Origin of the sequence: Halopseudomonas sp., from assembly GCF_038130085.1 — a bacterium.
In the GTDB taxonomy this organism is placed as follows: domain Bacteria; phylum Pseudomonadota; class Gammaproteobacteria; order Pseudomonadales; family Pseudomonadaceae; genus Halopseudomonas.
Genome location: NZ_JAYPMU010000009.1, coordinates 41,532 through 99,202 on the forward strand (window position 1 = coordinate 41,532; position 57,671 = coordinate 99,202).

49 protein-coding genes and 1 other RNA gene (1 of these 50 only partly in view) are annotated in these 57,671 nt (G+C 60.8%); 15 read left to right on the forward strand and 35 right to left on the reverse strand.

The window, feature by feature from the left end; all coding sequences use genetic code 11:
- Positions 1 to 146: 146 nt before the first annotated feature.
- A complete protein-coding gene (gene secA, locus AAFM31_RS08760) occupies positions 147 to 2,888 on the reverse strand; it encodes a preprotein translocase subunit SecA (RefSeq protein ID WP_341707540.1) in 2,742 nt (913 codons plus the stop codon).
- A 169-nt stretch (positions 2,889 to 3,057) separates the two neighbouring features.
- The gene (locus tag AAFM31_RS08765) at positions 3,058 to 4,017 is read right to left on the reverse strand and encodes a M23 family metallopeptidase (RefSeq protein ID WP_341707541.1); all 960 of its coding nucleotides are present in this window, start codon (positions 4,015 to 4,017) and stop codon (positions 3,058 to 3,060) included.
- Positions 4,018 to 4,094: 77 nt separating this feature from the next.
- Here AAFM31_RS08765 and AAFM31_RS08770 point away from each other — a divergent pair, with 77 nt between their 5' ends.
- On the forward strand, positions 4,095 to 4,556 hold the full coding sequence (locus tag AAFM31_RS08770) for a DUF721 domain-containing protein (protein ID WP_341707542.1): 462 nt from the start codon (positions 4,095 to 4,097) through the stop codon (positions 4,554 to 4,556).
- 94 nt (positions 4,557 to 4,650) lie between these two features.
- Here the strand turns inward: AAFM31_RS08770 and lpxC are convergent, their stop codons facing one another.
- From lpxC to rsmI, 18 genes are all read right to left on the reverse strand, one after another.
- Positions 4,651 to 5,562: a UDP-3-O-acyl-N-acetylglucosamine deacetylase gene (gene lpxC, locus AAFM31_RS08775; RefSeq protein ID WP_341707543.1), complete on the reverse strand. Its 912-nt coding sequence runs from the start codon at positions 5,560 to 5,562 to the stop codon at positions 4,651 to 4,653.
- Positions 5,563 to 5,673: 111 nt separating this feature from the next.
- Positions 5,674 to 6,846, reverse strand: coding sequence for a cell division protein FtsZ (gene ftsZ, locus AAFM31_RS08780; protein WP_341707544.1), 1,173 nt, complete (start codon positions 6,844 to 6,846; stop codon positions 5,674 to 5,676).
- Between the two features lie 90 nt (positions 6,847 to 6,936).
- Positions 6,937 to 8,169: a cell division protein FtsA gene (gene ftsA, locus AAFM31_RS08785; protein ID WP_341707545.1), complete on the reverse strand. Its 1,233-nt coding sequence runs from the start codon at positions 8,167 to 8,169 to the stop codon at positions 6,937 to 6,939.
- Between the two features lie 10 nt (positions 8,170 to 8,179).
- Positions 8,180 to 9,040, reverse strand: a complete 861-nt coding sequence (locus tag AAFM31_RS08790) for a cell division protein FtsQ/DivIB (protein WP_341707546.1) — start codon at positions 9,038 to 9,040, stop codon at positions 8,180 to 8,182.
- A gap of 11 nt (positions 9,041 to 9,051) precedes the next feature.
- Complete coding sequence (locus AAFM31_RS08795; RefSeq protein ID WP_341707547.1) at positions 9,052 to 9,969, reverse strand: D-alanine--D-alanine ligase; 918 nt, start codon at positions 9,967 to 9,969, stop codon at positions 9,052 to 9,054.
- Positions 9,969 to 11,375, reverse strand: coding sequence for a UDP-N-acetylmuramate--L-alanine ligase (gene murC / locus AAFM31_RS08800; RefSeq protein ID WP_341707623.1), 1,407 nt, complete (start codon positions 11,373 to 11,375; stop codon positions 9,969 to 9,971). The genes AAFM31_RS08795 and murC overlap by 1 nt, the downstream gene beginning before the upstream one ends.
- 34 nt (positions 11,376 to 11,409) lie before the next feature.
- Positions 11,410 to 12,483, reverse strand: coding sequence for an undecaprenyldiphospho-muramoylpentapeptide beta-N-acetylglucosaminyltransferase (murG, locus tag AAFM31_RS08805; RefSeq protein ID WP_341707548.1), 1,074 nt, complete (start codon positions 12,481 to 12,483; stop codon positions 11,410 to 11,412).
- A complete protein-coding gene (gene ftsW, locus AAFM31_RS08810; protein WP_341707549.1) occupies positions 12,476 to 13,651 on the reverse strand; it encodes a putative lipid II flippase FtsW in 1,176 nt (391 codons plus the stop codon). The genes murG and ftsW overlap by 8 nt, the downstream gene beginning before the upstream one ends.
- On the reverse strand, positions 13,648 to 14,997 hold the full coding sequence (murD, locus tag AAFM31_RS08815) for a UDP-N-acetylmuramoyl-L-alanine--D-glutamate ligase (RefSeq protein WP_341707550.1): 1,350 nt from the start codon (positions 14,995 to 14,997) through the stop codon (positions 13,648 to 13,650). Before murD ends, ftsW begins: the two co-directional genes overlap by 4 nt.
- 10 nt (positions 14,998 to 15,007) lie before the next feature.
- Positions 15,008 to 16,090: a phospho-N-acetylmuramoyl-pentapeptide-transferase gene (gene mraY, locus AAFM31_RS08820; RefSeq protein ID WP_341707551.1), complete on the reverse strand. Its 1,083-nt coding sequence runs from the start codon at positions 16,088 to 16,090 to the stop codon at positions 15,008 to 15,010.
- Between the two features lies 1 nt (position 16,091).
- Positions 16,092 to 17,480 carry a UDP-N-acetylmuramoyl-tripeptide--D-alanyl-D-alanine ligase gene (gene murF, locus AAFM31_RS08825; RefSeq protein ID WP_341707552.1) on the reverse strand — a complete coding sequence of 463 codons (1,389 nt, stop codon included), beginning with the start codon at positions 17,478 to 17,480 and terminating at the stop codon, positions 16,092 to 16,094.
- Positions 17,473 to 18,924: a UDP-N-acetylmuramoyl-L-alanyl-D-glutamate--2,6-diaminopimelate ligase gene (locus AAFM31_RS08830; protein ID WP_341707553.1), complete on the reverse strand. Its 1,452-nt coding sequence runs from the start codon at positions 18,922 to 18,924 to the stop codon at positions 17,473 to 17,475. The genes murF and AAFM31_RS08830 overlap by 8 nt, the downstream gene beginning before the upstream one ends.
- Entirely contained in the window at positions 18,921 to 20,666 is a 1,746-nt protein-coding gene (locus AAFM31_RS08835; protein WP_341707554.1) for a penicillin-binding protein 2, read from the reverse strand. Before AAFM31_RS08835 ends, AAFM31_RS08830 begins: the two co-directional genes overlap by 4 nt.
- On the reverse strand, positions 20,663 to 20,968 hold the full coding sequence (gene ftsL, locus AAFM31_RS08840; RefSeq protein ID WP_341707555.1) for a cell division protein FtsL: 306 nt from the start codon (positions 20,966 to 20,968) through the stop codon (positions 20,663 to 20,665). Before ftsL ends, AAFM31_RS08835 begins: the two co-directional genes overlap by 4 nt.
- Positions 20,968 to 21,906 (reverse strand): 16S rRNA (cytosine(1402)-N(4))-methyltransferase RsmH, encoded by a 939-nt coding sequence (gene rsmH, locus AAFM31_RS08845; RefSeq protein WP_341707556.1) that lies wholly within the window; start codon positions 21,904 to 21,906, stop codon positions 20,968 to 20,970. Before rsmH ends, ftsL begins: the two co-directional genes overlap by 1 nt.
- Complete coding sequence (mraZ, locus tag AAFM31_RS08850; protein WP_341707557.1) at positions 21,903 to 22,358, reverse strand: division/cell wall cluster transcriptional repressor MraZ; 456 nt, start codon at positions 22,356 to 22,358, stop codon at positions 21,903 to 21,905. The genes rsmH and mraZ overlap by 4 nt, the downstream gene beginning before the upstream one ends.
- Before the next feature lie 298 nt (positions 22,359 to 22,656).
- Positions 22,657 to 23,013: RNase P RNA component class A (rnpB, locus tag AAFM31_RS08855), an RNA gene on the reverse strand.
- A 76-nt stretch (positions 23,014 to 23,089) separates the two neighbouring features.
- Positions 23,090 to 23,938 carry a 16S rRNA (cytidine(1402)-2'-O)-methyltransferase gene (rsmI, locus tag AAFM31_RS08860; RefSeq protein WP_371833027.1) on the reverse strand — a complete coding sequence of 283 codons (849 nt, stop codon included), beginning with the start codon at positions 23,936 to 23,938 and terminating at the stop codon, positions 23,090 to 23,092.
- A gap of 149 nt (positions 23,939 to 24,087) precedes the next feature.
- On the opposite strand from rsmI, the gene AAFM31_RS08865 reads away from it, so the two are divergent.
- The 4 genes from AAFM31_RS08865 to AAFM31_RS08880 are packed head-to-tail and all read left to right on the forward strand — an operon-like array spanning position 24,088 to position 27,453.
- Positions 24,088 to 25,911 (forward strand): penicillin-binding protein activator, encoded by a 1,824-nt coding sequence (locus AAFM31_RS08865; RefSeq protein WP_341707558.1) that lies wholly within the window; start codon positions 24,088 to 24,090, stop codon positions 25,909 to 25,911.
- Positions 25,911 to 26,285 (forward strand): YraN family protein, encoded by a 375-nt coding sequence (locus tag AAFM31_RS08870; RefSeq protein WP_341707559.1) that lies wholly within the window; start codon positions 25,911 to 25,913, stop codon positions 26,283 to 26,285. The genes AAFM31_RS08865 and AAFM31_RS08870 overlap by 1 nt, the downstream gene beginning before the upstream one ends.
- Positions 26,286 to 26,296: 11 nt before the next feature.
- Complete coding sequence (locus AAFM31_RS08875) at positions 26,297 to 26,890, forward strand: phosphoheptose isomerase (protein WP_088274801.1); 594 nt, start codon at positions 26,297 to 26,299, stop codon at positions 26,888 to 26,890.
- Positions 26,887 to 27,453: a BON domain-containing protein gene (locus tag AAFM31_RS08880; protein ID WP_341707560.1), complete on the forward strand. Its 567-nt coding sequence runs from the start codon at positions 26,887 to 26,889 to the stop codon at positions 27,451 to 27,453. The genes AAFM31_RS08875 and AAFM31_RS08880 overlap by 4 nt, the downstream gene beginning before the upstream one ends.
- 44 nt (positions 27,454 to 27,497) lie before the next feature.
- On the opposite strand, the gene AAFM31_RS08885 is transcribed toward AAFM31_RS08880, so the two are convergent.
- From AAFM31_RS08885 to rplM, 7 genes are all read right to left on the reverse strand, one after another.
- Positions 27,498 to 27,905, reverse strand: a complete 408-nt coding sequence (locus AAFM31_RS08885) for a ClpXP protease specificity-enhancing factor (RefSeq protein WP_341707625.1) — start codon at positions 27,903 to 27,905, stop codon at positions 27,498 to 27,500.
- Between the two features lie 24 nt (positions 27,906 to 27,929).
- Positions 27,930 to 28,565, reverse strand: coding sequence for a glutathione S-transferase N-terminal domain-containing protein (locus AAFM31_RS08890; protein WP_341707561.1), 636 nt, complete (start codon positions 28,563 to 28,565; stop codon positions 27,930 to 27,932).
- Positions 28,566 to 28,723: 158 nt separating this feature from the next.
- Positions 28,724 to 29,512 (reverse strand): cytochrome c1, encoded by a 789-nt coding sequence (locus tag AAFM31_RS08895; RefSeq protein WP_341707562.1) that lies wholly within the window; start codon positions 29,510 to 29,512, stop codon positions 28,724 to 28,726.
- Complete coding sequence (locus tag AAFM31_RS08900; protein WP_341707563.1) at positions 29,512 to 30,735, reverse strand: cytochrome bc complex cytochrome b subunit; 1,224 nt, start codon at positions 30,733 to 30,735, stop codon at positions 29,512 to 29,514. Before AAFM31_RS08900 ends, AAFM31_RS08895 begins: the two co-directional genes overlap by 1 nt.
- On the reverse strand, positions 30,735 to 31,328 hold the full coding sequence (gene petA, locus AAFM31_RS08905; protein ID WP_341707626.1) for a ubiquinol-cytochrome c reductase iron-sulfur subunit: 594 nt from the start codon (positions 31,326 to 31,328) through the stop codon (positions 30,735 to 30,737). Before petA ends, AAFM31_RS08900 begins: the two co-directional genes overlap by 1 nt.
- 265 nt (positions 31,329 to 31,593) lie before the next feature.
- Positions 31,594 to 31,986, reverse strand: coding sequence for a 30S ribosomal protein S9 (gene rpsI / locus AAFM31_RS08910; RefSeq protein WP_341707564.1), 393 nt, complete (start codon positions 31,984 to 31,986; stop codon positions 31,594 to 31,596).
- Between the two features lie 10 nt (positions 31,987 to 31,996).
- Positions 31,997 to 32,425 (reverse strand): 50S ribosomal protein L13, encoded by a 429-nt coding sequence (rplM, locus tag AAFM31_RS08915; protein ID WP_088274787.1) that lies wholly within the window; start codon positions 32,423 to 32,425, stop codon positions 31,997 to 31,999.
- A gap of 264 nt (positions 32,426 to 32,689) precedes the next feature.
- Between rplM and AAFM31_RS08920 the strand changes: the two genes are divergently transcribed.
- Positions 32,690 to 33,730, forward strand: coding sequence for an NADP(H)-dependent aldo-keto reductase (locus AAFM31_RS08920; protein ID WP_341707565.1), 1,041 nt, complete (start codon positions 32,690 to 32,692; stop codon positions 33,728 to 33,730).
- 120 nt (positions 33,731 to 33,850) lie between these two features.
- Positions 33,851 to 34,867 (forward strand): helix-turn-helix domain-containing protein, encoded by a 1,017-nt coding sequence (locus AAFM31_RS08925; RefSeq protein WP_341707566.1) that lies wholly within the window; start codon positions 33,851 to 33,853, stop codon positions 34,865 to 34,867.
- A 1-nt stretch (position 34,868) separates the two neighbouring features.
- Here the strand turns inward: AAFM31_RS08925 and zapE are convergent, their stop codons facing one another.
- Both zapE and AAFM31_RS08935 read right to left on the reverse strand, forming a co-directional pair.
- On the reverse strand, positions 34,869 to 35,960 hold the full coding sequence (gene zapE / locus AAFM31_RS08930) for a cell division protein ZapE (RefSeq protein ID WP_341707567.1): 1,092 nt from the start codon (positions 35,958 to 35,960) through the stop codon (positions 34,869 to 34,871).
- A 65-nt stretch (positions 35,961 to 36,025) separates the two neighbouring features.
- Complete coding sequence (locus AAFM31_RS08935; protein ID WP_341707568.1) at positions 36,026 to 36,658, reverse strand: alpha/beta fold hydrolase; 633 nt, start codon at positions 36,656 to 36,658, stop codon at positions 36,026 to 36,028.
- Positions 36,659 to 36,902: 244 nt separating this feature from the next.
- On the opposite strand from AAFM31_RS08935, the gene AAFM31_RS08940 reads away from it, so the two are divergent.
- From AAFM31_RS08940 to AAFM31_RS08975, 8 genes are all read left to right on the forward strand, one after another.
- Positions 36,903 to 37,364, forward strand: coding sequence for a ZapG family protein (locus AAFM31_RS08940; protein WP_341707569.1), 462 nt, complete (start codon positions 36,903 to 36,905; stop codon positions 37,362 to 37,364).
- Between the two features lie 41 nt (positions 37,365 to 37,405).
- Positions 37,406 to 38,539, forward strand: coding sequence for an ABC transporter permease (locus AAFM31_RS08945; RefSeq protein ID WP_341707570.1), 1,134 nt, complete (start codon positions 37,406 to 37,408; stop codon positions 38,537 to 38,539).
- Positions 38,536 to 39,327 (forward strand): ABC transporter ATP-binding protein, encoded by a 792-nt coding sequence (locus AAFM31_RS08950; RefSeq protein ID WP_371833028.1) that lies wholly within the window; start codon positions 38,536 to 38,538, stop codon positions 39,325 to 39,327. The genes AAFM31_RS08945 and AAFM31_RS08950 overlap by 4 nt, the downstream gene beginning before the upstream one ends.
- 6 nt (positions 39,328 to 39,333) lie before the next feature.
- A complete protein-coding gene (locus AAFM31_RS08955; protein ID WP_341707572.1) occupies positions 39,334 to 40,272 on the forward strand; it encodes an MlaD family protein in 939 nt (312 codons plus the stop codon).
- On the forward strand, positions 40,269 to 40,883 hold the full coding sequence (locus AAFM31_RS08960; RefSeq protein ID WP_341707573.1) for an ABC-type transport auxiliary lipoprotein family protein: 615 nt from the start codon (positions 40,269 to 40,271) through the stop codon (positions 40,881 to 40,883). The genes AAFM31_RS08955 and AAFM31_RS08960 overlap by 4 nt, the downstream gene beginning before the upstream one ends.
- 150 nt (positions 40,884 to 41,033) lie before the next feature.
- Positions 41,034 to 43,238 (forward strand): TonB-dependent siderophore receptor, encoded by a 2,205-nt coding sequence (locus tag AAFM31_RS08965; protein ID WP_341707574.1) that lies wholly within the window; start codon positions 41,034 to 41,036, stop codon positions 43,236 to 43,238.
- Between the two features lie 143 nt (positions 43,239 to 43,381).
- Positions 43,382 to 45,664: a 5-methyltetrahydropteroyltriglutamate--homocysteine S-methyltransferase gene (gene metE, locus AAFM31_RS08970; RefSeq protein ID WP_341707575.1), complete on the forward strand. Its 2,283-nt coding sequence runs from the start codon at positions 43,382 to 43,384 to the stop codon at positions 45,662 to 45,664.
- Between the two features lie 116 nt (positions 45,665 to 45,780).
- Positions 45,781 to 47,160 carry a class II fumarate hydratase gene (locus tag AAFM31_RS08975; protein WP_341707576.1) on the forward strand — a complete coding sequence of 460 codons (1,380 nt, stop codon included), beginning with the start codon at positions 45,781 to 45,783 and terminating at the stop codon, positions 47,158 to 47,160.
- Positions 47,161 to 47,175: 15 nt separating this feature from the next.
- On the opposite strand, the gene AAFM31_RS08980 is transcribed toward AAFM31_RS08975, so the two are convergent.
- The 6 genes from AAFM31_RS08980 to AAFM31_RS09005 form a co-directional block, all read right to left on the reverse strand.
- The gene (locus AAFM31_RS08980) at positions 47,176 to 48,597 is read right to left on the reverse strand and encodes an efflux transporter outer membrane subunit (protein WP_341707577.1); all 1,422 of its coding nucleotides are present in this window, start codon (positions 48,595 to 48,597) and stop codon (positions 47,176 to 47,178) included.
- Between the two features lie 15 nt (positions 48,598 to 48,612).
- The gene (locus AAFM31_RS08985) at positions 48,613 to 51,669 is read right to left on the reverse strand and encodes an efflux RND transporter permease subunit (protein WP_341707578.1); all 3,057 of its coding nucleotides are present in this window, start codon (positions 51,667 to 51,669) and stop codon (positions 48,613 to 48,615) included.
- An 8-nt stretch (positions 51,670 to 51,677) separates the two neighbouring features.
- A complete protein-coding gene (locus AAFM31_RS08990; RefSeq protein WP_341707579.1) occupies positions 51,678 to 54,749 on the reverse strand; it encodes a multidrug efflux RND transporter permease subunit in 3,072 nt (1,023 codons plus the stop codon).
- 9 nt (positions 54,750 to 54,758) lie between these two features.
- A complete protein-coding gene (locus tag AAFM31_RS08995) occupies positions 54,759 to 55,937 on the reverse strand; it encodes an efflux RND transporter periplasmic adaptor subunit (protein WP_341707580.1) in 1,179 nt (392 codons plus the stop codon).
- Between the two features lie 174 nt (positions 55,938 to 56,111).
- Positions 56,112 to 56,432: a DUF3325 domain-containing protein gene (locus tag AAFM31_RS09000; RefSeq protein WP_341707581.1), complete on the reverse strand. Its 321-nt coding sequence runs from the start codon at positions 56,430 to 56,432 to the stop codon at positions 56,112 to 56,114.
- On the reverse strand, positions 56,425 to 57,671 hold the 3' portion of the coding sequence (locus AAFM31_RS09005; RefSeq protein ID WP_341707582.1) for a PepSY-associated TM helix domain-containing protein. Its footprint extends 436 nt past the window's final position; only the last 1,247 of its 1,683 coding nucleotides appear in the window; its start codon lies beyond the right edge, outside the window — the gene reads right to left on this strand; the stop codon is at positions 56,425 to 56,427. Before AAFM31_RS09005 ends, AAFM31_RS09000 begins: the two co-directional genes overlap by 8 nt.

A 57,671-nucleotide genomic window follows, 5' to 3' on the forward strand; every position in this document is an offset into this window, starting at 1 on the left:
AACAATGCAAAAGGGCCACCCCCGACAGGAATCTCATTAAACACACGAACTCGGTATAATACAACGCCACAAACACGTGTGGGGTTTTACGAATTTTCGTCAACCCCCACACCAACTCATTACAACTGCAAGGCTAGCAACCGGAATCAGCTGATCTGGCCGTGGCAGTGCTTGTACTTCTTGCCGGAGCCACATGGGCAGGCATCATTACGACCAACCTTGGGGCCTTCGCGCGTGACCGGCGCCGCGGCACCCGCCTGCTCTGGCTCACCTGCATCCTCGCCTGCAGCGTCCGCGACAGCATTCACCTCTTCATGCTTGAACTGCATGCGACGCTGCAACTCCTCAGCCTGACGACGCAGTCGCGCCTCTTCCTCGGCCGGATCCTCGCGGCGCACCTGCACATGACTGAGTACGCGAATGGTGTCGCGCTTGAGGGTTTCCAGCATTTCCTGGAACAGGTTGAAGGCTTCGCGCTTGTACTCCTGCTTCGGATTCTTCTGCGCATAGCCACGCAGGTGAATACCCTGACGCAGGTGGTCCATGGTTGCCAGGTGCTCTTTCCACAGGTCATCCAGCACACGCAACAGCATCTGTTTCTCGAAGGTACGCAGCGCTTCAGCGCCGGCCAGTTCTTCCTTCTCCCGGTAGGCAGCAACCAGCGCTTCAAGAACGCGCTCGGCCACGCCCTGCTCGCTCAGACGCTCGTCCTCGTCCAGCCATTGCTGAATGGTCAAATGCAAACCCAGCTCGGAAGCGATGCTTTGCTCCAAGCCAGCAACGTCCCATTGCTCCGGCAAGCTGCCAGCCGGCATATGCATGGCCACCAGATCATTTACGACGTCCTGGCGGATCGCGTTGATTGTCTCTTCAACGTTTTCACTAGCCAGAATGGAGTTGCGCTGGCCATAAATGACCTTACGCTGCTCGTTGGCTACATCATCGTATTCCAGCAGTTGCTTACGAATGTCGAAGTTGCGACCTTCGACCTTCCGCTGCGCCTTCTCGATAGCGTTGGTCACCATGCGGTGCTCAATGGCCTCACCCTTCTCCATGCCAAGCGCTTTCATGAAGTTCTTCACCCGGTCAGAGGCGAAGATGCGCATCAGGTTATCTTCCAGCGACAGATAGAAACGGCTGGAGCCCGGGTCACCCTGACGACCTGCGCGGCCACGCAGCTGATTGTCGATACGGCGAGACTCGTGACGCTCACAGGCAATAATGTGCAGGCCACCGGCCTCAAGCACCTGCTGATGACGCAACTGCCACTCGTCTTTGATCTGAGCGATCTGCTGCTCAGTCGGATTCTCCAACGCAGCAACTTCTGCTTCCCAGTTACCGCCCAGGATGATGTCAGTGCCGCGGCCAGCCATGTTGGTGGCGATGGTTACCGCGCCGGGACGACCGGCCTGCGCAACGATTTCGGCTTCCTTCTCGTGGAACTTGGCGTTCAGAACCTTGTGCGGCACTTTCTCGCGGGTCAGCAGATTGGCCACCACCTCGGACGATTCAATCGACGCCGTACCCACCAGCACCGGACGACCTTGCTCCATGCAGTGCTTGATGTCGGCAACGATGGCAGCAAACTTTTCCTCGATGCTGAGATAGACAAGGTCGTTGTAGTCCTTGCGCACCATCGGCTTGTTAGTAGGAATGACGAGCACGTCCAGACCATAAATCTGACGGAACTCGAACGCCTCGGTATCGGCCGTACCGGTCATACCGGACAGTTTCGGATACAGGCGGAAGTAGTTCTGGAAAGTGGTGGACGCCAGGGTTTGGCTCTCGGCCTGGATCTGCAGCCCTTCCTTTGCCTCGATAGCCTGATGCAGGCCCTCAGACAACCGACGACCGGGCATGGTACGGCCAGTATGCTCATCAACCAGCAGAACCTGATTGTTCTGCACGATGTACTCGACGTTGCGATGGAACAGCGTGTGTGCGCGCAGACCAGAGTGCACGTGATGCAAAAGACCGAGGTTCTGCGCGGCGTAGAGGCTGTCACCTTCGTTGAGCATGCCTTCACGCACCAGCAGCTCTTCAACAAACTGGTGCCCTTCTTCAGTCAGCTCGACCTGACGAGCCTTCTCATCGATCAGGTAATGACCTTCAACACCTTCCTCGCCTTCTTCGGCCAGTTTGCCGCGCTTGAGCAAGGGAATGAGTTTGTTGACGGTAGTGTAGAGGCGGGAACTATCTTCAGCAGGACCGGAAATGATCAGCGGCGTTCGCGCCTCGTCGATCAGGATCGAGTCGACCTCGTCGACTACGGCGAAGAAAGGCTCACGCTGAAACTTGTCCTCCAGGCGAAACGCCATGTTGTCGCGCAGGTAGTCGAAGCCAAGTTCATTGTTGGTGCTGTAGGTGATATCGCACTGGTAGGCAGCACGCTTTTGCTCCGGATCCTGCATCGGCACAACAACGCCGACACTCATCCCCAAGAACTCATACAGCGGACGCATGGTGTTGGCATCGCGATTGGCCAGGTAATCGTTCACGGTCACCACATGAACGCCTTTGCCGGCCAGCGCATTGAGGTACACCGGCAGCGTACCAACCAGCGTCTTACCCTCACCGGTCTTCATCTCGGCAATCTTGCCTTCGTGCAGCGCCATGCCACCGACCAACTGGACATCAAAGTGGCGCATACCCATCACACGCTTGCCGGCCTCGCGCACGACGGCGAAGGCTTCGGGCAGGAGCGCATCCAGAGTTTCGCCGCCAGCGAGGCGTTGCTTGAATTCGTCTGTTTTCGCCTTTAGCTGTTCATCACTCAGTGCATTCAAGCTTTCTTCGAGGGCATTGATCGCAGCGACAACCTTACCCATTCGCTTCAATTCACGGTCGTTCTTGCTTCCAAACAGCTTTCTCATTAACGGCGCAAACATAATCGACTTAGATATCCATGTGATGAGTGGCGTGTCCAGTCCCATGCTGCCGGACCAGCCCGAAAACGGCATTCTACTCTGATTTCTGCCGCACATTAAACCGCGCAGAGGGAACAGCCGCCAGCCGACAAGTACGTCGACCGACAACCTATATGAGGATCAAGAAGGGTTATTTCAACGCCAGGAAGCGAGCAGGATTGACCGCCATACCATTGCGGTAGACTTCAAGGTGAAGGTGCGGACCAGTTGAACGGCCGGTGGTACCAACTGCAGCGATTTCCTGCCCCTTCTGTACCAGGTCGCCTTTGCTGACATTCAGTGCGGATGCATGCGCATAGCGGCTCTTCAAGCCACCACCGTGATTGATCTCGACCATATTGCCATAGGCACCGTTACGCCCGGCAAAGGTAACAACTCCTGCACCCAACGCATGGATTGGCGTGCCACGCGGCGCGGCAAAGTCCAGACCGTTGTGCATCGACAGGCGCCCGGTGATCGGATCGGTACGGCGACCGAAGGTGGAAGACAAATGCCCCACGCTGACGGGTACGAAATCCAACATGGCATCGACATCGGTCTGGCGATTGACCATCAGGTCCTCGAGCAACTGCAGTTGCTGAGTGCGATTATCGACTCGAGCCGACAGCTGTTCTATCAACCCCTGCAAATCGGAGGGGGCTTCGAACGACAGATCATCATCACGCAGCTCCGGACCACCCACCCCCTTGTCTAGGTCAATACCAAAATCAAAGTCAGACTCGGCGCCAAAATCGAACTCGCCATCATTGAAGTCTGCCATCTCGGTCAGGCGCTCACCCAGCGCATCCAGTCGAGTCAGCCGCATCTGCAGACGGGCCAGCTGCTGGCTCATGCGCTCAATCTGCGCCTGGGTACCATCGTCCTCCGCCAGCGGATCAACGTCGTATTCCTGCAGCACTTGTTGCCACTGCGGCACACCCGAGTCATTGGCTGCCAAATCGGGCGCATTGCCAGCCATCATCTGCCAGGTAACCAAGGAGGCCACTAACGGCAGGGCCAGCAGCAGAGACACGCCAGCCACGACCCAAGGGGCACCCAGCGTGAGCGTTCGCGATGCGCCATTGCGCCCGGTGAGAATAATGATGTTCAAATAGCATCCCCAAACATTCTTGACGGCGGTTCTGATAGGATGACCGCTCCAACACACTCCTGGCTGGCAGCGAACCCATGGCATTCCATCCGCTGGACGCACGTCGACCAACCGACCTGATAAGGACCAGCAGCACACTCCGTGCCCTGCTGGAGAAGTCCCGTCAACTAGAACGCCTGCAAGCATTGTTCCAATCCCGCCTGGAACCAGCCGCACGGGAGCAATGCCGAGTTGCCTCTTTCGAGACCGGCGTACTGCGCCTGGTGGTGACCAGCAGTCAGTGGGCTACGCGAATGCGCTATCAGCAGAAAAGGCTGATTCGGGACCTGCAGACCTTCAACGAATTCGCCACCTTAACGAAAATTCATTGCAAGGTACAACCACCACTGGTCAAAAAATCACCACCCGTTCGCACTATCCGACGCTCAAAGGTCGCCAGCAGCACATTGCAGGAAACCGCCGAGCACGTCTGCGACCCGGCGCTCAAAGCTGCGCTTAATCGTCTGGCGCGGCATCACGGAGAGCCGGAAAGTCACTGATCCGGCACAGAAAGACAATTAGCGGAAATAAAAACGGCCGCCCGAAGGCGGCCGAAACAAGAAACGAAACGAGTAGTCTGTCAGCCGTCTGGAATCAGACCGCCGCAGCGGGACGCATGTAGGAGATTGGAGCGGTACCTGCGTCGTCGAAGGTAACCAGTTCCCACGCATCCTTGTTTGCCAATAGTGCACGCAGCAGCTTGTTGTTCAGCGCATGCCCCGATTTGTAGCCGCGGAACTCACCAACCAGACTTTTGCCCAGCAGATAAAGATCCCCAATGGCGTCCAGAATCTTGTGTTTGACGAACTCGTCTTCGTAACGAAGACCGTCCTCGTTCAACACCCGATACTCGTCCACCACAATGGCGTTATCGACACTGCCACCAAGCGCCAGGTTCTGCGAACGCAGGTACTCGATGTCGCGCATAAAACCGAACGTGCGTGCGCGACTGACTTCCTTCACAAAGGAAGTGCTCGAAAAGTCGACGCATGCCTGCTGGCTGCGACCACGGAAAACCGGGTGATCAAAGTCGATACCGAACGACACCTTAAAGCCCTCAAAGGGTACAAAGGTGGCAGTCTTACCATCTTCTTCAACCGTCACTTCCCGCTTGATACGAATAAATTGCTTGGCGGCATCCTGTTCTGCGATGCCCGCCGACTGAATGAGAAAGACAAAGGGACCAGCGCTGCCATCCATAATTGGCACTTCCGCCGCGCTCAGCTCGACATAGGCATTATCAATACCCAGACCCGCCATTGCCGACAGCAGATGCTCAACCGTATCTACTTTGGCGCCGTCCTTAATGAGGGTCGTCGACATGGTCGTCTCACCAACACACTCGGCACGCGCCGGGATCTCGACAACCGGGTCGAGATCCACGCGCCGGAACACGATCCCCGTGTCCACCGGTGCCGGCTTCAGTGTGAGGTAAACCTTCTCACCCGAATGCAGGCCCACACCTGTGGCCCGGATGACGTTCTTCAATGTGCGTTGTCTGATCATGCTTGCCTGCTTCCGCTCTGATTGCGAAAAACCCTCAGTAAACTGGCGTGCATCATAGCAAAGTCAGCTTTTGATGAATACCAATTACCCCTATGCCTTCAATTGACCAGCTCAATCAGCCTGACGGCGCAGGAATGCCGGAATATCCAGATAATCCAGATCGTCAGCCGGCTTGCTCAGCTGAGCAGCAGCACTGCCCGAGCCATGCTGGTTGCGCATGACGGTTGGGCGATCAAGGTCACGGTAGTTCGGCGCACCGGCTTCCGGCTGACGAGCGGCCTGAGCCGGGGCAGCGGCGGTGTTGTCCACGACCTTGACCGGCTTCTCACGCGCACCCAAGCCAGTAGCAACCACAGTGACACGCAGTTCGTCGCGCAGTTCCGGATCAATAACGGTACCAACAACCACTGTTGCGGTTTCAGAGGCAAACTCTTCGACCGTGCTACCAACCTCGGAGAACTCGCCCAGCGACAGATCAGGGCCTGCAGTAATGTTGACCAGAATGCCGCGAGCGCCCATCAGGTTGACGTCTTCCAGCAGCGGGCTGCGGATTGCTGCCTCGGCCGCTTCACGCGCACGGTTCGGACCACTGGCGTGACCGGTACCCATCATCGCCATACCCATTTCGCTCATGACAGTCTTCACGTCGGCGAAGTCGACGTTGATCATACCGGGACGCATGATCAGGTCAGCGATACCCTGCACTGCACCCAGCAATACGTCGTTAGCCTTGCTGAACGCGGCCAGGAGGCTGGCGTCTTTGCCCAGCACGGTCAGCAGCTTTTCATTCGGGATAGTGATCAGCGAGTCCACGTGCTGGCTCAGCTCACGGATACCCTCTTCAGCAACCTGCAGACGCTTGCGGCCTTCAAACGGGAACGGTTTGGTCACAACAGCAACGGTCAGGATGCCCATTTCACGAGCAACTTCCGCAACAATTGGCGCAGCACCGGTACCGGTACCACCACCCATGCCAGCAGTGATGAATACCATGTCGGAGCCCTGCAGCACTTCGGCGATGCGCTCACGATCTTCGATGGCTGCTTCACGACCGATCAGTGGGTTGGCACCGGCGCCCAGACCTTTGGTGACACCCGAGCCCAGTTGCAGCACGGTGCGCGCGCTGACGTTTTTCAGAGCTTGCGCGTCGGTATTGGCGCATATGAAATCGACGCCTTCGACATTGTTCACCACCATGTGCTGCAGCGCGTTGCCGCCACCACCGCCCACACCGACGACCTTGATTACTGCGTTCTGCGGAACGTTATCGATCAGTTCGAACATGGCCTTTCTCCTTGAATAGCTACTCGTATTTTTTCGTTTCGTTTACTGCTTAATGCCCGCTTTGGCGGGTCTAGTACTGCAACAGCGCAATCAGAAATTGCCCTGAAACCACTTCTTTACGCGCTCCAGCACCGGCGCCTTATTGCTCTCGCTCGGCTGGGAGCCGTGCTCACCGTGGTGCTTCATGCCGTAATGCAACAGACCCACGCCGGTGGCATAGATCGGGTTGCGCACCACATCGGTGAGTCCTTTGAATTCCTGCGGCATGCCGAGTCGAACCGGCATGTGGAAAATTTCTTCGGCTAGCTCGATAGCACCTTCCATCTTGGCGGTGCCACCCGTCATGACGATGCCGGCGGGAATCATGTCTTCGAACCCCGAGCGGCGCAGTTCTGCCTGAATCAGGGTGAACAGCTCGTCGTAGCGTGGCTCAACCACCTCGGCGAGAGCCTGACGTGACAGATCACGCGGCGGACGCTCACCCACGCTCGGCACCTTGATGGTTTCTTCCGGGCCAGCCAGTTTCGCCAGTGCACAGGCGTAACGAATTTTGATTTCTTCGGCGTACTGAGTCGGCGTACGCAGGGCCATGGCGATGTCGTTGGTGACCTGATCACCGGCAATCGGAATCACCGCTGTGTGGCGAATGGCGCCCTCGGTAAAGATGGCAATGTCAGTCGTGCCGCCACCGATATCCACCAGGCAGACGCCCAGCTCTTTTTCGTCTTCTGTCAGTACGGCGTAGCTGGAGGCCAGCTGCTCCAGAATGACGTCTTCGACTTCCAGGCCGCAGCGGCGAATACATTTTTCAATGTTCTGCACCGCATTCAGGGCGCAGGTCACCAAGTGCACCTTGGCTTCCAGGCGCACGCCCGACATACCCAGCGGCTCACGTACACCTTCCTGGTTATCGATCACATATTCCTGCGGCAGGATGTGCAGCACTTTCTGGTCAGCCGGAATCGCCACGGCCTGCCCCGCATCGAGTACCCGCTCGATATCGGCCTGCACGACTTCACGGTCGCGGATGGCGACGATACCGTTGGAGTTCAGGCTGCGAATGTGATTACCCGCAATACCGGCATAGACCGAGTGAATCTGGCAGCCGGCCATCAGCTCGGCCTCTTCGATCGCGCGCTGGATGGACTGCACCGTCGATTCGATGTTGACCACCACGCCCTTCTTGAGTCCGCGCGAGGGATGCGAGCCGATACCGACGATTTCTAGCTCGCCGTCCGCCCCGATCTCGCCGACCAGTGCGACGACCTTCGAGGTGCCGATATCCAGGCCCACAATCATTCTGCTGCCCTGCTTGCTTGCCATAGTCTTCCCGTTACTCCGCCGCTTTTTCGGCCTCGCCGGCATCACGCCAGGCGACAGCCATACTGTTGCTATAACGCAGGTCTACCCGCGCGATCAGCTCCCGACGATCGCTGAGCATCAGTTGCTCGATCGTCATGAACCGCTGCATCTTGTCTACCAAGTTGTCCCGCCCCAACAGCAATTCCATTCCGTCATCGGTGGTCAGGAACCAGCTGCCGCGATCACGTAGCTCGAGCTTGCTGACAACCATGCCCTGCGGGCGCAGCAGGCTGCTGAACTGCTGGTACTGGCGCATCACCTTGCGCTTGGAACGCTCCGGGCCGTTCAGCTGCGGCAAGTCGTTGAACCGGGCGATGTCCTGCGGTTCGAACGCTTTACCCTCGTTGTTCAGCAGCGCGCTTTCGCCCCAGCGCGCAACCGGCAGCTGCTCATCCAGGGCGATGACCAGCTTGTCCGGCCAGACCCGGCGAACGGACGCCTGCGCAACCCAAGGCATCGCCAGCAGGTCGTTGTGCAAGCCATCCAGGTCAATGCCCAGAAAGCTGTCATTCAGATAGGGCTGAATAACCTGCTGCACCGCATCACGGTCGATGTACTCCAGCTCACCCTCAACACTGATCAGCGCAATCGGTCGGTCAGCAAGCGGCATCAAGCGACTGCCCAGCTCGTACAGCCCCATCCCCAGAGCGACCAGCAGCAGCGGCCACAACACATGCTGCAGGCGCGTGCCGAAGCCACTCATATTCGGACGCGGCAGGCGCAGGCGCGGCAACTGCCGTGGTTGCGCAGGCGGCACGCGCACAGCGCCGCGCCCACCAGCCTTGCGGCGGGAGAGCGGTGCTGCGTTGCGTGTTTCGCGAATCGCCTGCATTGCGTTATCCGTCAGTTCAAGGTGCCGGCCAGAATGGCCAGTACCAGCGCATCAAATTCAAGCCCGGTAGCCTTGGCAGCCATCGGCACCAGGCTGTGGTCGGTCATTCCCGGCACGGTGTTCACTTCCAGCAGGTAAAAATGGCCCTGCTCGTCCTGCATCACGTCAACACGCCCCCAGCCCTTGCATCCCACGGCTTCGAATGCCTGCAAACTAAGCGCCTTGAGTTGCGCTTCCTGTTCTGCAGGCAAACCGCAAGGACACAGGTACTGAGTGTCATTGGCCTGATACTTGGCGTCGTAGTCGTAGAAGGTGTGTGGCGTGCGCAAACGGATCGGCGGCAGCGCCTGACCGTCCAGGATGGCGACAGTGAACTCGGCGCCGTGTACCCACTGTTCAACTAGAGCCTCATCGTCGTAGCTGCGTGCGCTTTCCCACGCGTCCTGCAACTGCTGCAGACTGTCGGCCTTGGCCATGCCAATGCTCGACCCTTCATGCAGCGGCTTGATGATCAGCGGCGTGCCTAACTGCTCGACTATCGCAGCGCATTGCTCAGCGCTGCGCAGCATCGCGTACTTCGGTGTCGGCAAGCCCAGGCTCTGCCAAATCTGCTTGGTGCGCAGTTTGTCCATACCTACCGCAGAAGCCATCACGCCGCTGCCGGTATAGGGAATCTGCAGACTCTCCAGCAGGCCCTGCAGACTGCCGTCTTCACCACCGCGGCCATGCAGCGCGATAAATACACGATCTGGTCGCTGACCCAGCAGTTGCTCTGCCAATGTTTCGTCAGCATCAATGCCATAGGCATCGACACCCGCGCCTTGCAGTGCAGCCAACACGGCCGCACCGGATTTCAGCGATACCGCACGCTCAGCGGACTTGCCGCCGTACAACACTGCTACACGCCCAAAGTCTGCAACATCGACCATCAGGCTTTACCCCCGGTATCACGCTTGCCCAGAGCGTCGGCCAACTGAACCGACAACCCACCAATATCACCTGCGCCTTGGGTCAACAGAATGTCGCCCGGCTGCAGTACCGCTTCCAGCAGCGGCATGACGTCAGCATCACGCTCGACATAAATCGGATCCAACTGGCCGCGCTGGCGAATGCTGCGGCACAGGTGCTTGCTGTCAGCGCCCGGAATAGGCTCTTCGCCAGCGGGATAAACTTCCATCAACAACAGCGCATTGGCCTCGCCCAGTACCTGCACGAAGTCCTCATAGAGATCGCGAGTGCGGCTGTAACGGTGCGGCTGGTAGAGCATGACCAGGCGGCGCTCTGGCCAGCCAGCACGCACGGCCTTGATGACCGCGGCGACTTCACGCGGGTGATGACCGTAGTCGTCAACCAGCATGACTTCGCCATTGTCCCAGCGGTAATTGCCCTGCACCTGAAAGCGGCGACCAACCCCCTGAAATCCAGCCAATCCCTCAACGATGGCACGATCGGAGACGCCTTCATCAGTCGCAACAGCGATGGTCGCCAACGAGTTCAGCACGTTGTGCACGCCCGGCATGTTGACCGAAACCTTGAGCGGCTCACGGCCGTCACGCAGCACGGTGAAGTAGGTCTGCATACCCTGCTGGTGGATATCCACCGCGCGAATATCAGCGTCCTCCGACTGACCGTAGGTAATCACCTGACGATTGATCTGCGGCAGGATCTCGCGCACTACCGGATCGTCGATGCACAGCACGGCCAGCCCGTAGAACGGCAGGTTGTGCAGAAACTCGACGAAGGTGCGCTTCAGTTTGTTGAAGTCACCCTCGTAGGTCGCCATGTGATCGGCGTCGATATTGGTGACGATGGCGACCATCGGCTGCAGATGCAGGAAGGACGCATCGCTTTCGTCCGCTTCGGCAACCAGATAGCGGCTTTCACCCAATTGGGCATTGGTCCCGGCGGCAGTCAACTTGCCGCCAATCACGAAGGTCGGGCTCAGACCGTCAGCCGCTAGCACAGAGGCGATCAGACTGGTGGTGGTGGTCTTGCCATGGGTCCCGGCAACCGCAATACCGTGGCGATAGCGCATCAGCTCAGCCAGCATTTCGGCGCGCGGCACGACCGGGATGCGGCGTTCGATGGCACCGGCTACTTCGGGGTTCTGCGGGTTGATCGCGCTGGACACAACCAGCACGTCGGCTTCCTGCACATTCTCTGCGCGGTGCCCGATATCAATACGTGCGCCAAAGGACTCCAGACGCTGGGTCACCGCCGAGCGCTTGAGGTCGGAGCCGGACACCTGATACCCCAGATTCAGCAGCACCTCAGCAATACCGCACATACCAACGCCGCCGATACCCACAAAGTGGATACTGCGGATGCGCCGCATCTCCGGCAGGGTAAACGTCGCCTGACTGCGCTTGTTAGTGCTCACGGGCTACCTCCAGACAGGCGCGTACCACATCGGCGGTCGCGTTCGGGGTGGCTTGTTCACGGGCTCGTTCGGCCATCTGTTGCAGCAGCTCCGGGTTATTCATGTAATTAGTAAGGGTGTTTGCCAGTTGCTCGTCGTCGAGCTGGCGCTGCGGCATCAAAACCGCAGCGCCGCGGTCAGCCAGATAGCGCGCATTGGCGGTCTGGTGGTCGTCAATCGCATGCGGCAACGGAATCAGCAGTGACGGGCGGCCAGCGGCGGCCAACTCACAGACAGTCAGCGCACCAGCACGGCAGATCACCAGATCAGCCCAGGCGTAGGCGCCTGCCATATCAGCGATGAACGCCTCCACTTCGGCGCGCACACCAGCCTGCTCGTAGGCTTCACGCGCCATAAGTAGATGCTGCTTACCGCACTGGTGCACCACCTGCGGACGCTGATTCGGTTCAATACGCGCAAGTGCTTTTGGCAGCAGATTATTCAGCGGCATCGCGCCCAGGCTGCCACCCAGTACCAGCAGGCGCAGCGGACGGCTGCCGTCCCAGCGCATTGCCGGCGTAGCAAAAATATCTTCACGCACCGGGTTGCCAGTGCTGCGACGGTTCTCACCATCGGCGAAACTGCCGGCAAAACCTTCACAGCGGCGCTTGGCGAACCGGGCGAGCAGGCGGTTGGTGGTCCCAACCACGGCGTTCTGCTCATGAATCACCAGCGGAATACGGCGCAGCCAGGCAGCCAAGCCACCGGGCCCGGTTACATAGCCACCAGCACCGAGAACGCAGACGGGCTTGAGATCAGCCAGCAGACGCAGCGACTGGCCCAGCGCGCGGACAATGCGGAACGGCGCCTTGAGCAGATCCAGCTTGCCCTTGCCCCGCAGCCCCTGAATATCGATGTAATGGATCGGGAAACCAGCCTGCGGCACCAGGTCCACCTCGATGCCGCGGCGCGTACCCAGCCAATGCACCTCATACCCCTGATCGCGCAGCATGCGAGCACAGGCCAGTGCAGGGAACACGTGTCCGCCGGTACCGCCAGCCATGACCAGAACCTTGTTACTCATTGGTCATCTCCTTGGCTGCCTGGCGGCGCTCCCAGTCGATCCGCAGCAGCAGACCGAGACAAACGCAGCACACCACCAACGAACTGCCACCGTAGCTGAGGAACGGCAGAGTCAGCCCTTTGGTCGGCAGCAGGCCGATGTTCACTCCGACGTTGATCAGAATCTGGCCGCACCACATGATCGCCAGACCGTAGGCAAGATACGCATGAAACAGCATGCCCTTCGCTTCAGCCGCGAGGCCTACATACAAGCCGCGCACTGCGACAAAGATCAGCAATGCGAAGGCGGCCAGTGCGCCGATCATGCCGAGCTCTTCAGCAAGTACCGCGAAGACGAAGTCGGTATGCGCCTCCGGCAGATAAAACTGTTTCTGGATGCTGTTGCCCAGACCGACACCAAACCATTCACCGCGACCGAACGCGATCAATGCCTGGGTCAGCTGATAACCGGTCCCGTATGGGTCTTGCCAAGGATCAAGGAAACCAGTGAGACGCTGCAGGCGATAGGGCTCAGCCCAGACGGCCAGTGCCGCCAGCGCACCCAGCGAACCGAACAGCAGCAGGAAGCGGAACAGGCCGACGCCACCGAGGAACAGCATTCCAGTGGCGGCGCCCATCAGTACAACGGTCGCACCAAAGTCAGGCTCAACGATAAGCAGGCAAGCCATCGGGCCCAACACCATGAAGGGCTTGATGAAGCCGAACCACTCTTCCTTCACTTCATCCTTGCGCTGGACCAGATAGCCAGCGAGGAAGACCACCGCAAACAGCTTTGCCAGCTCAGACGGCTGGACGTTGATCGGACCGACTGCAATCCAGCGCCAGCTGCCGTTAACCTCGCGACCGATGCCCGGGATCAGCACTGCCACCAGCCCGGCGAAACCCAGAAACAGCAGAAGAAAACGGAAACGCTCCCACACCGCCACCGGGACGGACAACGTCATGACCAGCGCAATCAGGCTCACCACCAGATAGATGATCTGGCGGTTCATATAGAACAGCGGGTTACCCAGGCGCCCGGCTGCTACCTCCATAGATGCGGAGGTCACCATCACCAGTCCCAGCGCAAGCAGAGCAACAGCGCCAACCAACAGCGGCAGATCCATGTCAAAGCGGCGGCTACCAATCAGCGGCGCAGCGGCGTCACGCAGGTTGAAGGTCAGGTTCATGCGCCCAGCCTCCCTACCGCTTCGGCAAACAGTCGGCCGCGCTCTTCGAAGTTACGGAACATATCGAGGCTCGCGCAGGCCGGCGACAGCAGTACCAGATCGCCCCGCTCAGCCAATGCTGCAGCGGCGGTAACCGCCTCTTCGATAGAAGCAACGCGAACCAACTGAGTCTGCGGGTCAAGCGCAGCGGCAATCAGCTCTGCATCGCGACCGATCAGCACGACGGCGCGGCAGTGCTCCGCGACCGGCTCGCGCAGCGAGGAAAAGTCTGCGCCCTTGCCGTCGCCACCGGCGATCAGCACCAATTTTCCGCTCATATCAGCAGCGAAGCCGTTGATGGCCGCGAGCGCGGCGCCGACGTTGGTAGCCTTGGAATCATCGAAGAACTCAACGCCGGCGTGGCTTCCTACCCACTGGCAACGGTGTGCTAATCCGGGAAAGGTTTTAAGCGCCTGCAGCATCGCGTCCATCGGCAGACCCGCAGCCTGACCCAGCGCCAGCGCAGCCAGGGCATTGGACTGATTGTGCGCACCGCGAATGCGCAGATCACTGACGGGCATCAGCGCGGAGAATTCATAGGCCAACCAGGTATGACCATCCTGCTCGAGCAGGCCGAAGCCCTTGAAGTCAGGGCGGGACAAACCAAAGGTCAGACACGGCAGCTGATCCGCAACCAGCGGACGAGACAGCGCGTCATCACGGTTGATCACCACCTGTTGCGCACCGCGAAAGATTCGGTGTTTGGCCATGTGATAGGCCGGCAGTCCGCTGTAGCGATCCATGTGGTCTTCGCTGACATTCAAGACCGTAGCGACCAACGCATTCAGCCGATCAGTGGTTTCCAGCTGGAAACTCGACAGTTCAAGCACATACAGCTCAGCATTGTGATCCAGCAGATCCAGCGCCGGCGTGCCCAGATTGCCACCAACGGCAACCTTCACGCCCGCGGCAGCGGCCATCTCTCCGACCAGCGTGGTCACAGTGCTCTTGGCATTGGAGCCGGTGATAGCCACGATCGGGGCCTTCGCCGCCCGCGCGAACAGTTCAATGTCGCCGACGATCGAGACGCCGGCCTTGGCCGCCGCCTGCAGCGCCGGAGTAGCCACCGCGATACCGGGGCTGACGATCAGCTCGTCAGCACTGCTCAGCAACTTTTCGTCCAGCTCGCCCAGATACAGGTCAGCCATCGGCGCGAAGCGCTTGAGTTGCTCCAGACCCGGCGGGTTCTGGCGGGTGTCGGCCACGGCAAAGGACAGGCCCTGGCCTGCCAGATAACGGGCGACCGAGAGCCCGCTGCTGCCGAGCCCGACGATGATCCGTTGTTTGTCCGTGGTAATCAGAGACACGCTCTGCTCCTCAACGCAGTTTCAGGGTGGCCAGACCGATCAGCACCAGTACCACGGTGATGATCCAGAAGCGCACGATCACGCGCGGCTCAGGCCAGCCCTTAAGTTCAAAGTGGTGGTGAATCGGTGCCATGCGGAACACCCGGCGACCGGTCAACTTGAACGACGCCACCTGCACGATGACCGACAGCGTCTCCACCACAAAAATGCCGCCCATGATGAACAGCACAATTTCCTGCCGCACGATGACGGCAATCACACCCAGTGCGGCGCCCAGCGCCAGCGCACCCACGTCGCCCATGAAGACCTGAGCCGGATAGGTGTTGAACCAGAGAAAGCCGAGACCGGCACCCAGCAGCGCGCCACAGAAGATGATCAGCTCACCAGCGCCCGGCACATAGGGAATCAGCAGGTACTCGGCGAACTTGGCGTTACCCGACAGGTAGGCAAAGATGCCCAGCGCGCCGCCAACCATGACCGTCGGCATGATCGCCAGCCCGTCCAGGCCATCGGTCAGGTTGACCGCGTTACTGGAGCCGACGATGACGAAGTAGGTCAGCACAACGAACATTACGCCCAGCTGGAACTCGACCTGCTTGAAGAACGGCACGATCAGGGTGGTCTCGACCGGCGTTTTGGCTGCCATGTACAGCACAACGGCTGCCGCCAGACCGAACACCGACTGCCAGAAGTACTTCCAGCGAGACGGCAGGCCGCGGGAGTTCTTCTCGATCACCTTGCGATAGTCGTCGACCCAGCCAACCGCACCAAAGCTGAAGGTCACGCCCAGCACCACCCAGACGTAGAGATTGCTCAGGTCAGCCCACAGCAGGGTACTGACACCAATGGCAACCAGAATCAGCGCGCCGCCCATGGTCGGTGTGCCCTTCTTCGACAGGTGCGACTGCGGGCCGTCGTTGCGCACAGCCTGTCCGATCTGACGAATTTGCAGGGTGCGAATCATCCACGGACCCAGGAACAGCGCCATCGCCAGCGCAGTCAACACACCCAGGATGCCGCGCAGCGTGAGGTACTGGAACACGGCAAAGCCGGAGTAGTACTGCTGTAGGTATTCGGCGAGTAAAAGCAACATGTCAGCTGGCCCCGTTATCGTTTTCGTGCGTGTCAGCCGGGGCCAGAAGGCCGGCGACCACTACATCCATGCCCGCACTACGCGAGCCTTTGACCAACACGCGTGTGTTGGCATCCAGATCCTGTTTGATGGCAACGATCAGCGCCTCGCGACTATCGAAGAGACGACCGTTGGCGCCGAATGCTTCTACCGCCAGCGCCGAGAGGCGGCCGGTTGCATACACACCGTCGAGTCCTTGCTCTCGCGCATGCACGCCGACATCGCGGTGACTTTGCTTGGCCCACTCGCCAAGCTCCCCCATATCACCGAGGACCAGAAGACGACGCCCTGCCAGACCGGCGAGTACATCAATCGCCGCTTTGACCGAAGCCGGATTGGCGTTGTAGGCATCATCAATGATCTGCGCACCTGCAATGCCGGTGCGCCAGTTACCACGGCCATCGACCGGGGCCAGAGCGGCCAGACCACGGGCAATTGCGTCCAAATCGGCACCAGCGGCGAGCGCCGCACCGGCTGCAGCGAGGGCATTGGCAATGTTGTGTTCGCCGCGCAGCTGCAGGCTGACGGCGACTGTGCCCGCAGGCGTTACCAGGGAAAAGTGCGGGCAACCTGCTTCATCGATTTCAACTGTTTCAGCGCGCAGCTGCGCGGTGGGATTTTTCATGCTGAACGAGCAGGCGGTGCGACGGCTGCCGAGCAGCTGATACCACTGTTCAAACCACGGGCTGTCCAGATTGAGAATCGCCTGACCGCCGTCAGGCAATGCGCTGACGATCTCGCCCTTGGCCTTGGCGATGCTTTCCGGGCTGCCGAAGCGACCAACATGCGCCATACCAGCGTTGGTCAGCACACTGATCTGCGGCTTGACCAACCCCATGGTGTAATTGATGTCGCCGATCTGAGCCGCGCCCATCTCGATCACGGCAAAGCGGTGTTCGGCGGTAAGTTGCAGCAGCGTCAGCGGCACGCCGAGTTCGTTGTTCAGGTTGCCCTGGGTCGCCAATACCGGACCGCACTCGCGCAGAATGGCTGCGAGCATTTCCTTGACGGTGGTCTTGCCGCTAGAGCCGGTAATGCCAACCACGGTGCCGCTGAACTGCTCGCGCACCAGCGCGCCCAATTGGCCCAGTGCCAACTGACAGTCATGCACCAGCAACTGGGGCAGGTCGTCATCGACAAGGTATTCCACCATCGCAGCGGCCGCGCCGTTTTCGCGGGCTTGAGCGACAAAGTCGTGACCGTTGCTGCGGCTTCCGGGCAAGGCGACGAACAAGCCGCCCTTGGCAACCTTGCGCGCATCAATGCTGACGCTGTCGAAGTGGGTGTCTACGCCGTTAAGCGTGGCGGCCAGAGGCTTGAGCAGATCGGACAGGCGCAGTGCATCAAGCATGAGCGACCTCCCACTGCTGCAGCGCGAGGCTGGCTTGTTCAATATCACTGAAGGGGTGACGCACGCCGTCAATCTCCTGGTAATTCTCGTGACCCTTACCGGCGAGCAGAATCACATCGCCGGGCTGCGCTGCCGCTATCGTCTTGGCGATGGCTTGCGCACGGTTGGGTATGACGGTCAACGCCTGCGGGTGTTCCGCACCTTGGCAAATTTGTTCAATGATCTGTGACGACGACTCGGTTCTGGGGTTGTCATCGGTCACAACCACCGCCTGAGCGTGCTGCTCAGCGACCCGCGCCATCATCGGGCGCTTGCCGTTATCACGGTCGCCACCACAACCGAACACACAGATGACGCGCCCCGCCGCATGCTGATGCAGCGCAGTCAACGCTTTCTCCAGCGCATCCGGGGTATGTGCGTAATCGACGACGACCAGGGGCAGATCACCGCCACCCAGTCGTTGCATGCGTCCAGCCGGTGGCTGCAGCTGCGCGATCCGCTCAAGCGCTGCATCCATCTCCACGCCGAGTGCCAGCAAACTGCCGAGCACGGCCAGCAGATTGCTCATATTGAAGCTGCCCAGCAGCGAGCTGCGCAGCGCGAACGAGCGCCCTTCTACCTGCACCTGGGCACTCAGCCCCAGGCTGTCGCACACCAGCTCGCTGCAATAAATCGCAGCAGCCGGGTCAGTCAGACTGAAACCCATCACCGGCGCCGCGCAGCGCGCCGCCAACTGACGCCCGAACGGGTCATCCAGATTAATAACTGCCGCCTTCAGCTCGCGCTGGAACAACTTGGCCTTAGCATCGCCATAGGCAGCCATCGTGCCGTGGTAGTCCAGATGGTCGCGGCTCAGGTTGGTGAACACAGCGACCTCAAACCGCACCGCCTCAACGCGATGCTGGTCCAGCGCATGCGAAGACACCTCCATAGCCACATGGGTCGCACCCTGATCGCGCATGGTGGCGAGATGGCGCTGGACGGCAACCGCACTCGGCGTGGTCATACCGTGATCAATGAGCGCCCCGGCCAAACCGCTGCCGAGGGTCCCGATCACGCCACAGCTGTAACCCAAACGGTCCAACGCCTGGGCCAGCATCTGGCTGATGCTGGTCTTGCCATTGGTGCCGGTGATGCCGATCACTTTCATGGCCGCGCTAGGTTGACCATAAAAGGTGTCGCCCAAAGCAGATACCTGTTCGGCCAGGTTCGACACCTGAACAACGGGGACGCCGATGGAACCAGCGATACCCACCTTCGGCTCGCACGCAACAGCCGCAGCGCCTGCAGCAACGGCTTGCGCAATGAAGTCACGGCCATCGTGACGCAGGCCCGGGAAGGCAAGGAAGAGATCGCCAGCCGCGACACCGCGGCTATCCATCGTCAGGTTGCGAATTTCAACATCGGCAGGCTGCGCCGCCGGGAACAGTTGAGACAACTTCATCTCTGCTCCCCCGCTGACGCGACAGCCGGCAGTGCAGGCTGATCAAGCGATGCCAGGTTATCCGGCGCGACATTCATCAGACGCAGCGCGTTGGACATCAAGCCACCGAACACCGGCGCAGCGACCAAACCACCGTAGTAACCGCCGTTGCTGGGCTCGTCGATCACCACCGCGATAGCAATGCGCGGGTCAGTGCTCGGACCAAAGCCAGCGAAAAGTGAACGATAGGAGTCTTCCTGATAACCCTTGCTGGACGTGCTGGCTTTGCGCGCAGTACCGCTCTTGCCGGATACGTGGTAACCCGGAACACGTGCGCGGAAGGTGCCTCCCTCAGCCTCAATGACGTTCTGCAGCATGCCCTGAACCATGCGAGTGGCGTCTTCGGGCAGCACTTGCTCTGCATCGGGATCACCTTCAACCCGCAACAGCGACATAGGCACCTTACGGCCGTCGTTGGCCAGAATGGCGTAGGCCTGAGCCAACTGCACCGCAGTAACGGACAGACCATAACCGTAAGAAAGAGCAGCGGTTTCAGCCGAGCGCCAGGTACGGTAAGTAGGCAGCTTGCCGACGCTTTCACCGGGGAAGCCAACACCGGTGTACTCACCCAGACCCACCGCCGCCATGGCGTCATGGACGACCTCACCGCCGATATCCAGCGCCACCTTACTCATACCGACGTTACTGGACTTGAGCAGGATGCCCGCCAGGTCGAGCACGCCACCCGGCGCACGTGACACGTCGCGGATCGTGTATTGGCCGATACGCAGGGTACCGGGATAGACGTTCACCTGATCACTCGGCTTCCAGCGACCGGTCGCCAGCGCAGCGGTCATGGAAATCGGTTTCATGGTCGAGCCCGGTTCGAACACATCGATCATGGCCCGATTGCGCATCATGCTCGGCTGCAGGTGCGAGCGATTGTTCGGGTTGTAGGACGGCTGGTTAACCATCGCCAGCACTTCACCGGTGTGCACATCAAGCATCACGACCGACCCAGCCTTGGCGCCAAACTCTTGCATGCCTTCACGCAGCTGGCGGTGGGCCAGATACTGCAGGCGCAGGTCAATCGACAAGCGCAGGTCGTTGCCCGGGCGGGCGTTACTGATGACCTGCACGTCCTTGATCAGGCGGCCACGGCGATCTTGCAGCACCTGACGCTTGCCGGGCACACCCTGCAGCCACTGGTCATAGGCCAGCTCAAGACCTTCCTGACCCTGCTCGTCGACATTGGTAAAGCCGACCAGGTGCGCCGCCACTTCACCGGCCGGGTAGAAGCGACGATATTCCTCGATGCTGTATACACCGTGCACCTTGAGCGCCATCACCGCCTCACCATCAGCTGGCGTCATGCGGCGACGCAAATAGATGAACTCTTTGTCGGCATTGGCCTTCAGACGCTCGCTGAAGGTTGCCAGATCAGTGCCCAGCGTACGAGCAAGTTCAGGCCAGTGCGACTGCTGATCAATCAGCTGCGACGGGTTGGCCCAGATAGTCAGCACCGGCGTACTGATCGCCAGCGGCTCGCCGTTGCGATCAGTGATTTGTCCACGGTGCGCGGGAATCGGCACGTGACGCACACTGCGCTTGTCGCCTTGGTCACGCAGGAAGCCTTCATCCAGCACATGCAGTGCGGCGATGCGCCAGGCAACCGCGACGCAGCACAGCCCCAGCAACCCGATCACCAGGCGGAACCGCCAGGGATAGAGGCTGCCATTGGGCTTGAGCGCGAATTTCTTCATCGTTTCACCAGAATCACGTCGCTGGGCTCGGGCACATGCATGCCGAGCTGCTCGGTAGCGATACGTTCGATTCGGCTATAGGCCGTCCAAGTGCTCTGCTCCAGCACCAGTCGCCCCCACTCGGCCTGCGCCTTTTCCCGCACGTCCATCTCGGTCGCCAACTCATTGAGCAGTTGGCGACTCCAATGGGCGCTGAAGGACACTGCCAGCGCGCTGGCAACGCCCAGCACGAATACCAGCGTCAACCAGCCGCTGCCAGCTGGCAGACCGGAACGCTTGGGCAGTTGCGCAGGCGCGTTCATCAACGCTTCTCCGCAATCCGCAGCACAGCGCTGCGAGCACGTGGGTTTGCATCAATCTCGGCAGCGCTCGGCTTGATCGCCTTGCCCACCAGGTTGATGGAAACCGGGATATCGATGTCACGAATCGGCAGGTCACGCGGAATAGGCGCACCCTTCGCTTCACGACGCATGAACTGTTTGACCATGCGATCTTCCAGCGAATGGAAGCTGATCACGGCCAAGCGACCGGCCGGTGCCAGGACGTCAAGCGCAGCACGCAAGCCATCAGCCAGATCATCCAGCTCACGATTAATAAAGATACGAATACCTTGAAACGCGCGCGTCGCAGGATGCTTGCCCTTCTCCCAGGCGGGGTTGGCTTCCTTGATCACCGCGGCCAGATCGCCGGTGCGGGTAAACGGCTGCTCGGCACGACGGGTAACTACCGCACGCGCCATGCGTTTGGAAAAGCGCTCCTCGCCATACTCTTTCAGCACGGTGGCGATGTCGGCCTCGCTGGCGCTGTTGACCCACTCCGCCGCGCTCTGGCCGGCGCCGGGATTCATGCGCATATCAAGCGGGCCGTCGTTCAGAAAGCTGAAGCCGCGAGTAGGGTCATCCAGTTGTGGCGACGACACCCCCAGATCAAGCAGAACACCGCTGATACGCCCGTGCAGACCGCGCGCACGCATTTCGTCGGCCATCTCGGCAAAGGACCGCTGCACAACGACAAAGCGGCCGTCTTCGGCCGCCAGTTGTTCGCCAGCCCGGATGGCTTCCGGATCTTTGTCAAAGGCAATCAGCCTTCCCTCTGGCCCCAGTCGCGCGAGCAACGCTCGACTATGCCCCCCACGCCCGAAGGTACCGTCGATATAGATGCCGTCAGGCTGGATGGCGAGCGCATCAAGCGCTTCGTTCAGCAAGACGCTGATATGGGAAAAATTAGACACAGTACTCACAGGCTCAGCGAGTGCAGTTCGGCCGGCAGCTCGCCAGCCTCCTGCGACTCGTCCAGGTAGGCGGAAGTGGTGGCAGTCCAGGCATCTTCACTCCAGAGCTCGAACTTGCCGATTTGACCGACCAGCATCACCTTCTTATCCAGCCCGGCGTATTCACGCAGCAGCGGCGGAACGACAAAGCGACCGGCGCCATCCAGCTCGAGCTCGAAGGCATTACCGATCAGCAGTCGTTGCAGACGTTTAACCGCAGGATTCATGTTGGGCGCTTGACGCAGCTTGGCTTCAACGGCCTCCCATTCGTGCAGGGGGTAGATCCACAAACAACGGTCTTCCAGCGCGATCGTCACCACCAATTGCCCAGCACAAGACTCCAACAGACGATCACGATAGCGCGCAGGCATCGCGAGTCGCCCTTTGGCGTCGAGGTTGATGGCATTGGCTCCACGAAACACGTCGTTGTCCTTCCCCTAGATCATTGGCCGGAGCTCGCCAAAAATTCCCACTCCGCCCCACATATCACCACTTTGCGACACTATAGAAATGCACCTATACAGCGTCAAGAGCCGCACACAGGAAAAAAACCTTGCGTAGCAGTGGTTTAGCGCGTTTTACCGGGAATATGGATGCAAAAGAGGAATACTTGAACGGGTAAAAAACAGACAAAGCAAAAACATCGCCCCGTAACTTAAAGTGAATTATGAGGAGTAAGATTTTTTTGCTCTAAGAAGGTGACGCTCATAAAGGAAGGAAAATAAGAGTTGGCCTGTAAGCCGGGTTCTGTCGAGGACAGTCATTCCTCTGGGATCGCCATCACTGACGACCTCTAGCAACCTACCCGAATCCAGTGCGGGCCACACCGACGGATTCCTATTTGGTCTTGCTCCAAGTGGGGTTTACCACGCCACAGACTGTTACCAGCTGCGCGGTGCGCTCTTACCGCACCTTTTCACCCTTACCGGCGCTTACGCGCTTAGGCGGTTTGCTTTCTGCTGCACTTTCCGTAGGCTCGCGCCTCCCAGGCGTTACCTGGCACTTTGCCCTGTGGAGCCCGGACTTTCCTCCATGACACCGCTTGCGCGACATCACAGCGACTGCCCAGCCAACTCTTGGCGGCAAGATTAACGACCGCGGCGATGCAGAGCAAGCATTGCCTTGCATCAGCCGCAAACAACCGACGAGCAGCCTACTCCCCAGTTCGCTCCAGCGCGATCTGATACAGCAAATTCTTGCGCACGCCGGTGATTTCCGACGCAAGCTTCGCTGCCCGCTTGACTGGCATTTCCGCCAGCAGCAAATCAAGCACCCTCAGCGCCTCGTCTCCCACCGCGTCGGCATCCGGCTGCGGCGCCCCTTCGACCACCAGTACACACTCGCCCCGCTGCTGATCGGAATCAGCCGCCACCCAGGCAACCAGTTCCGCCAGCGGCGCCGCATGCAGGGTCTCAAACGTCTTGGTTAGCTCACGGGCCAGCAGCACGCGACGCTCATTGCCCAGCACCTGCTGCATATCCTGCAAACACTCAAGCAGGCGGTGCGGCGCCTCGTAGATCATCCAGGTCCTATCCTCCGCCGCCATTGACTGCAGACGCTGGCGGCGCCCATGCGCTTTGGCCGGCAGGAAGCCTTCAAAGGCAAAGCGATCCGACGGCATGCCCGCCGCACTCAATGCCGCAATCAACGCACAGGCACCTGGAACCGGTGACACCTTGACCCCCGCTTCTCGCGCCTGGCGCACCAAGTGATAGCCCGGATCAGATATGAGCGGCGTGCCTGCATCAGAAATCAAGGCAATATCGTCGCCGGCCAGCAGCCGCTCCACCAACCGCTCGCCCTTCCCACGCTCATTGTGATCGTGACACGCCGTCATGGGTGTGCCGATACCAAAGTGCTGCATCAGCCGGGCGCTGTGCCTGGTATCCTCGGCAGCGATCAGTTGCACATCCTTGAGCACCTGCAGTGCGCGAGGACTCATGTCCTGAAGATTACCGATTGGCGTAGCCACCACAAAAAGAGTGCCAGCGAGTGTGGTCATGGGAATTCCTGAGTGCAATTTGTGACGCATTGTACAGCAGCCACCCCGGTGACGCTGAGCACCTTGGAGATTGGCCTCCCGCTTAGGTACAATGCCGCACTCAACCCGCCGGTTTCCAACCACTCGCCCCGCACGTAAGGACACCTCGCATGCACCGCTCCATTCGCCTGTCGACCCTGGCCCTGACACTGACCACGGTGTTGGCTGGCTGTGCTTCCGCACCGAAAAGTCTGGACGAGCTGCCTCGCACCCCTGACGCCTCAGTGGAAGAGATTCTCAAGAACGCGGGACGCTATGAAGGCGCGGAAGCCAACCTGCTCCGCCTGCACGCCGCGCAGACCGCACTGAACAACGGCAACCCGGAACAGACCAACCGAATCCTGCAGGACATCCCACAGAGCGACCTGCCCACTGACCAGCAGATCCGCTTTAGCGAACTGCAGGCCACCAGCGCCCTGGCGCTCGGCGACAGCGCTGGCGCGCTGCGCGCGATCCAGCACCCCGCCTTGCGCCAACTGGATATTCGCCCACTTGCCGAGCAGCTGCGCCTCCAACAGCTGCGCGCTGACATCCTCGACACCAACGGCCTCTTCGTCGATGCCGCCCAAGAGCGCGTGTATATCCACAGCCTGCTTGATGCAGGCCAGCAAGCGAGTAACAGTCAAGCGATCTGGGAAAGCCTGAGCAAAGCCGACACCCCAGCGCTGCAGACGGCGAGCAACAACGCCACCGGCGAGTTCGCCGGCTGGTTGGAGCTGGCACTGATTACGCGCAAGCAGCGCAACCTGGATCTGCAAATCCGCTCTCTGCAAGCGTGGAAAACCGAGAACCCCAATCACCCAGCGGCCAACCAGCTGCCGGATGCCATCCAGCAGATTGAAGCACTGCAGGCGAGCCGCCCCACGCACATCGGGCTACTCCTGCCATTTAACGGCCCACTGGCAAGCGCCGCTCAGGCACTGCGCGACGGCTTTCTAGCCGCACAGTATCAAGCGCAAAGCCAAGGAATCGCCCAACCTCAGGTCACTCTCTACGACAGCACCCAATACGCCAGCGCCATGGAAGCACTCAACCAGGCCCAACGTGACGGCGTGCAGTGGGTTATTGGCCCACTGGAAAAGGAAAAGGTTGCGCAACTGGCTAGCGCGGGCGAGCTGCCTCTACCAACCCTGGTGCTCAACTACGCAGAGCAAAGCACCGCCGCGAGCAGCATTTATCAATTCGGTCTCGCCCCGGAAGATGAGGCACGCTCTGCGGCGATTCGAGCCTGGAATGACGGCCATCGGCGCATGGCAACCCTAAGCACCCGCGACGACTGGAGCCAGAGAGCCAACCGTGCATTTACCACTGAGTGGCAAGCCCTTGGCGGGACCATCATAGGCCAGGAGCTGGTTGATCAGCCTGCTGCCGTCGCAAACCAGATGGGTGAGTTGCTGAAAATCAAGCAAAGCGAGAACCGCGCCAACCGCATCAGCAGCCTCTTAGGCGACGTGCTCTCGCAACCCACTCCCCGCCAGGATCTCGACGCCCTGTTCCTCGCCGCGACACCGCTGCAGGCTCGCCAGATCAAGCCAACCCTGGCGTTCCAATACGCAGCTGAGCTGCCGGTTTATGCGACATCGCATTCGTACCAGATAGACCCAACCGGCATGCAGAACACCGATCTGGACGGCCTGCTAATCGCCGAGATCCCGTGGCTGCTAGACCGTAGCGACCCTCTATACGGCGAGGTAACCAGCAACTGGCCCCAAGCCACCGGCGCGCTCGGTCGCCTCTATGCGATGGGCATCGACACCCAGCGGATCTTCGCCCGTTTGCCGCAAATGCGTCAGTATCCCGATACGCGTATTGAAGGCGCCACAGGTGAGCTAACCCTGGACGCAAATGGCCGCATCCAGCGCAACCTCCCGTGGGGCCAGATTCAAGACGGCCTCCTGCAGCCTGCCGCACCGAGCAACAGCAGCCCACTTTGATGCTGCGCCTGACCAGCAGGCAGCAACGAGGCAACCAGGCCGAGCGCATGGCTGAACAAATCATGCGCAAGGCCGGTCTATCCTGTGAGGCGCGCAATTACCGGTGCCGACAGGGCGAGCTTGATCTGGTCATGCGCGACGGCGATACAGTAGTATTTGTCGAAGTGCGCTACAGGCAGCAGAGCCGTTGGGGGAGCGCAGCAGAAAGCGTCAATCGGGCGAAGCAGCAACGCCTGATCCTGGCCGCAGAGCATTATCTGCTGCACCACCCCCGCCTGACCAACCGTCCCTGTCGCTTTGACGTCATAGCCGCCGAAGGCGACCCCTCCAATCCAGCGTCCTACACCTGGATCCGTGAGGCATTCACTTGCTAGCGAGTTTCCCTATGGATATGCAACACCGCATCAGACAGCTTTTCACCGACAGCATCGAAACCAAGACCCGCGCCATGGACGTGCTCGGCCCCAGCATCGAGCAGGGCAGCCAGATGATGGTTAATGCACTGCTCAGCGAAGGCAAGATCCTCACCTGCGGAAACGGTGGATCGGCAGGCGACGCACAGCACTTCTCTTCTGAACTGCTGAACCGCTTCGAGCGCGAGCGCCCCAGCCTACCCGCCATCGCGCTGACGACCGACGCGTCGACGATTACCTCGATCGCCAACGACTACAGCTACGAAGAAGTCTTTTCCAAGCAAATCCGCGCACTCGGCCAACCTGGCGACATTCTGCTGGCCATCTCTACCAGCGGAAACTCCGCCAACGTGATGCAGGCCATTCAAGCCGCCCACGACCGGGAGATGCATGTTGTTGCCCTGACCGGCCGCGATGGCGGCGCCATGGCATCACTGCTGATGCCAGAAGACGTCGAAATCCGCGTTCCGGCCCGCTCCACTGCGCGCATCCAGGAAGTTCACCTGCTGGCAATCCACTGCCTGTGCGACCTTATCGACCGCCAACTGTTCGGGAGCGAAGAATGAAGCGACTGTCCGCCATTGCCCTCGCACTGACGCTCGCAGGTTGCAGCTCGGTTCTGACTGCAACGCGCGACACCCCCATTGAGGACAACCACGGCACCCGCACCATCGGCAGTAGCATTGATGATCAGCTCATCGAAACCAAGGTTGCAGTCAATGTAAACAAGGCCAACGGCGCCATCGAGAGCGAAGGCCGCATCGTCGTGACCAGCTACAACGGCGTTGTACTACTGGCCGGCCAAGTGCCGCGTGGCGACTTGATCGCACCTGCCGGTGAGGCAGCGAAGCAAGTGCAGAAGGTCAAGGTAGTTCACAATGAGCTCACCGCCGGACCACGACTGTCACTGCTCGCGCGCAATCAGGACGCCCTGATCACCGCCAATCTGAAGGCGCGCCTGCTCACCGACGGCACTATCCCCGGCTCCCGCATCAAGGTCGTAACCGAGGCTGGCGTTGTCTACCTGATGGGCCTGGTCACTCACCACGAAGCCAATTTAGCCGTCGCGCAAGCCCAGCAAGTTGGTGGCGTTCAGCGTATCGTCAAGCTGTTCGAATACCTGGACTGACGCCCTCCGGCAAACAAAAAGCCCCGCATTGCGGGGCTTTTTGTTTACTTAACAACTTTGAGCGAGGGGCGACCGCCACCTTCTGGCCGAGGAGGCTGAGGCGGCTTATCACCACCATCCGAATCCGCCGACTGAGGACCACTCGGCTCCAATTCGAACACCATACCCTGGCCATTCTCACGAGCGTAAATCGCCATCACAGCGCCGATCGGGATCCAGACCTGCTGAGCCACCCCACCAAAGCGACCATCGAAGCTAATCAGCTCATTATCCATATTCAGCTCACGCACCGCGCTGGGCGACAGGTTGAGCACAATCTGGCCATCTTCGACAAACGCCGCGGGGACCGCAGTGTCTGGATATTCAGCATTCACCAGCAAGTATGGTGTGCACTGGTTATCCAGAATCCACTCGTACAGCGCGCGGACCAGATAAGGACGGCTGGAGCTCATTTCGACCATACCCGCTTCCTCCACTCAGCTTGTCTTCATATCCCGCTCAGCGGGCGAGAGACTGGCGATAAAGCCCTCACGCGCAAAAATACGCTCCATATAATCCAGCAGGGGCTTTGCCTGTTTGGGCAACTCAACACCCAACTCAGGCAGGCGCCACAGAATCGGCGCAATACAGCAGTCAACCAGACTAAACTCATCGCCCATGAAGAACGGCATTTCCGCAAACACCGGAGCAACCCCGATGAGACTCTCGCGCAACTCCTTGCGCGCGCGGGTGACTTCCGCCGCACTGCTCTTCGGATCGACGATAACATCCACCAGACGGCACCAGTCACGCTGTACTCGATACATCAATAGACGACTATTGGCGCGAGCGACCGGGTATACCGGCAACAACGGAGGATGCGGGAAACGCTCATCCAGGTACTCCATCATGATATTCGGCTCATAGAGCACCAGATCACGATCAAGCAGCGTAGGAACACTATTGTAGGGGTTATTCTCGGCAAGCTCCTGCGGATGATCGCCCGGCTCGACGTTAATCACGTCAACGGTAACCCCCTTTTCTGCCAGCACAATTCTGACCCGATGACAGTAGTGATCACGGGGGTCGGAGAAAAATGCCATGGAGGAACGCTTGTTGGCGGTTACGCCCATATGTAAACCCTCATCCTTATTCGGACTGCGGCAGGTGCCAAACTGACACCTAAAAGCACAAAGCGCGCAGCCAGGCCGCGCGCGCAGAGCGCCATTATACCCCAGAAACAAGTGCGCGCCCTCAAGGGGCGCGCACGGATCATCAATGACTCAGACGATCAATGGACATCTCGCCAGTATTCGCGCTTCAGCAGGTACGCAAATACAAACAGGAAGGCCAGATACAGCAGCACATAAACACCAATGCGGTGACGCTCCAGCTTGATCGGGTCTGCCGAATAAGCCAGGAAGCTGACCAGGTTACGAACCGTGGTATCAAACTCTTCCTCGGTCTGGGTACCAGTACCCGGAACCACAGTCAGCACGTCGCACTGCTCTTGCTTAATGACATCGCCACTCAGCGTATCGCGCATCACCTTGCCATCGTGATCCTTGACCGGCATGGCTTTACAGCCGATGACCTGACGACCCTGCAGCTCGGCCAGCACGTTCGGCATGCCCACGTTCGGGAACACCTTGTTGTTGGCACCCAGCGGACGGGAAGGATCCTCGTAGAAGGTACGCAGATAGGTGTAGAGCCAGTCAGTACCGCGAACACGAGCAACCAGAGTCAGATCCGGCGGCGCTGCGCCGAACCACTTCTTGGCGTCGGCGCCGCGCATGCCGTTCTTCATGTGGTCACCGATCAAAGTACCTTCGGTGAACACCAGGTTATCCAGCATCAACTGCTCAGGAATACCCAGATCAGTGGCAACGCGCTCATAACGCTGATACTGCGCAGAGTGGCAACCCATGCAGTAGTTGGCAAAGGTCCGCGCGCCATCCTGCAGCGCAGCCTTGTCAGCGATATCAACGTTTGCTTCATCCAGGTGGTAGCCAGAACCGCCCGCCGCGAAGGCGACAGCCGGAACCAGAGCAAACATCAGGGCAATAAGTTGTTTTTTCATTAGCCAGTAACCCTCTCCGGAACCGGTTTGGTCTTCTCCATCCGCGTGTAGAACGGCATCAGGATGAAGAAGGCGAAATACAGAACGGTACAAACCTGCGACAGCAAGGTGCGACCCGGAGTGGACGGGATAGCACCCAGCACACCGAGAATTACGAAGCAGACGCAGAAGATGACCAGCCAAAGCTTGCTCATCCAGCCTTTATAGCGGATGGAGCGAACCGGGCTACGGTCCAGCCAGGGCAGAACAAACAGAATTGCAATCGCCGCACCCATTGCCAGTACACCCGGGAAAGCAGAGCCAGCAATAGACGGAACAGCACGCAGGATCGCGTAGAACGGCGTGAAGTACCAAACCGGAGCGATGTGGTCAGGTGTCTTCAGCTGGTTGGCGATCTCGAAGTTCGGCTTCTCAAGGAAATAACCACCCATTTCCGGGAAGAAGAACACGATGGCGCAGAACACGAACAGGAAGACCACCACGCCGACGATGTCCTTGACGGTGTAGTACGGGTGGAAGGCGATGCCGTCCAGCGGCTTGCCATTCTCATCCTTGAACTTCTTGATATCGATACCATCGGGGTTGTTGGAGCCAACCTCATGCAGCGCGATGATGTGCAGCACGACCAGACCCAGCAACACAATCGGCAGCGCGATGACGTGCAGCGCGAAGAAGCGGTTCAGAGTAATACCGGAAATCAGGAAGTCGCCGCGCACCCACTGGGCCAGGTCAGGGCCAATGAACGGGATTGCACCGAACAGCGAGATAATTACCTGGGCACCCCAGTACGACATCTGCCCCCAAGGCAGCAGGTAGCCCATGAAGGCCTCACCCATCAGCACCAGGTAGATCAGCATACCGAACAGCCAGATCAGCTCACGCGGCTTCTGATAAGAGCCGTACATCAGGCCGCGCAGCATGTGCAGGTAAACCACCACGAAGAACGCAGAGGCACCGGTAGAGTGCAGATAGCGCAGCAGCCAGCCGTACTCAACATCACGCATGATGTACTCAACGGAGGCAAATGCACCTTCGGCGGACGGCTCGTAGCTCATGGTCAACCAGATACCGGTAACCAGCTGGTTTACCAGCACCAGCATGGCCAGGGAGCCAAAGAAATAGAAGAAGTTGAAGTTCTTGGGCGCGTAGTACTTGGTCAGGTGATCTTCCATCACCTGAGTGACGGACATCCGCTCATTCACCCACTGCATCAATTTATTCATCAGGCGCTCTCCTGATCCACGCCGATCACGATTACGTCATCAGACTCATATGAATAGGGCGGTACCGGAAGATTCAGGGGCGCAGGCTGGCCCTTGAAGACACGACCGGACATGTCGTAGTGGGAACCATGGCAAGGGCAGAAATAGCCGCCTTTCCAGTCCGCACCCATGTCGGCTGCAGCGACTTCAGGCTTGAACAGCGGAGAGCAGCCCAGGTGAGTACACACACCCATGACCACCAGCAGCTCAGGCTTGATCGCGCGCGTCTTGCCGTCAACATATGCTGGCTGCACCGAGGCCTGCGAGTTCGGGTCAGCTACGACCGAATCCATCTCGTCCAGGACCGCAATGGCCTCAGGCGTACGATGCGAAACGAACACTGGCTGACCGCGCCACTCGACAACGATCTGCTGCCCCAGCTCGATCTTGCTGACATTCACCTTTACCGGCGCACCAGCCGCTTTGGCTCGAGCGCTGGGGAACCAAGCCCCCACAAAGGGGGTTGCGGCCCCCACTGCTCCGGCGGCACCAACCACACTTGTGGCGGCCACCAGGAAGCGACGCCGGCCATTATTCACGCCGTCATTACTCATCCAGTCGTCTCCCATCAGCTAATTTCTGGACCTTTTAAGAAGGCCTTTTGAAGTGTTGAACAGCCTGCACAAAATGAAACCGATGGTAATGAAAAACCCCTTTTTTGACAAGGTGATATCCATTCCCAGCACGGCCGTCACTATACCGAATTCGCGCCCAATCAGGGACTTGCATCTAACCATAGCAGGCGCGACACCTTGCCGCAGATACGAAAACGCCCGGCACTCCTTCCGGAGCCCGGGCGTTTTCCAGCGCAATACGAGATTAACGCTTGGAGTACTGCGGACGCTTACGCGCTTTACGCAGACCGACTTTCTTACGCTCAACTTCACGAGCGTCACGGGTAACGTAACCCGCTTTGCGCAGCTCGCTACGCAGAGTCTCGTCATACTCCATCAGAGCACGGGTAATACCGTGACGGATGGCGCCAGCTTGACCAGAGATACCACCACCGCTGACAGTCACATAGATGTCGAACTTCTCGGTGCTCTCGGTCAGCTCAAGCGGCTGACGAACAACCATGCGAGCAGTTTCGCGGCCGAAGAAGTTTTCCAGGCTGCGATTGTTGATAGAGATATTGCCAGAACCCGGACGCAGGAATACGCGAGCGGTGGCAGTTTTACGACGGCCAGTGCCGTAGTTTTGTGTCGCCGACATGGTGAACTCCTTAGATCTTCAGTTCTTGGGGCTGTTGTGCAGCATGCGGATGAGAAGCGCCTTTGTAGACCTTCATCTTCCGATACATTGCACGACCCAGGGGGTTCTTCGGCAACATGCCTTTGACAGCAGACTCGATAACACGCTCAGGAGCGCGCTGGATCAGCTTTTCAAAGTTGATGGACTTGATACCACCCGGGAAACCGGAGTGGCTGTAGTACATCTTGTCCTGAACCTTGTTACCGGTTACGTGAACTTTCTCGGCATTGATGATGACGATGTAATCACCGGTATCAACGTGAGGGGTGTATTCGGGCTTGTGCTTGCCGCGCAGACGTGAAGCAACCTCGGTTGCCAGACGACCCAGAGTCAGACCACTGGCGTCGACGACGTACCAATCACGTTTTACGGTTTCAGGTTTTGCGCTGAAGGTTTTCATTAATCCTAGCCTCAGAGGCCGCTTTCAAAAGAAGACGGCAAATCTTACAGAGTGAAATGTGTTTTTACAAGACAACAAAGCCTAGAACAGACACTCAGTGGGGGCTGCGTGGGTCTGGGTGGCATCTGTGCTGTAAACAACAACGACAGGCTAGGCATCCTGTCGAAAGTGGCGGGCATTATGCCAATCAGCAAAAAAAATACAACCCTTATTTACCCTTATGATCAATAATGAAACGTCCTTTCGGCAACCAAGGAGTGCTCCATGCAATACCGCCCACTCGGCCGCAGCAACCTCAAGGTGAGTGCACTGTGCCTCGGCACCATGACCTGGGGTGAGCAGAACACCCAGCAGGAAGCCTTTGCTCAGATTGACCGGGCACGCGATGCTGGTGTCAATTTTATTGATACCGCCGAAATGTACCCAGTGCCGCCCAAGGGCGACACCTACGGCGCTACCGAAAGCATCATCGGCAATTACTTCCAGCAGCGCGGTGGCCGCGAGAATTGGATTATCGCCAGCAAGATTGCCGGCCCCGGCAACGGCCTGAGCTACCTGCGCAATGGCCGCACTCGCTTCACCAGCGACCACATCAACCAGGCTATAGACGGCAGCCTCCAACGCCTGCAAACCGACTACATCGACCTTTACCAACTGCACTGGCCTGACCGTCAGACCAACTACTTCGGCCAACTCGGCTATCGACACAACCCGGACGATGAGCTGACCGCCTTCGAGGACACGCTCGAAGCCCTGGACAACCTGATCAAGGCCGGCAAAATTCGTCACGTTGGCCTCTCCAACGAAACCCCTTGGGGCGTCAGCCGCTTCTTGCACCTGGCTGAGAGCCGCGGCTGGCCGCGCATGGTCTCGATTCAGAACCCGTACAACCTGCTTAATCGCACCTACGAGATCGGCCTCGCCGAGATGTCCATGCGTGAGCAGATTGGCCTGCTGGCCTACTCGCCACTGGCTTTTGGCGTACTGACCGGCAAGTACCTGAATGGCCTGCGCCCGGAGAAAGCACGCATTACGCTGTTTGAACGCTTCGTTCGCTACAGCAACCCTCAAGCCCAAAAGGCCTGTGCGCGCTACGTGCAACTGGCGCGCGACCACGGCATGGACCCAGCCCAGATGGCGCTCGCATTCGTGACCCGTCAACCATTTGTGACCAGCAACATTATCGGCGCCACCAACATGGACCAGCTGAATCGGAACCTGAGCAGCGTCAACATGGGCCTCACCGACAGTGTGCTTCAGGCCATCTCCGAGATCCATCAGAGCCAACCCAACCCCGCCCCCTGATCCAGTGGTGGCCGTCAGCAGGCGGCCACCACTTGACCCAACTGTCTCTACCAGTAGACACTGACCGCATACGGCCATTTCGGCCATATCTGTCTGATTCACCTTATAACGACAACAACCATGCCTAACCAAGCTCCGGACACCCTGAGCCAGGTCGCCATTCTCGCGACAGACTTCACAGTGACCTCCACTCTGGCGCAAGCCCGCGACGTCTTCTATATGGCCAGCCTAAACACCGGCCGTCAGCAGGGCCTCGGCCTCACGCCTGGCTTCGAGGTACTCACCGTCACGCCAGACGGCCAACCGGTAACCGGCTTCAGCCAGGATCCGATTCAAGCTGAAGCCAGCATCCACGACATCGAGCCCGAACTCATTATCCTGCCGTCGTTCTGGGCTGATTTCGACCAACTGCAGCAACAGTACCCACAGATCACTCCCTGGCTGCAGCAGCAGTACCAGCGCGGCGCACTGATCGGCGCGGTCGCTCTTGGCGCGTTCTGGCCTGCGGCAGCCGGTCTGCTCGACGGTCGCGAGGCAACAACCTACTGGCGCTTTCACGACGAATATCAGCAGCGCTTTCCCGCTGTAGACCTGCAACGCGACAAACACCTCACCGACGCAGGACAAGTGCTCTGCGCCGCTGGCATCAGCTCGGGCAGAGATCTGTTTGTGCACCTGGCGGAGAGACTATGCAGCCCGGAAGTGTCGCGCACACTCGCGCGTGACGCCTTTTACGAAGTTCAGCGCAACTACACACCCGGCGTTATCGGATTTGGCGGCCAGAAGATGCATCAGGACCTGCCGATCCTGCAGATTCAGCAGTGGCTGGAGCAGCACTTTGCGGAGAAGTTTCGCTTCGAGGACGTCGCCAGCCGCCACGGCATGAGCATCCGCAATTTCATGCGCCGCTTCCACCAGGCTACCGGGGACAAACCGCTGCATTACTTGCAACGGCTGCGTATTGAAATGGCCAAAACACTGCTGGTAACTGGTAACCAGAGCATCAAGACCATCAGCTACGAAATCGGTTACGACGACGCCAGCTTCTTCGCTCGACTGTTCCGCCAGCATACCGGCATGTCGCCGAATCAGTACCGCCGCGCCTATCTCCGCGGCGGTCGCGAGCCAGCTGCCTGACTCAGGGCTTGTGCGGACGGGCGAGGAACTCGTGTGACTGCATTTCGAGCAGACGACTGAGGGTGCGCTGGAATTCAAAGTCCAGGCGACCGCCTGCGTACAGGTCTTTGAGAGGCACCTCGGCAGACAGGATCAGCTTCACATTGCGGTCGTAGAACTCATCGACCAGGTTGATGAAGCGACGCGCCATATCGTCCTTGGCGGTGTTCATCTGTTCGACATTAGAGATCAGCACCGCGTGAAAGATGCGGCCGAGCTCGATGTAATCGTTCTGACTGCGCGGCCCATCGCACAGGGCCCGGAATTCAAACCAGGCCACGTCTTCACAAACGCGTACCGACTTGATCGGGCGATTCTCGATAATCAGCTCCTCGCCCTCGACTACCTCATTGATATCCGGCACTAGGCTGTCGAAGCTACGCTTCAGACTGCCGTAGGCGTCACAATCTAGCGGGTAGTGATAGAGCTCAGCCTGCTCCAGCGCACGCAGGCGGTAATCAACACCGTTATCGACGTTGACGACTTCTGTGCAGCTGTTGAGCAATGCAATCGCCGGCAGGAAGCGTGCACGCTGCAAACCGTCCTTGTAGAGGCCGTCCGGCACGATGTTGGAGGTAGCAACCAGGGTGACGCCTTGGGCAAACAGCTCTTCCATCAAGCTGCCGAGGATCATCGCGTCGGTGATATCGGAAACGAAGAATTCGTCGAAGCAGATGACCCGTGCTTCGCTGGCAAACTGAGCCGCAATCAACTTGAGCGGATTCTTCTCGCCCTTCAGCCCTTTCAGTTCGTGATGAACCCGCTGCATGAAACGGTGAAAGTGCGTACGCATCTTGCGCTCGAAGGGCAGCGCATCGAAAAAGGTATCGACCAGATAGGTCTTGCCGCGACCCACGCCACCCCAGAAATACAGCCCCTTAACCATCTCTGGCTTACGCTTGCGGAAGCGATCAAGAAAGCCCGAGCGCTGCTGCTCACTGCGGACCAGATCGTCGTATAACCGCTGCAAATGCTGGACCGCGCGCTCCTGCGCAGGATCGTGAAAGAAATCAGGACGCTGAAGATCGGCCTTGTATCGTTCAAGGGGAGACATACACGCAATACCAGTAGGGACATCGAAGGGAGCGATACTCTACCGCCAGCATCGCCCCTTGGCAATCAAGCCTGATCCGCCAGAACCCGCTCCACTTCTGCCTTCAGCGGCACCAGCTTGCCGTGAAAGAAGTGTCCGGTCTCGGCGAAACGAACAACCTCGGCCTTACCCTCATCCGCGAAAGCAGCGTATACGGCAGCTGGCGCGACCACATCATCGTCCTCGCCCATCATCACGCTGACCGGTCCGGCGAGCGGCTTGAGCGCGGCGAAGTCCTGTTTTACAACCGAGGGCGCGACCAGCACCAGACGCTCGGGCCACTGCGCCAGCCGGCTTGCCGCCGCCGCTGCAACAAAGCCGCCAAAGGAGAACCCCATCAGCCACAGACGTGAAACACCCTGCTGCTTGAGCGCCCAGTCAATCACTGCCAGGCAGTCATCAACCTCGCCGACGCCATAGTCATGCTGCCCGGCACTCGCGCCCACGCCACGAAAGTTGAAGCGCAGCGTGCTGGCGCCCAAGTCACGTGCTGTGCGCATCAGCGTATGCACTACTTTGTTTTGCATGGTGCCGCCCTGTATCGGGTTAGGGTGACAGATCACCGCCAACAGCCCGGGCACTTCGCCACGAGTCAGCACGGCTTCCAGAGGACCGCAGGGGCCCTCAATGACAATTGACTCTTCAGCTGCTCTGGACATGCACGACTCCGTGACTACTGCGGGGGCAAGTGCGTCGCATCAGCGGAACCAGACGGCGTTGCGACACTCAAACGCACTATTCTGAACTCTGACTTGCGACACTGACAAGCTGCCGACACCCCCACCATTGATTAGGTGCAAATGCCCTAGCCTTGGCCGGCAAATCTCGTTACCGTTAAGGCATGGTTCGGACAGGCAGCACCCGCTGGACTGATAGCACCAACCTACAGATGAGGGACCCAAGGTGGAAGCAAGCGAAAACCTGTGGATTGCAGCAGCCATTGCCCTGGCAGTGGGCGTCGTTGTCGGCATTGTGCTGGCTCAAGTATCCCGACGCGTCAGCGGTGGCAGCAATACCAGCGCTCAGGCCCAACTCGAAAGCCTGCAACTGCGCTTTGAAGAATATCAGCAGGAAGTGGCCGCCCACTTCAAAACCACCGCGACCCTGGCCAGCCGCCTCAACCGCAGCTATCAGGACATTCAGGAACACCTGACCCACGGCGCCGTTGAACTGGCCCCAGACGACATGACCCGGCAGCGCCTGCTCGCCGCGCTCGATCAGGACGCCGGCATTGTCCACGGCGCGTCCCGGCCGCGCTCCGAACCCGCATTCGATTCGCTGGAGCCACCGCGGGACTACGCACCCAAAGACGCCGCCGGCCCCGGCACGCTGTCCGAAGACTTCGGCATCAAGCGCAAGCCCTGACCCCTGCAGCCTGCGCCGCTCAGACGGCGCAGGCACACTCCATGCCCGATACCTCTCCTTTCCTTCGCCTGCCAGACTCGCAGCACACCACTCTGTGCCTGCTCGGTGACTGGACTCTGGCAAACTACGCCGAACTGCGCCGCCTGATAGGCAGCCTTCCCGCCGACGTAGCCGAGACGCCAGAGATCGACCTTAGCCAGCTGGAACACGTCGACACCGCTGGCGGTCAGCTGATCAACGACCTGCTGGGTGCTGAACGCCTGCAACAGCTCCTGCAGAGTAGCGACGGCCTGAGTGACGAACGTCGCACCCTGCTCGCCCGCATCGCCAGCACCTGCCCGCAGGGCCCCGATCCTGAGCCCGCAGCAGGACAGCCGCTGCTCGACATGCTGGAGCGCGTCGGTGTCAGCATGAAGGCGCACGCGGCGCATGTTATCGAGCTGCTCGGCTTTATCGGTCTGACTCTAAGCGGCCTGATTGGCGGGCTGTTCCGCCCGCGCAGCTGGCGCCCGACCGCAATCGCCGCGCAGATCGAGCAGACCGGGCTGAACGCGGTTCCAATTGTTGCCCTGCTGACCTTCATGGTCGGCGCGGTCATTGCATTTCTTGGTGCCACCGTACTGCAGACCTTCGGGGCCAGCATCTATACGGTGGACCTGGTGGCGTTCTCATTCCTGCGGGAGTTCGGCGTGCTGCTGACGGCCATCCTGATGGCGGGGCGCACCGCCAGCGCCTTTACCGCGCAGATCGGCTCAATGAAGTCGAACGAGGAGATCGACGCCATTCGCGCCCTCGGCCTCAATCCACTCGAGCTGTTGGTGCTGCCGCGGGTCATCGCGCTTCTGATCACCCTGCCGGCACTGACGTTTATTGCCATGCTCTCCGGTCTGCTCGGCGGGGCCATGGTCTGCGCGTTCAGCCTGGATATCTCACCGGTGATGTTCGTCAATCTGCTGCGTGACGACGTCGGCGTGCAGCACTTCCTGCTGGGTATCGCCAAGGCGCCGGTATTCGCATTTCTGGTCGCCATCATCGGTTGCCTGGAAGGCTTCAAAGTATCCGGCAGCGCCGAATCGGTCGGCGAGCACACCACCTCCAGCGTGGTGCAATGCATCTTTGTGGTTATTCTGGTCGATGCGTTAGCCGCGCTGTTTTACATGGAGATGGGATGGTGAGCACAACACCTGCCAAGCCAATCGTCGAGGTTCGCGGCCTGGTCAATCGCTTCGGCAAGCAGACCGTGCACGATCAGCTTGATCTCGACATCATGCCGCGAGAAGTGCTCGGCGTGGTCGGCGGCTCCGGCACCGGCAAGTCGGTACTGCTGCGCTCCATCGTCGGCCTGCGCCGGCCGAACGCCGGTTCGGTCAAGGTGTTCGGTCAGGATCTGCAAACGCTGTCAGAGGAAGAGCGCTCCCTCCAGGAACGCCGCTTTGGCGTACTGTTCCAGTCCGGCGCGCTGTTCTCCTCGCTGACGGTGGCAGAAAATATCGCTCTGCCGCTGATCGAACACATTGGCCTCAGCCGCCGCGATGCCGACCACCTGGCGCGAATGAAAGTGCTGCTGACCGGCCTGCCACCTGAGGCAGCCGACAAGTATCCGTCGATGCTCTCGGGCGGCATGGTGAAACGTGCAGCGCTGGCTCGGGCCTTGGCGCTCGACCCCGACATCCTGTTTCTCGATGAACCCACCGCCGGCCTCGACCCGATCGGTGCCGCGGCATTCGATCAGTTGATTCGCACCCTCTGCGACGCGCTGGGTCTGAGCGTTTTTCTGGTCACCCACGACTTGGACACCCTTTACGCGATCTGCGACCGGGTGGCCGTGCTGTCGCAAAAGCGCGTACTGATTGCCGACACGCTGGAGCGCGTAGCCCAGACCGACGACATCTGGGTACAAGACTATTTCCACGGCCCGCGCGGGCGCGCCGCCGCATACCAACACCCTGCAGCAGGAGAGTAAAGACCCATGGAAACACGTGCCAACCATGTGTTGATCGGCCTGTTTACCGTGCTATCTGCACTGGCAGCCATCGTCTTTGCCATCTGGCTGAGCAGCACCAGCACCGCGGATGACCAGCGTTACTACACCGTCGTATTCAAACAGTCGGTCACCGGCCTGTCGCGCGGCAGCGCAGTCCAGTTCAGCGGCATCCGCATTGGTGAAATTACCGAACTTGGCCTGGACGCCGAAGACCCGCGCATCGTTCGCGCCCGTATTCGCATTGCCTCAAGCGTGCCGATCAATCAGGGAACCAAGGCCAAACTGTCCTTCACGGGCATTACCGGCACCTCGGTCATCGAGCTGACCCATAACAACCCTGACGGCCCGCCACTCACAGCCCCGCGAGGCGAGGACCCGGTCATTCAGGCGATCCCCTCACCAATCTCGGCGCTGCTGGCCAACGGTGAAGACCTGATGACCAACATCAACAAGCTCATTGTCAGTGCCCGCAAGGTGCTGTCCGAGGAGAACGTAAACAGCTTCAGCATGACGCTCGACGGTCTGAATCAGGCAACCCACAGCATTGCTGACCCCGATGGCAATCTGCAGCAGTTGCTGGCCGAGCTGCGGGCGACCAGCAAGGCCGCCACTGAAACACTGGAGCGCAGCAACCAGATGATCGCCCGTGCCGATCAACTGATGAGCAACGACGGCGCAATCACCCTGGCGAGCGCGCGCGACGCCATGGCCTCCATTGCCGAGACCAGCGATCAGCTGGAGCAGGTGCTCAGCGAAAACCGCCATGCACTCAGCAGCGGCGCACAGGGGCTGGGCCAGCTTGACCCGGCACTGAACGAGCTGCGCGCCACCCTGGCCGATCTGCGCCTGCTCAGCCGCCGCCTGCAGGACGACCCGGCCCGCTTCCTGCTGGGTCGTGAAGCGCAACAGGAGTTCACCCCATGATCCGCAGCAAACTGATCCCCACGCTACTCACACTGACCGCGCTCAGCGCCTGCAGCGTGCTACCCAAGACCGAACCGGTCACCACCTACCAACTGCCGGCGCCGCAATTCAGCGCCAGCTCTCAGCCGGCGCTGGCGCAGTCCCTGCGCATCGTCACGCCCGCCGCCAGCTATGCGCTGCAAACGCCACGGATCATGGTTACGCCCGAAGGCAACACCATCAACAGCTATCAGGGCGCCCGCTGGACCGACCCTAACGCGGTCCTGTTGCGCGAGCATCTGGTGCAAGCGTTTCAGCAGGACGGCGGTTTTGCCAGCGTCAGCACCGAGGTGCATGCCCTGCAGACCGACGTCCAATTGTTCAGCGATCTGCGCCAGTTCCAGACGCTGTATCAGGGCGGCAACGCCAGCGCGGTGATCGAACTGGACGCCAAACTGGTTGATCCGGGCTCTCGCCAAGTCATCGCCAGCCGCCACTTCCGCGTCAGCCAGCCGCTGACCGATACCGCTGTACCTGCCGTCGTCAGCGGTCTGGGCGCCGCCGCCGACACCCTCGCCCGCCAGCTGCTCGACTGGAGCCGCACCGCACTGCAGCAACGCCAACAGCCGTAACACCGGGTTAGGGCGCCTTGGCGGCGCCCGTACCCAACCCCCTCCTTACCACTACAGCCGCAAGCCGGACGAACCTTTGCGTTCCTTGCCCTATATCAATACAATGCGAACGATTCTCATAATCACTAGCATACACAGGGAGCGCTTTACATGCCGATCACCACCCCATCCGGGGAGCAAACACGCAACCGACTTCGCCCGCTGACACTGGCCATTCACCTGCTGGCCGCCGGCTCAGCCGTCGCCGCCTTGCCGGTAGCCGCACAGGCCACAAGCGAGGACGAGATGCTGCTCGCGCCGATCAGCGTTACGGGCCAGGGCGAGCGAAGCGCGGTTACAGAAGATACCGGTTCCTACACAGCCGAAGCCGCGCGTACCGCCACTCCGCTGAGCCTGTCGCCGCGTGAGACCCCGCAATCGGTAACCGTCGTCACGCAACAGAAGATCGAAGACCAGGATCTGGGGACGATCCTGGACGTGGTCAACAACACCGTCGGCATTTCGGTCAACCGCTACGAAACCAGTCGCGCCCAGTTCAACGCCCGCGGCTTCAACATCAACGCCCTGATGATTGACGGCGTTCCAACCATTTGGGAGCAGCCGTGGAGTTCAGGCGAGATCTTCAGCAGCCTGGCCATGTATGACCGCGTCGAGGTGGTCCGGGGTGCGAACGGCTTGATGAGCGGGTCGGGCGACCCGTCGGCATCAATCAACATGGTGCGCAAGCGCGCCAGCAGCACAGTACCAACCGGTTCGCTGTCTGTCAGCGGCGGCACCTGGGATACCTATGGCGCGCTGGGTGACGTTTCCTTTGCCCTGAACGATGCCGGAACCGTTCGCGCTCGCCTTGTCGGCGAGTACAACGATGGCGACAGCTGGATCGATCTGCACAGCAACCAGAACTCCACGCTGTACGGCACCATGGATATCGACCTGACGCCCGACACTACCCTGTGGTTTGGCATGAGCCATCAGGAGAACAAGTCGAACTCGCCGATGTGGGGCGGCCTGGCTTACTGGTACCACGATGGCAGCAAAACCGACTGGAGCCGCTCGAAGACGACCTCGGCCAAGTGGAGCTGGTGGGACAGTAGCTACGAAACCCGCTTCGTCAATCTGGATCACTACTTCGCCAACGACTGGCAGCTGAACCTCAGCTACAGCCGCGGTGAACGGGAAAGCGAATCCTACCTGTTCTACGTTTACACCTACGCCAGCCAGCCCGGCTCTGCGCCCATCAACACCTATCCTGGGATGTACAAGACCCGCACGGTGCAAGAGGACTACAGCGCCCGCATGAACGGACCGTTCTCGCTCTTCGGCCGCGAGCATGAACTGGCATTCGGCTACATCCACAGTGAGCAAGAATTCGACGCCGACACCCGGATTGCTAGCACCGGCTGGGGTGGCATCCCGGACTTCGACAGCTACGAAGGCAACTTCCCGGCACCTGTCTGGGGCGACCTGACAACCTACGGCTACGGCGATCTGACCCAAACCGGCGCCTACGCTGCCGTGCGCCTGAACATCGCCGACGACCTCAAGGTCATCCTCGGTGCCCGCGACAGCACCTACAAGAAAACGTCAGACGACATCTACTCAGACCCGACCCGGACCGACGTTGGCCACGAGCTGACGCCCTACGCCGGCGTTATCTATGACCTGAACGACACCCTGTCGGTGTACGCCAGCTATACGGATATCTTCCAGCCGCAAACCGAGCGCGACATGAACGGGCAGCAAATCGTACCGATCATCGGCAAAAGCTACGAAGCCGGTCTGAAGGGCGAGTTTTACGATGGCCGCCTGAACGCCTCGGTAGCGGTCTTCCAGATTGAGCAGGATAATCTGGCGGTCAAGACCGGTCAGTTCATCCCCGGCACAGTTGAGAGTGCCTACGTCGCGAGCGAGGCCACCAGTAAAGGCTTTGAGCTGGAAGTCAACGGCGAGCTGGCCGCGGGCTGGAATGTCGGCGCGGGCTACACCCAGTTCGAGGTCGAGGACGCTGAAGGCGACGCAACCAACACCCGTTTCCCGACCAAACTGCTGCGCTCGTTCACAACCTATCAGTTCCCGGGCGAATGGAGCCGCCTGACGGTTGGTGGCGGCGTAAACTGGCAGGACAGCGTCTACACCCGCGCAAGAAACCCAGCAGACAAACTGGAGAAGATCGAGCAAGACGCGTACGCACTGGTCAACCTCATGGCCCGCTACGACATCACCGACAACCTGTCCGGCCAGCTCAACGTTAACAACCTCACCGACGAGAAATATTTCGATATCTTCGAAGCCTTCGGCGCCATCACCTACGGTGCTCCACGCAGCGTGACAGCAACAGCCAAGTATCGCTTCTGATCTGAGCAACTCCCCCGGGCAATCCGGGGGAGGCATTCAATGTGAGAAAAACTAATCCAAACCTGAATATTCAACAATTACACTAATACAAAAACCCGCCTAGCATGCCCCTGTTCCCATTCGAAGAGACACAGAGGCAATTCATGACACGCATTCACAACCTCGGCTTTCCGCGCATAGGCGCCCGCCGCGAACTCAAGTTCGCGCTGGAGCAGTACTGGAAAGGCGAGCGCAGCCGCGAAGCGCTGCTGCAAACCGGCGCTGAACTGCGCCAACGCCACTGGCAGGCCCAACAAGGCCTGGACCTGATCCCGGTCGGTGACTTCTCCTTCTACGACCAGATGCTCGACATGAGCTTCACCCTTGGCAACCTGCCTGCGCGGGTGCAGGGGTTCCATGGCGATGAACTGGACAACTACTTCCGCGTTGCCCGCGGTCGCTCTGCTCAAACCCACGCTGCCTGCTGCGGTGGCGTCGCTGCCGGTGAAATGACCAAGTGGTTTGATACCAACTACCACTACATCGTGCCGGAATTTACCGCGGACACCCGCTTTGCCCTGAATCCGCGCCGGCTGCTTGATCAACTAAGCGAAGCCCGTGCCGCCGGCGTCAAAGCCAAACCGGTGATCATCGGCCCGGTCACCTATCTGAGCCTCGGCAAGGCCAAGGACGACAGCAACCCGCTGGCGCTGCTCGAGCAGCTACTGCCGGTGTATGCAGAGCTACTGGAGGCTCTGGCGCAGCAGGGCGTGGAGTGGGTGCAGATCGACGAGCCGATTCTGGTGACCGATCTCAACGAAACCCAGCGGGCCGCACTGGAATACAGCTATGCCACCCTGCAGAACAGCGAGGTAAAGCTGTTGCTGACCAGCTACTTCGGCCAGCTGCAGGACAACCTGGCACTGGTTGCCCGGCTGCCGGTCGCGGGCGTGCATCTGGACTGCATCAATGCGCGCAACGAGGTGGCTGAACTGATCGAACGGCTGCCGACGGAGCGGGTCCTTTCCCTTGGCGTGATCAATGGTCGCAATATCTGGAAGAGCGACCTTGGCAGCTTGCTCGACTGGCTGGAGCCGCTGGCCACGCAACTGGGCGACCGCCTCTGGCTCGCGCCGTCGTGCTCGCTGCTGCACGTCCCGGTTGACCTGAACAGCGAAGACCAACTGGACCCGGACGTTCGCAACTGGCTGGCCTTTGCCCTGCAAAAGCTCGATGAGTTGCGCGTACTCGGTCGCGCACTGAGCAACGGCCGCGACAGCGTGGCAGATGAACTCGCCGCCAATCAGCAGGCAGTAGAAAGCCGCCGCACCTCACCCCGGGTCCATAACCCGGCGGTCCGTGATGCCGTCGCCGCGCTGACCCCGGCACTGGGCGAGCGCCGCAGCCCTTATGCTGCACGTGCAGCCGTGCAGGCGGCGCGCCTGCAGCTGCCGGCCTACCCAACCACCACCATCGGTTCCTTCCCGCAGACCGCCGAGATTCGCCAGGCCCGCCGCCAGTTCAAGGCCGGCGAGCTGAGCCCCATTGAATACCGTCAGGCGATGGAAGCAGAAATCGCTCACTGCGTGCGCGAGCAGGAAGCACTGCAGCTGGATGTATTGGTGCACGGCGAGCCAGAACGCAACGACATGGTCGAGTACTTTGGCGAGCAGCTTGAAGGCTACGCGTTCAGCCGCTTTGGCTGGGTGCAGTCGTACGGCTCACGCTGCGTCAAACCGCCGATCCTGTTCGGCGACATCAGCCGGCCCACGCCGATCACGGTCGAGTGGAGCCGCTACGCCCAGTCGCTGACCAGCAAGCCGATGAAGGGCATGCTGACCGGCCCGGTGACCATCCTCAACTGGTCCTTCGTGCGCGACGATCAGCCCCGCGCCGATTCCTGCCGTCAGTTGGCGCTGGCCATGCGTGCAGAAGTACTGGATCTGGAGAAGGCCGGCATCGGCGTCATTCAAATCGACGAAGCCGCCCTGCGCGAAGGCCTGCCGCTGCGCCAGAGCGAGTGGAAGCAGTATCTGGATTGGGCAGTGGAAAGCTTCCGCATCACCGCCAACGGCGTCGCGGATGAAACCCAGATCCACACCCACATGTGCTACTCGGAGTTCAATGACATCATCCAGGCCATCGCCGACATGGATGCCGACGTGATCACCATCGAGACCTCACGCTCCGACATGGAGCTGCTGGATGCCTTCGATCACTTCCAGTATCCCAACGAGATCGGACCCGGCGTGTACGACATCCACTCGCCGAATATTCCCGATCAGGCGCAAATGGTCGAGCTGATGCGCAAGGCCGCCGAGCGCGTGCCCGCCGAGCGGCTGTGGGTCAACCCGGACTGCGGCCTCAAGACCCGCCAGTGGCCGGAAGTGACGCCGGCACTGCGTAACATGGTCGCCGCCGCCCAGGCCCTGCGCGCCGCCAGCTGATGCCGATCGCAGCCGGCACGGCTGGCTGCACCCACGCGCTATGCTGAACACCTGTCTGCTTCCGTGGTCTGAACCTAGAAGCAGACAGGTGTTCAGCCAATCAGGGAGTAGCGCAGATGAGCAGCAAGCGAATTGAACGCGACAGCATGGGCGAGTTGCAGGTACCGGGCGACGCCCTGTATGCCGCCCAAACCCAGCGCGCCGTGAACAATTTCCCGATCAGCGGCCAACCGATGCCAAAGCTGTTCATCCGCGCCCTGCTGCTGGCCAAACGCGCTGCCGCCACGGCCAACGCCGAACTGGAGCAACTTCCCGCGCCGATGGCCAAGGCCATCTGCCGGGCCGTCGACGAACTGCTGACCGCAGATAACTACATGCAGCACTTCCCGGTTGATGTGTTTCAAACCGGCTCCGGCACCAGCACCAACATGAACGCCAACGAAGTGCTCGCCACCCTCGCCAGCCGCCACTACGGCGAACCCGTCGGCGCCAACGATCACGTCAACTGCAGCCAAAGCAGCAACGACACCATTCCCTCAAGCATCCACATCAGCGCCGCGCTGGCCCTGCATGAAGCCTTACTGCCTGCGCTGCAGCATTTCGAGCAGGTCACCCGCGCCAAAGCGCGCACGCTCGATCAGTTTGTCAAAACCGGCCGCACTCATCTGATGGATGCCATGCCCGTGCGCCTCAGCCAGACCCTGGATACCTGGGCGGACCAGATCGCCGGCAACCGCCAACGCCTGGAACAGCTGCAGCCGATGCTGCACAGCCTGGCCCAAGGCGGCACCGCGGTCGGTACCGGCGTCAACGCCCACCCGGCCTTCGATGAGCAGTTCTGCCGCGCGCTAAGCGCCAGCACCGGCGTGACCTTTACTCCGGCCGCCAACTTCTTTACCCACATCGGCTCGCAGGACATTGCCGTTGCCGTTTCCGGTCAGTTGAAAACGCTGGCTGTGAGCATCACCAAGATCGCCAACGACCTGCGCTGGATGAACTCAGGCCCACTGGCCGGGCTCGGCGAGATTGAACTGGAAGCGCTGCAACCCGGCTCCTCGATCATGCCGGGCAAAGTTAACCCGGTGATTCCGGAAGCCGCCGCCATGGCCGCCGCGCAGGTCATCGGCAACGACGCGACCATCACAATCGCCGGCCAGTCCGGTAATTTCGAACTGAACGTGATGCTGCCGCTGGTCGCCCGCAACCTGCTGGAAAGTATCCAGCTGATGAGCAACGTCACCCGCCTGCTGGCCGACAAGGCCATCGCCAGCTTCAACGTGCGCGAGGATCGCCTGCAGGAAGCGCTGGCGCGCAACCCGATATTGGTCACCGCCCTCAACCCGATCATCGGCTATCAGAAAGCCGCCGAAATCGCCAAACAGGCCTACAAGGAAGGGCGGCCGATTGTCGATGTAGCCGCAGAGAATACCGATCTCAGCCGGGAACAACTCACTCAGCTGCTGGACCCGGCCAAGCTGACGGAAGGCGGCATCTGATACGCGTGCCGGTGCTTACTCCGCCGGCCGCTCTAGCGCGTCCCCCACATCATCACCTACCTGCCATCCGCCGCCGATGGATGAAGCCAATTCAGTCGCCGCCGCCAGCTGAGCGCTGGTGACACTGATACGCCCGCGCTTGGCGCTAAGCGTGGTGTTCTGGGCTACCGCGACTTCGAGGTAGGAGACCAGACCGGACTGGTAACGGTTGGTGATCACCCTTTCATTTTCCTCGGCCAGCGCCACCAACCGATCCTGCTGCACGGCCTTCTCGCGCAGAATGGCGGTGGTCGCCAATGCACTTTCCACATCAGCAAGTGCGTCGAGCACAGTCTGACGGTAGGCGGCGACCTGTTCATCGTAGCGAGCCAGGGCAGCGTCTCGGGTTGCACTCCGGCGGCCGCCGTCAAATAGCGTTTGCGCCAGGCTCGGGCCGACGGACCAGACCCGTACCGGCGTATCCCACAGGTCACTGAGCGAACCGCCGCTGACACCGGCGCTGCCACCGAGCGTCAGGGTTGGCAGCCAGGCGGTGATGGCGACGCCGATGTCGGCATTGGCCGCTGCGACGCTGCGCTCGGCAGAGACCACATCCGGGCGGCGGGCAATCAGTTCCGAAGGTAGCTGCGCCGGAATCGGCGGCACCGCCGGCAGCGCCTCGACTACCGGCAGTTCCAGATCGACCGGGGCACGACCGAGCAGCGCGGCGATGGTGTTCTGTTCCAGCGCGCGCTGGTTCTGCAGGTCGTACAGGTCGCTGCGCAACGACTGCAGTTGGGTCTCGGCCTGAATCACGTCGGCGCGGGAGACGATCCCTGCCTCGTACTGGTTACGCGTCAGTTGGGCCGAACGCGACGACGAGGCCAGCGTTTGTTCCAGCAGCCGATACTGCAGGTCCTGCGCGCGCAAGTTGACGTAGCTACTGATCACCGCCGACTGGATCGACAGACGCGCCGCCGCCAAATCGGCCGCACTGGCCTCCAGTGCGGCAGTGTCGGACTCAACTTGGCGGCGCACCCGCCCCCACAGGTCCAACTCCCAGCTGATACCAAGCTGGGCGCTGCTGCTGGTTCCGGTGTTGACCTCGCTGCCGCCGCTGCGCGCGGTATCCAGTGCGGCACTGAGGGTCGGGCTGTATTCGCCGCTGCTCAGCCGCCGCTGCGCCAGCGCCGCGCGATAACGCGCCTCCGCCTGTGCAAGTGTCTGGTTGCGCTGGTTGGCCTCTTCAATCAGCGCGTTCAGCTCGGCGTCACCGAAAACCTCCCACCAGCGCCCGCTGGCTGCCCAGCTCTGTTCCGGCATCGGTTGCCAGCCCTGGTCATAGCGCAGCGCCGTCGGCTCGACCGTGGTCGGCACCCGGTAATCGGGGCCGAGCGTACAGCCGCCAATCAGCGCAGTGGCCAGAACAACAGAGGAAGACAGCAAAGAAAGCTTCATCGGTAACAGCCCCGGTCAGGTATGAGATGAGGAAGGTTGTGTCGCGCCGCGATGCAACACGCGCTGACGCAGGTTTTCCAGATACAGATAAACCGCTGGCGTGGTGTACAACGTCAGCAGTTGACTCAGCGCCAAACCGCCAAAGATGGTAATGCCCAGCGGGCGGCGCATCTCGGCGCCTTCGCCAAAGCCCATGATCAGCGGCACCGCACCGAGCATGCCGGCGAGGTTGGTCATCAGAATCGGCCGCAGGCGCAACAGCGCCGCGCGATGGATACTCTGCTGCGGGTTCAGCCCTTCACGGCGCTGCAGCTCCAGGGCGAAGTCGATCATCATGATGGCGTTCTTCATCACGATGCCGATCAGCAGAAATAGCCCCAGCATGGCAATCAGGCTCAGACTCTGGCCACCGAACTTGAGCGCCAGCAGTGCCCCCAGTCCGGCGGGAGGCAAGGTCGAGAGAATGGTCAGCGGGTGCAGGGTGCTCTCGTACAGCACACCGAGTACCAGATAGACGGCCAGCAGTACGGCAACGAAGATCCAGGGGTCGACCGCGGTGCCAAAGTCGTTGGCCGACGGCGGTGCCTCATGCACATCGCTCGGCAGCATCACCTCGTTGAGAATCTGCGCGATCGCCTCCTTGGCCTGCGCCTCTGTCACGCCCGGCGCCAGCGCGTAGCCCACGCCCATCGAGGCAAACTGGCCCTCATGACGCACGCGGTCTTCGGCCATGTCGTAACCCCAAGTGGCGAAGCTTGAGAGCGGCACCCGCTGCCCCTCGGCTGTCATCACTTCCAGCTGCGCCAGCACCTCCGGGCGCTCGGTGTAGCGGGAGTCCAGTTCCATTACCACCCGATACTGATTCAGCTCGTCGTACAGGGTGGCAACCTGACGCTGGGAGAAAGAGTTATTCAGGGTCGAGGCGATGGTCTGCATATCGACGCCGAGGCGCCGCGCGGCCTCGCGGTCGATGTCGAGCACAACCTGACGTGTCTCGTCGCCGTCCATCGAGTCCACATCGACCAGCAGCGGGCTTCGCTCCATCGCTTGGGCAACCTTGCGCGACCAGACTTTCAGCTCGGCCAGCGAGTCCGAGCGCAACAACACTTCGTACTCGCTGCGCCGATAGGGTGGGCGGAAATGCAGATCCTGATCGACCATCAGCATCATCAGCACGCCCGGCACCGCGGGTGCGTTGGCGCGCAGCCGGTCGACCACGGCCTGTGCGGAGACCTTGCGCTCGGCCAACGGCTTGAGGCGGATAGTCAGCTGGGCGTTGGTCAGGCCGCCACTGCCGCCGCTGGTGCCGGTCAGATCGGCGACCGCCGGGTCGGCCAGAATGTACTGTCGATAGGCTTCAATCTTTGGCTGCATGATCTGAAACGACATGCCGTCATCACCGCGCAAAAAACCACGAATCTGCCCCGAATCCTGCTGCGGCAGCGATTCCTCCGGCAGGCTGGCCGCCAGCCAGACACTGCTGCCGATAGCCGCGAGCAACACCAGCAGCGCCACCGGCCGGTGGTTCAGAGTCCAGCCCAGCGAGCGGTCGTAGCCGCGGCGCAGGCCAGCAAAGACCGAGTCTTCGGTCGTCGCCTGCTGCCCTGCCGTGGTCGGCTTCAACCAGAGCGCGCACAGGCTCGGCGTCAGTGTAAGCGACACCAGCAGCGAGATCAGCATGGCGGCAACCAGGGTGATGGAAAACTCCTCAAACAGCTGCCGGACTAAACCGCCCAGCAGCAGAATCGAGGCAAACACCACCGCCAGTGCAAGCGTCATGGCAATCAGGGTAAAGCGCAGCTCACGGGCACTACGCGCCGCCGCGGCCAGTGGCGACAGCCCGCCAGCCATATGCCGCTGGACGTTCTCCAACACCACGATGGCATCATCCACCACCAGCCCGGCGCCAACAATCAACGCCATCAGCGACAGGTTGTTCAACGAAAAGCCACAGAAGTACATCACCACGAAGCTGCCGATTAACGACACCGGGATCGCTGCCGAGGGGATCAGTGCGGCGCGCAGGTTACCGAGGAACAGCCAGACCACCGCAACCACCAGCAGCGCCGCGAGCAGCAGGGAAATCTGCGCCTCGCGCAGGGTCGCGCGGATCACCGGCGAGCGGTCCATCACCACCGACAGCTGAGCATCCTCGGGCAGCAGGTTGATCAGCTGCGGCAGTCGCGCGTAGATGTTGTCGATGGTCTCGACGATATTGGCGCCGCTTTGCCGACTGATGCTCAGCACCACCGCCTGCCGTTCGTTGTGAAAGCCGCTGCTATAGCGATCCTCGACCGAATCGGTGACCTTGGCGACATCACCGAGGCGCACGACGGCGCCGTCCTGATGCCGGATCACCAGCAGGCGGTAGGCCGCGGCGGTGCGCAGCGAGTCGCTGGTCTGCACCTGCCAGCGGTGCTCGCCCTGCTCGATCACCCCGAGCGGGCGCAGCGCGTTGCTGTTGGCAATGGCGCTGCGCACGTCGTCCAGCGCGATGCCGTAATGCAGCAGCGCGCCGGCGTCGAGCTGCACCCGTACCGCCGGCAGCGACGCACCATCCACACTGACCTCACCGACCCCGGAAATCTGCGCCAGCTTCTGCGCCAGAATGGTCGAGCCAATGTCGTACAGCTCACTCGGCGGCAGGTTCGGCGAGCTCAACGCCAGCCCCATGATCGGTGCCTGCGAGGGATCAATCTTGCGGTACTCGGGGTTGCCCGGCATGCCGGCCGGCAGCTCGCCACGAACGGTGTTGATCGCCGCCTGCACCTCGCGAGCGGCCTCGTTAAGATCACGATCCAATTCAAAGGTCAGAGCGATCTGCGCCGCGCCCTGGCTGCTGTTGGAGGAAATCCCCGTCACCCCGGAGATGCTGCCCAGCGCGCGTTCCAGCGGCGTTGCCACCGTGGTCGCCATGCTCTCGGGGCTCGCGCCTGGCAGGTTGGCGGTGACCACAATCATCGGCACATCCAGCTGCGGCAAGGGCGCGACCGGCAGCAGGCGCCAGCACAGCAGGCCGGACAGCACCAGCGCTACCGCCGCCAGCGCCAGCCCGACTGGGCGATGCAGCAAGCCGGCGTTCACTCCAGCGCCTCTGCCGGCTGCACCGCAGGCTTGCCGGCCAGGCGGTCGAAGAACAGATAAACCACCGGCGTGGTGAACAGTGTCAGTACCTGGCTGACCAGCAGACCGCCGACCATCACCACACCCAGCGGCTGGCGCAACTCGGCACCTGAACCACTCGCCAGCATCAGTGGCAGTGCGCCAAACAGCGCCGCCAGCGTGGTCATCAAAATCGGCCGGAAACGCAACATCGCCGCCCGGTGAATTGCCTCACGCGGGCTCATGCCCTGATTGCGCTGTGCCTCCAGCGCAAAATCGACCATCATGATGCCGTTCTTCTTCACCAGACCGATCAGCAGCACGATACCGACCACCGAGATCATGTCCAGTGCGCGGTCGGTCAGTAACAGCGCCAGCAGCGCACCCACCGTAGCCGACGGCAGGGTCGAGAGAATCGTGACCGGGTGAATGGTGCTCTCGTAGAGCACACCCAGCACGATATACATGGTCAGCACCGCAGCCAGAATCAGCCACAGGGTGTTGCCGAGCGACGCCCGGAACGCCTCGGCCGCGCCCTGAAAGCGCAGTTCGATGGTCGCCGGAAGCGCGAGGTCTTGCTGCACCTGTTCAATGGCCTTGACCGCCTCGCCCAAGGAGGCGCCTTGCGCCAGATTGAACGACACCGTGGTGGCCGGGAACTGGCCCTGATGGTTGATCAGCAGCGCCGCCGTGCGTTGCTGCACCCGAGCCACACTGGCCAGCGGTACCGACTCCCCATCGGCGGTGGTAATGAATAGACGGCGCAGGCTCTCCGGGTCACCGGCGAATTGCGGGTCGACTTCAATGATGACGCGGTACTGATTGGACTGAGTGAACAGGGTCGCGATCTGGCGCTGGCCGAAGGCGTTGTAGAGCGTATTGGCGATGTCCGTCACATCAAGGCCAAAGCGGGCTGCCGCATCGCGGTCGATCTCGACGTAGGCCTGCATGCCACGCTGCTGCAGATCGGCCGCCACGTCGCTCAGTTCCGGGCGGGCGTTCAGCGCAGCGACCATCTGCGGCACCCACTCGTGCAGTTCCGCGCTGTCGAGGCTGGTCAGGCTGAATTGGTATTGCGTGCGGCTGACCCGGTCCTCGATGGTCAGCTCCTGCACCGGCTGAAACCAGGCGCTGATGCCGTTAACACTCGCCGCCCGCTCGCGCAGCCGCGCCATCACCTCGAACAGACTTTCGTCACGCTGATCATGCGGCGGCAGGTTGATCAGAATCCGGCCGCTGTTGACCGTGACGTTGACGCCATCCACGCCGATGAACGAAGACAAACTTTCGATGCCCGGATCCTGCAGTAGCGCCTGCGCCAGCTGCTGCTGCCGCTCGGCCATGGCGGTAAAGGAAATGTCCTGCGGCCCTTCGGTGACCACCTGAATGACGTTGCTGTCCTGCACCGGGAAGAAGTCCTTGTCGACGGCCAGATACAACAGCCCGGTCAACGCGATGGTGCCGAGCATAACCAGCAGCGCGGGCGTCTGGCGGTCGAGCACCCAATCCAGCGCCCGGCCGTAGCGTTCGATCACCCGGTGCAGCAAGCCGTCGGTCTTCTCCTGCGGTGGTGTGCTGAGCATGCGTGCGCACATCATCGGCGTCAGCGTCAGCGACACCACCAGCGAGATGACGATGGCCACCGCCAGCGTGATGGCAAATTCGTGGAACAGCCGCCCTACCACATCCGGCATGAACAGCAGCGGAATCAGCACCGCCACCAGCGAGAAGGTCAGCGACATCAGGGTAAAACCGATCTCGCCCGCGCCCTTGAGCGCCGCCTGCATGGGTGTCTCGCCCATCTCCCGGTGCCGCGCGACGTTCTCCAGCATGACGATGGCGTCGTCCACCACAAAACCGGTGGCAATGGTCAGCGCCATCAGGGTCAGGTTGTTGACCGAGAAGTCCATCAGATACATGAACGCGAAGGTGCCGATCAGCGACAGCGGGACCGCGATACTCGGAATAATGGTCGCCGGAATGCTGCGCAGAAACACAAAGGTCACCAGCACCACCAGCGCGACGGCGAACAACAGCTCCTTCTGGGTGTCACGCACGGAGGCGCGGATGCTGTGGGTGCGGTCGGTCAGCACCGTCACATTCACCGCGGCCGGCAAGGTCGCCGCCAGCTGCGGCAACAGCTCACGCACCCGGTCGGTCACCTCGATCACATTGGCGCCGGGTTGGCGCTGCACATTCAGCAGCACCGCCGGCTGATCGTTGGCCCAGGCGGCCAGAAAGCGGTCTTCTGCTCCGTCGATGATGGTCGCAACATCACCGAGGCGCAGCGGCGCGCCGTCCTGCCAGGTAAGGATCAGTGTGCGGTAGTCCTCGACCGAGCGAATCTGGTCATTGGCATCCAGCATGGTGCTGCGGGTCGGGCCGTCAAAGCTGCCCTTGGGCTGGTTGACGTTGGTGGCGGCGATGCTCTGACGCACCTGATCGAGACTCAAACCGTAGGAGGCGAGCGCCATCGGGTTGACCAGCACCCGCACCGCCGGCCGCTGACCACCGGCCAGGCTGACCATGCCGACGCCGGAGATCTGCGCCAGTTTCTGTGCCATGCGGGTGTCGACCAGATCATGCACGGTCGGCAGCGGCAGGCTGTCTGAGGTAATGGCGAGGGTCAGAATCGGCGCATCTGCCGGGTTGACCTTACGGTAGATCGGCGGCGTCGGCAGATCGCTCGGCAGCAGGCTGTCGGCGGTATTCATCGCCGCCTGCACTTCCTGCTCGGCCACGCCCAGATCCTCGCCCAGATCAAACTGCAGGGTGATGACCGACGCCCCGCCGGAGCTGGTCGACGACATCTGTTTCAGGCCCGGAATCTGGCCGAGGTAGCGCTCCAGCGGTGCAGTGATGGTGCGCGCCGTCACCTCCGGCCCGGCACCGGGCTGAAAGGTGAACACCTGAATGATCGGGTAATCCACCTGCGGCAACGCGGCGACCGGCAGCAGTCGCCAGCCGATCAGACCTGCGGCGAGAAACGCCAGCATCAATAGCGAGGTGGCTACCGGGCGCAGAATGAAGGGGGTCGAGAGGCCTTTCATCACTCAGCCTCAGTTGGCCGCCGGGGCAGCGTCGCCGTCCGGCAAACGGACCTCCTTGCCATCGCGCAGCCGATCCAGGCCTTCCAGCACTACCAACTCGCCCGGCTCCAGCCCCTCGATGACCGCTACACGACCATCCGCCGCGGCGCCCAGCACCACATTGCGCACATAGGCCTTGTTGTCCTGTACGACATAGACATAGCTGCGCTCGGTACCAAATTGCACGGCATCGGAGGGAATGGTCACCACCGCATCCAGCGTCTGCAGCCGCAGATGCACGTTAACGAACTGATTGGGGAACAGCGCCTCGTCTTCGTTGGCAAACCGGGCGCGCACCCGCAGGGTGCCGGTGCTGGTGTCGATCTGGTTGTCGAGGGTGGTCAACTCACCGATTGCCAACACTCGCTGCTCGCTGCGATCCAGCACCTCGACCTTGAGCGGCGTGTCGCCTCGACGCGCCTCGCGCAGGGCCGGCACATCCACTTCCGGCACGGTAAAGTTGACCGCGATCGGCTGGGTCTGGGTGATGCTGACCAGCCCTTCCGTTTCACTACCGGTTACCAGATTGCCCTGATCGACTTTGCGCAGCCCAAGGCGGCCAGACAACGGTGCGGTGATTCGGGTCCAGGACAGCTGTAACTTGGCGTCATCCACCTGCGCCTGATCGGCGCGCACGGTACCAATCAACTCCTGCACCAGCGCACGCTGGTCACTCAGTTGCTGGCGGGCGATGGAGTCCTGCTCCCACAGCTGCTCGTAGAGCTTCAGATCAGCGCGGGCGTTCTCCAGCTTGGCGCGGTTTTGCTGTAGCTGCCCCTCGGCCTGCTCGAGTTGCGCACGGTAGGGCAAGGGGTCGATCTCGGCCAGCAACTCGCCCTGTTCTACCCTGGCACCTTCCTCGAACACCACCCTCTCCAGCACGCCGCTGACCCGGCTCTGTACGGTAACGGTATTCAGCGGGGTAACCGTGCCGATCGACTTGATCTGCACATCCAGCTGCCCCAGCTCAGCCGGTTCAACCCGCACCGCCGCGGGCGCATCCCAGCCCATGCGCCGCAGGTTCTCCGGCTGCGCGCTGCCGGCGCTGCCAGCAAACTGATACCAGGCGAAGGTTCCGGCGGCAGCGATAGCTGCAGCCAGCAGCAGCCAATTGCGAAGGGATCGGGAAGACGAGTGCGGAAGTGACATGGGCATGTAATCCGTTAACTGGACAGCGGCAGCGTAAACCGCTGCTTCGAATGCCAGACTGTAGGAAAGATCAGCCCATGGAAGTAGCGAATTTACATACTTTTACCAAGTTATGACGTTACGCAGACGCTCCACCGGCCGGAGCGCGCGGAGCGCCACCGACCGGCAGGGAGATCAGGACAGACGCAGCAGCGACGGGCAGAGCGCGCGCAGCCAGCTGGGACGGTAGCTCAGCAGCATGCTGGTGGTCATCGCTGCCGCCGAGAACAGGGTAAACCAGACCAGCACCGCCATGGACGGATGATCGGCCTTGAAACAACACAGCGCCGCTACCAGCAGCGCACTCCAGCCCGCGATCCGTAATCGCATGACCGCAGGCACCGCGGCACCGCTGCCGTACACCTGACGCCAATGGCTCTGCAGCGACAGTGCCAGCCAGCCGGTCGCCAGCAGCATGGTAACGGCGGCCAGCAGCAACCATACCGTATCAGTCATAGGCCACCTCCCTTCCCTGTGCCGAAGCCGTCACCGTGCGCGGCTGCGCCAACTTGCGCGCCGCGAACACCGCCACCGCTGCCGACGCCAGCAAACTCAAATCCACCCCGGCAACCGGCCAATAGGGGTCGGTCAGCACGGTCTTGAGCAGGTGGTCACCGGTGCTGACCCAGTTCAGCAGCACCGCAGCCACCGCCAGCAGCGCCAGCAGCCAGCACTGCTCGGCCCAGGCGGGATTACGCAACGCCTTGGCCACAGGCGCGCTGCGCCACAACCCGTGCAGCAAAGACAGCGCCCATGCACCCAAGAACACGGCTTTCTCCCATTCGCCCTTGCCGGTCATGGCCTCGGGCAGAAGACGGTTGGCCACCAGCATGGCGACCGCGGCCAGCACCATACCGGTCACACTGGCAACCGCCAGCGCGTCAACCAGCCTGCTGCCCTGCAGCCCGCGGCGGGCATGGTCCTGCTTGCGCTTTTCAACGAAGAAGACAAAACCGGTGGCGATGCAGATGCAGCCCAACAAGCCGCCCAGCACATACAGCCAGCGCAGCGCCCAGTGTTCGAAGTGCTGCAGGTGCAGCCCGGTGAGGAACTGGGCAACCGCCTCAACCGGCGGGCTCGGCGGGTCTTCGCGCAACAGTTCGCCGGTGCTGGCCTTGAAGTGAATGCCTTCGCCAACCAGCGCGACGCGATCACTGCCGGCGCGGTAGATGCTGACATACCCGTTGGCATCACCGAGGTGCTCGATCATCAGGAACCCGACCTCCCCGGCCATGTCGCGCTCGGCCCAGATACCCTTGGCCTCGGCCACCATGGCATCAACCGACGCCAGCGGTGCAGGCATACCCGCCTCGTCATGCGGCAGACCGGTGTGCGCGGCCTCCAGCACCTCGTGCTGATCGTGCAGCGGCTTGAGCAATGTTTGCGACGCCGGGAAGTAATAAAAGCCGGCAAAGATCAGCAACCCGGTGAAGGCAAAAAAGAAGTGAAACGGCAGCGCGACCACGCCAGTCATGTTGTGCAGATCCAGTGCGCTGCGCTGGGTGCGCTTGTGCGGCCGGAAGGTGAAGAACTCACGGAATACCTTGCGGTGCATGATCACGCCGGTAATCAGCGCGACCAGCATCACCAGCCCCGCCAGCCCGACCACATAGGTGCCGAGATACATCCAGTTCAGTTGCAGGCTGTAATGCAGCGGGTAGAACCAGTCACTGCCGATCTTCAAGGCATCATCCG

Bases quoted from the DNA above. Each gene is read 5' to 3' on its own strand.
- secA (WP_341707540.1), bottom strand. From the start codon at position 2,888: ATGTTTGCGCCGTTAATGAGAAAGCTGTTTGGAAGCAAGAACGACCGT.
- AAFM31_RS08770 (WP_341707542.1), top strand. From the start codon at position 4,095: ATGGCATTCCATCCGCTGGACGCACGTCGACCAACCGACCTGATAAGG.
- lpxC (WP_341707543.1), bottom strand. From the start codon at position 5,562: ATGATCAGACAACGCACATTGAAGAACGTCATCCGGGCCACAGGTGTG.
- ftsZ (WP_341707544.1), bottom strand. From the start codon at position 6,846: ATGTTCGAACTGATCGATAACGTTCCGCAGAACGCAGTAATCAAGGTC.
- ftsA (WP_341707545.1), bottom strand. From the start codon at position 8,169: ATGGCAAGCAAGCAGGGCAGCAGAATGATTGTGGGCCTGGATATCGGC.
- AAFM31_RS08790 (WP_341707546.1), bottom strand. From the start codon at position 9,040: ATGCAGGCGATTCGCGAAACACGCAACGCAGCACCGCTCTCCCGCCGC.
- AAFM31_RS08795 (WP_341707547.1), bottom strand. From the start codon at position 9,969: ATGGTCGATGTTGCAGACTTTGGGCGTGTAGCAGTGTTGTACGGCGGC.
- murC (WP_341707623.1), bottom strand. From the start codon at position 11,375: ATGCGGCGCATCCGCAGTATCCACTTTGTGGGTATCGGCGGCGTTGGT.
- murG (WP_341707548.1), bottom strand. From the start codon at position 12,483: ATGAGTAACAAGGTTCTGGTCATGGCTGGCGGTACCGGCGGACACGTG.
- ftsW (WP_341707549.1), bottom strand. From the start codon at position 13,651: ATGAACCTGACCTTCAACCTGCGTGACGCCGCTGCGCCGCTGATTGGT.
- mraY (WP_341707551.1), bottom strand. From the start codon at position 16,090: ATGTTGCTTTTACTCGCCGAATACCTACAGCAGTACTACTCCGGCTTT.
- murF (WP_341707552.1), bottom strand. From the start codon at position 17,480: ATGCTTGATGCACTGCGCCTGTCCGATCTGCTCAAGCCTCTGGCCGCC.
- AAFM31_RS08830 (WP_341707553.1), bottom strand. From the start codon at position 18,924: ATGAAGTTGTCTCAACTGTTCCCGGCGGCGCAGCCTGCCGATGTTGAA.
- AAFM31_RS08835 (WP_341707554.1), bottom strand. From the start codon at position 20,666: ATGAAGAAATTCGCGCTCAAGCCCAATGGCAGCCTCTATCCCTGGCGG.
- ftsL (WP_341707555.1), bottom strand. From the start codon at position 20,968: ATGAACGCGCCTGCGCAACTGCCCAAGCGTTCCGGTCTGCCAGCTGGC.
- rsmI (WP_371833027.1), bottom strand. From the start codon at position 23,938: ATGACCACACTCGCTGGCACTCTTTTTGTGGTGGCTACGCCAATCGGT.
- AAFM31_RS08865 (WP_341707558.1), top strand. From the start codon at position 24,088: ATGCACCGCTCCATTCGCCTGTCGACCCTGGCCCTGACACTGACCACG.
- AAFM31_RS08870 (WP_341707559.1), top strand. From the start codon at position 25,911: ATGCTGCGCCTGACCAGCAGGCAGCAACGAGGCAACCAGGCCGAGCGC.
- AAFM31_RS08875 (WP_088274801.1), top strand. From the start codon at position 26,297: ATGGATATGCAACACCGCATCAGACAGCTTTTCACCGACAGCATCGAA.
- AAFM31_RS08880 (WP_341707560.1), top strand. From the start codon at position 26,887: ATGAAGCGACTGTCCGCCATTGCCCTCGCACTGACGCTCGCAGGTTGC.
- AAFM31_RS08885 (WP_341707625.1), bottom strand. From the start codon at position 27,905: ATGAGCTCCAGCCGTCCTTATCTGGTCCGCGCGCTGTACGAGTGGATT.
- AAFM31_RS08890 (WP_341707561.1), bottom strand. From the start codon at position 28,565: ATGGGCGTAACCGCCAACAAGCGTTCCTCCATGGCATTTTTCTCCGAC.
- AAFM31_RS08895 (WP_341707562.1), bottom strand. From the start codon at position 29,512: ATGAAAAAACAACTTATTGCCCTGATGTTTGCTCTGGTTCCGGCTGTC.
- AAFM31_RS08900 (WP_341707563.1), bottom strand. From the start codon at position 30,735: ATGAATAAATTGATGCAGTGGGTGAATGAGCGGATGTCCGTCACTCAG.
- petA (WP_341707626.1), bottom strand. From the start codon at position 31,328: ATGAGTAATGACGGCGTGAATAATGGCCGGCGTCGCTTCCTGGTGGCC.
- rpsI (WP_341707564.1), bottom strand. From the start codon at position 31,986: ATGTCGGCGACACAAAACTACGGCACTGGCCGTCGTAAAACTGCCACC.
- rplM (WP_088274787.1), bottom strand. From the start codon at position 32,425: ATGAAAACCTTCAGCGCAAAACCTGAAACCGTAAAACGTGATTGGTAC.
- AAFM31_RS08920 (WP_341707565.1), top strand. From the start codon at position 32,690: ATGCAATACCGCCCACTCGGCCGCAGCAACCTCAAGGTGAGTGCACTG.
- AAFM31_RS08925 (WP_341707566.1), top strand. From the start codon at position 33,851: ATGCCTAACCAAGCTCCGGACACCCTGAGCCAGGTCGCCATTCTCGCG.
- zapE (WP_341707567.1), bottom strand. From the start codon at position 35,960: ATGTCTCCCCTTGAACGATACAAGGCCGATCTTCAGCGTCCTGATTTC.
- AAFM31_RS08935 (WP_341707568.1), bottom strand. From the start codon at position 36,658: ATGTCCAGAGCAGCTGAAGAGTCAATTGTCATTGAGGGCCCCTGCGGT.
- AAFM31_RS08945 (WP_341707570.1), top strand. From the start codon at position 37,406: ATGCCCGATACCTCTCCTTTCCTTCGCCTGCCAGACTCGCAGCACACC.
- AAFM31_RS08955 (WP_341707572.1), top strand. From the start codon at position 39,334: ATGGAAACACGTGCCAACCATGTGTTGATCGGCCTGTTTACCGTGCTA.
- AAFM31_RS08960 (WP_341707573.1), top strand. From the start codon at position 40,269: ATGATCCGCAGCAAACTGATCCCCACGCTACTCACACTGACCGCGCTC.
- AAFM31_RS08965 (WP_341707574.1), top strand. From the start codon at position 41,034: ATGCCGATCACCACCCCATCCGGGGAGCAAACACGCAACCGACTTCGC.
- metE (WP_341707575.1), top strand. From the start codon at position 43,382: ATGACACGCATTCACAACCTCGGCTTTCCGCGCATAGGCGCCCGCCGC.
- AAFM31_RS08975 (WP_341707576.1), top strand. From the start codon at position 45,781: ATGAGCAGCAAGCGAATTGAACGCGACAGCATGGGCGAGTTGCAGGTA.
- AAFM31_RS08980 (WP_341707577.1), bottom strand. From the start codon at position 48,597: ATGAAGCTTTCTTTGCTGTCTTCCTCTGTTGTTCTGGCCACTGCGCTG.
- AAFM31_RS08990 (WP_341707579.1), bottom strand. From the start codon at position 54,749: ATGAAAGGCCTCTCGACCCCCTTCATTCTGCGCCCGGTAGCCACCTCG.
- AAFM31_RS08995 (WP_341707580.1), bottom strand. From the start codon at position 55,937: ATGTCACTTCCGCACTCGTCTTCCCGATCCCTTCGCAATTGGCTGCTG.
- AAFM31_RS09000 (WP_341707581.1), bottom strand. From the start codon at position 56,432: ATGACTGATACGGTATGGTTGCTGCTGGCCGCCGTTACCATGCTGCTG.